This is a genomic window from Kluyvera sp., from assembly GCF_965301105.1.
On record NZ_CBDKZX010000032.1, the window covers coordinates 1 to 43,838 of the forward strand.

Consider the following 43,838-nt stretch of genomic DNA (forward strand, 5'->3'; position numbering starts at 1 on the left):
TGAGCGGCATGCTGTCTCCGGAACTGAAACAGCAGATCATTGGTCTGGCTGAAGTACGTGACGTGTTCAAATCACCGAAATTCGGTGCGGTCGCTGGCTGTATGGTTACCGAAGGTACCATCAAGCGCCACAACCCGATCCGCGTTCTGCGTGACAACGTGGTTATCTACGAAGGCGAGCTGGAATCCCTGCGTCGCTTCAAAGATGACGTTAACGAAGTCCGTAACGGCATGGAATGTGGTATCGGCGTGAAGAACTACAACGACGTTCGCGTTGGCGATATGATCGAAGTGTTCGAAATCATCGAGATCCAACGTACCATCGCTTAATCTTCGTTTAGATTGCCGATTGTAGGCCGGGGAAGCGAAGCGCCACCCGGCAACTATTTCAAAAGGGGCTGATAAGCCCCTTTTTTGTCTGGAGAATTTATTATGGCGAAAGAATTTGGTCGCCCGCAGCGCGTGGCCCAGGAGATGCAAAAAGAGATCGCAATCATCCTGCAGCGCGAAATTAAAGATCCGCGTCTGGGCATGATGACCACCGTTTCCGGTGTTGAAATGTCCCGCGATCTGGCCTATGCCAAAGTGTTTGTGACCTTCCTGAACGACAAAGATGAAGCGGCCGTCAAAGCCGGCATCAAAGCGCTGCAGGAAGCCTCTGGTTTCATCCGCTCGCTGCTGGGTAAAGCCATGCGCCTGCGTATCGTGCCGGAACTAACCTTCTTCTACGATAACTCGCTGGTCGAAGGGATGCGCATGTCCAACCTGGTGACTAACGTGGTGAAGCATGACGAAGAACGTCGTGTGAACCCGGACGACAGCAAGGAGGACTGATGAGTCGTCCTCGTCGTCGCGGCCGTGATATTCACGGCGTGCTGTTGCTGGATAAGCCGCAGGGCGCATCCAGCAATGATGTACTGCAGAAAGTGAAGCGCATCTACAATGCCAATCGCGCCGGACATACCGGCGCGTTGGATCCGCTGGCGACCGGTATGCTGCCGATTTGCCTCGGTGAAGCGACCAAGTTTTCCCAGTATCTGCTGGACTCCGACAAACGCTATCGCGTGATTGCGCGCTTAGGTCAGCGTACCGATACGTCGGATGCCGACGGGCAGATCGTCGAAGAGCGTCCGGTGACTTTCAGCGATGCGCAGCTGGCAGAGGCGCTTGAGAGCTTCCGTGGCGACACCCAGCAGGTGCCGTCCATGTATTCCGCGCTGAAGTACCAGGGCAAAAAGCTCTACGAATATGCTCGTCAGGGCATTGAAGTGCCGCGTGAAGCGCGCCCGATTACCGTCTACGAACTGCTGTTTATTCGTCATGAAGGGAACGAGCTGGAGCTGGAAATTCACTGCTCCAAAGGCACCTATATTCGTACCATCATTGACGATCTGGGCGAGAAGCTCGGCTGTGGTGCGCACGTGATTTTCCTGCGTCGCCTGGCGGTCAGCAAATACCCGGTCGAGCGTATGGTCACGCTGGAGCATCTGCGCGAACTGGTTGAACAGGCCGAACAGCAGGGCATTCCGGCGGCGGAATTACTCGATCCGTTATTGATGCCGATGGACAGTCCCGCTTCGGACTATCCGGTGGTGAATATCCCTGTAACGTCAGCTGTTTACTTTAAAAATGGTAATCCGGTACGGACGTCAGGCGCGCCGCTGGAAGGCCTGGTGCGCGTGACGGAAGGTGACGAAGGTAAATTCCTCGGTATGGGTGAAATCGATGACGAAGGCCGCGTGGCTCCACGCCGTCTGGTGGTCGAGTACACTGAGTAAGCCAGGTTCTGTGGCTTGCGATAACCGAGCGCTGCGAGTAGAATATCGCGGCTTAACGTCTGCTTAATTGTTTAACAATTGGCAAGCGTTATCTCAGGGCTGCTGAATTAGAGATCGGCACCCTTTCTTTCTTTTAAATTTGGAGTTCAAAATGTCTCTAAGCGTTGAAGCTAAAGCACAAATCGTTTCTGAGTTCGGTCGTGGCGCGAACGACAGCGGTTCTACCGAAGTTCAGGTTGCACTGCTGACTGCACAGATCAACCACCTGCAGGGTCACTTTGCAGAGCACAAAAAAGATCACCACAGCCGTCGTGGTCTGCTGCGCATGGTTTCTCAGCGTCGTAAACTGCTCGACTACCTGAAACGTAAAGATGTTGCACGCTACACCGCGCTGATCGAGCGTCTGGGTCTGCGTCGCTAATTCTAGCGAGTTTCAGAAAGAGGGGCCTTTATGGCCCCTTTTTTCCACCGGACGACCGTCATTTATAAGAAAGTTTGCCCGTAAGACGCTGTCTGGCGTTCTGGTAATCCTGCTTGTCTGCATCTTGTTGAGACAAAATTGAGCTGAAATTACCAACACAGCAGTATTTTGAAAGATAACGGGTATAATGTATTGTTGTTGTACATATTCTTCGTTGCAGAGGTTCGCGCGGCTAATGAGAGGCTTTACCCGGCGTCGGGTTAGGGTTGTCATTAGTCGCGAGGATGCAAAGAAGATCGGTTTCATCGGTCGGCACGCCAAAGGGTGTGCCGCCACTCATTAAGAAAGGATAGAATTTTGCTTAATCCGATCGTTCGTAAGTTCCAGTACGGCCAACACACCGTAACGCTGGAAACCGGCATGATGGCGCGCCAGGCAACTGCCGCCGTGATGGTTAGCATGGATGACACCGCGGTATTCGTTACCGTTGTGGGTCAGAAAAAAGCGAAACCAGGCCAGGACTTCTTCCCGCTGACCGTTAACTATCAGGAGCGTACCTACGCTGCTGGCCGTATCCCGGGTAGCTTCTTCCGTCGTGAAGGCCGTCCAAGCGAAGGCGAAACCCTGATCGCGCGTCTGATTGACCGCCCGGTTCGTCCGCTGTTCCCGGAAGGCTTCGTTAACGAAGTTCAGGTCATCGCGACCGTTGTTTCCGTTAACCCGCAGGTTAACCCAGACATCGTTGCCATGATTGGCGCATCTGCTGCGCTGTCCCTGTCCGGTATTCCGTTCAACGGCCCAATCGGTGCTGCGCGCGTAGGTTACATCAATGACCAGTACGTGCTGAACCCGACTCAGGACGAGCTGAAAGAAAGCAAGCTGGATCTGGTGGTTGCCGGTACCGAAGCTGCCGTACTGATGGTTGAATCTGAAGCAGAACTGCTGAGCGAAGACACCATGCTGGGCGCTGTCGTATTCGGTCACGAACAGCAGCAGATCGTTATCAAAGAGATCAACGAGCTGGTTAAACAAGCGGGTAAACCGCGTTGGGATTGGCAGCCGGAAGCCGTTAACGAAGCGCTGAACGCGCGCGTGGCTGCGCTGGCAGAATCTCGCCTGAGCGACGCTTACCGCATCACCGACAAACAAGAGCGTTATGCTCAGGTTGACGTGATCAAATCTGAAACCATCGCGACTCTGGTGGCTGAAGACGAAACCCTGGACGCTAACGAACTGGGTGAAATCCTGCACGCTATCGAGAAAAACGTTGTTCGTAGCCGCGTACTGGCAGGCGAGCCGCGTATCGATGGCCGCGAAAAAGACATGATCCGTGGTCTGGACGTACGCACCGGCGTTCTGCCGCGTACTCACGGTTCTGCGCTGTTCACCCGTGGTGAAACGCAGGCGCTGGTTACCGCGACCCTGGGTACCGCACGTGACGCGCAGGTTCTTGATGAACTGATGGGCGAGCGTACTGACAACTTCCTGTTCCACTACAACTTCCCTCCGTACTCCGTAGGCGAAACTGGCATGGTCGGTTCTCCGAAGCGTCGTGAAATTGGTCACGGTCGTCTGGCGAAGCGCGGCGTGCTGGCAGTGATGCCGGAAGGCGACAAGTTCCCGTACACCGTTCGTGTGGTTTCTGAAATCACCGAATCTAACGGTTCTTCCTCTATGGCTTCCGTATGTGGCGCTTCCCTGGCGCTGATGGACGCAGGCGTGCCGATCAAAGCAGCCGTTGCGGGCATCGCGATGGGTCTGGTGAAAGAAGGCGACAACTTTGTTGTTCTGTCTGACATCCTGGGCGACGAAGACCACCTGGGCGATATGGACTTCAAAGTGGCGGGTTCCCGCGACGGTATCTCTGCACTGCAGATGGATATCAAAATTGAAGGTATCACCAAAGAGATCATGCAGGTTGCGCTGAACCAGGCTAAAGGTGCCCGTCTGCACATCCTGGGCGTGATGGAACAGGCGATTAACGCGCCGCGCGGTGATATTTCTCAGTTCGCTCCGCGTATCCACACCATCAAGATCAATCCGGACAAGATCAAAGACGTTATCGGTAAAGGCGGTTCTGTTATCCGTGCCCTGACCGAAGAAACCGGCACCACCATTGAAATCGAAGATGACGGTACTGTGAAGATCGCAGCGACTGACGGCGAGAAAGCGAAACACGCTATCCGTCGTATCGAAGAGATCACCGCAGAAATCGAAGTGGGTCGTATCTACAATGGTAAAGTGACCCGTATCGTTGATTTCGGTGCCTTCGTGGCCATCGGCGGCGGTAAAGAAGGTCTGGTACACATCTCTCAGATCGCTGACAAGCGCGTTGAGAAAGTGACCGACTACCTGCAGATGAACCAGGAAGTACCGGTTAAGGTTCTGGAAGTTGACCGTCAGGGCCGTATCCGTCTGAGCATTAAAGAAGCAACCGAGCAGTCTCAGCCTGCCGCCGCACCGGAAGCTCCGGCAGCGGAACAAGGCGAGTAAGGTTTGCCTTTTGCCCTCCGCGTTTGCGGAGGGCACATTTCGCTGGCTGGATGCCTTGTTTGCATGCGGGGGACAGGACGTTCATCCAATTGTTGTCTTCGGGAGTGGGAAATGAAGCCTTTTTTGCGCTGGTGTTTCGTGGCGACAGCACTCACGCTGGCAGGATGTAGCAACTCTGCCTGGCGTAAAAGTGAAGTCCTCGCGGTGCCATTGCAACCGACGTTACAGCAGGAAGTAATCCTGGCACGCATGGAACAAATTCTTGCCAGTCGGGCTTTAACCGATGACGAACGCGCACAGCTTTTATATGAGCGCGGAGTGTTGTATGATAGTCTCGGTCTGAGGGCATTAGCGCGAAATGATTTTTCACAAGCGCTGGCAATCCGACCAGATATGCCTGAAGTATTCAATTACTTAGGCATATATTTAACGCAGGCAGGCAATTTTGATGCTGCCTATGAAGCGTTTGATTCTGTACTTGAGCTTGATCCAACTTACAACTACGCGCACTTGAATCGCGGTATCGCATTGTATTACGGCGGTCGCGACAAGTTAGCGCAAGATGATCTGCTGGCGTTTTATCAAGACGATCCCAATGATCCTTTCCGTAGTCTGTGGCTTTATCTCGCCGAGCAGAAGCTCGATGAGAAGCAGGCTAAAGAAGCGTTGAAGCAACGCTTTGAGAAATCGGATAAAGAACAATGGGGATGGAACATTGTCGAGTTCTACCTGGGCAACATTAGCGAAGCAACGCTAATGGAACGCCTGAAGGCGGACGCAACGGATAACACCTCGCTCGCTGAGCATCTCAGTGAAACCAACTTCTATTTAGGTAAGTACTACCTAAGTCTGGGGGATTTGGACAGCGCCACGGCACTGTTCAAACTGGCGGTTGCCAACAACGTTCATAACTTTGTTGAGCACCGATACGCATTGTTGGAATTATCGCTCCTGGGCCAGGACCAAGATGACCTGGCAGAATCGGACCAGCAATAGCTGACGACTACATCAGCCCGTAATCTTTTTGATTGCCATCACCTTCGCGGGTGAGGGCGTTGTTGTTCGTTAATACACCTACTTTGAGCCGGTTCACACTTTTCAATGAAAATTGCAGATCAATTTCATGATGAGTTATGTAGACTGGCCGCCATTAATATCGAGGCACTTGTACTACATGGCTGAATTCGAAACCACTTTTGCAGATCTGGGCCTGAAGGCTCCTATCCTTGAAGCCCTTAACGATCTGGGTTACGAAAAACCATCTCCGATCCAGGCTGAGTGTATCCCACACCTGCTTTCTGGTCGTGACGTGCTGGGCATGGCCCAGACTGGTAGCGGTAAAACGGCGGCGTTCTCTCTGCCGCTGCTGAACAATCTTGATCCTGAGCTGAAAGCGCCACAGATTCTGGTGCTGGCACCGACCCGCGAACTGGCGGTTCAGGTCGCTGAAGCAATGACGGATTTCTCTAAACATATGCGCGGCGTAAACGTGGTTGCCCTGTACGGCGGCCAGCGTTATGACGTGCAGCTGCGCGCCCTGCGTCAAGGTCCGCAGATCGTTGTCGGTACCCCGGGTCGTCTGCTGGACCACCTGAAGCGCGGCACCCTGGACCTCTCTAAGCTGAGCGGCCTGGTACTGGATGAAGCAGATGAAATGCTGCGCATGGGCTTTATCGAAGACGTTGAAACTATCATGGCGCAGATCCCGGAAGGTCATCAGACCGCGCTGTTCTCCGCCACCATGCCGGAAGCGATTCGTCGTATTACCCGTCGCTTTATGAAAGAGCCGCAGGAAGTACGCATTCAGTCCAGCGTCACCACTCGCCCGGACATCAGCCAGAGCTACTGGTCTGCCTACGGCATGCGTAAAAACGAAGCGCTGGTGCGTTTCCTGGAAGCGGAAGACTTTGATGCGGCGATTATCTTCGTACGTACCAAAAACGCGACCCTGGAAGTGGCAGAAGCGCTGGAGCGCAATGGCTACAACAGCGCTGCGCTGAACGGTGATATGAACCAGGCCCTGCGTGAGCAGACTCTGGAGCGTCTGAAAGACGGTCGTCTGGATATCCTGATTGCAACCGACGTGGCAGCACGTGGTCTGGACGTTGAGCGTATCAGCCTGGTTGTAAACTACGACATCCCGATGGATTCTGAGTCTTACGTTCACCGTATCGGTCGTACCGGTCGTGCGGGTCGTGCTGGCCGTGCGCTGCTGTTCGTTGAGAACCGCGAGCGTCGTCTGCTGCGTAACATCGAACGCACCATGAAGCTGACCATTCCGGAAGTGGAACTACCGAACGCAGAACTGCTGGGCAAACGCCGTCTGGAAAAATTCGCGGCGAAAGTACAGCAGCAGCTGGAAAGCAGCGATCTGGATCTGTACCGTGGCCTGCTGGCTAAAATTCAGCCGACCGCAGAAGGCGAAGAGCTGGATATGGAAACGCTGGCCGCTGCGCTGCTGAAAATGGCACAGGGCGAACGTTCTCTGATCGTTCCGCCAGATGCGCCGATGCGTCCGAAACGTGAATTCCGTGACCGCGATGACCGCTTCGAGCGTCGTGGCGATCGCAACGATCGTGGTCCGCGTGACCGTGGCGACCGTGAAGATCGTCCGAAGCGCGAACGTCGTGACGTTGGCGATATGGAGCTGTACCGCATTGAAGTGGGCCGTGATGATGGTGTTGAAGTTCGTCATATCGTCGGCGCAATTGCTAACGAAGGCGATATCAGCAGCCGTTACATCGGTAACATCAAACTGTTCGGTACCCACTCCACCATCGAACTGCCGAAAGGCATGCCGGGCGAAGTACTGCAGCACTTTACTCGTACTCGCATCCTGAACAAGCCGATGAACATGCAGCTGATCGGTGATGCTCAGCCGCGCCCAGAGCGTAGCGGTCGCAGCTTCGGCGGCGAACGTCGTGAAGGTGGTCGTAGCTTCGGCGGTGAGCGTCGTGAAGGCGGCCGTAGCTTCGGTGGCGAGCGTCGCGAAGGTGGTCGTGGTGATGGTCGTCGTTTCAGCGGCGAACGTCGTGAAGGCAGCCGTGGCCCGCGCCGTGATGATGCTGCGCCGCGTCGTGACGACTCCGCAGGTCGTCGCCGTTTCGGCGGTGACGCATAAGCCAGACGGCTTAAAAGCGTAAAGTAAAATATACAGCCCCGATCGTTATGATTGGGGCTTTTTTTATTTCTTTTGTACTCGTGTACTGGTACAGTGCAGCACATTAAAATGCAGTAGCAAAATTATTCACTGGAGAAAAGGCTGTATGGCGACACTAACCACCACCCAAACGTCACCCTCGCTGCTTGGCGGCGTGGTGATCATCGGCGGCACCATCATTGGCGCGGGTATGTTCTCCCTGCCGGTGGTTATGTCCGGTGCGTGGTTCTTCTGGTCGATGGCGGCGCTGGTGTTTACCTGGTTCTGCATGCTGCACTCCGGGCTGATGATTCTTGAAGCGAACCTGAACTACCGTATTGGTTCCAGTTTTGACACCATCACCAAAGACCTGCTGGGCAAAGGCTGGAACGTGGTAAACGGCATCTCTATTGCCTTTGTGCTCTACATCCTGACCTACGCCTATATTTCGGCGAGCGGCTCGATTCTGCACCACACCTTTGCCGAGATGTCGCTGAACGTGCCGGCACGAGCAGCAGGCTTTGGCTTTGCGCTGCTGGTGGCGTTTGTTGTCTGGTTAAGTACTAAAGCGGTGAGCCGCATGACGGCCATCGTACTGGGTGCGAAGGTGATTACCTTCTTCCTGACCTTCGGTAGCCTGATGGGCCACGTAACGCCCGCCACGCTGTTTAACGTTGCCGAAAGCCACGCCAGCTATACGCCTTACCTGCTGATGACGTTGCCATTCTGCCTGGCGTCGTTCGGTTATCACGGTAACGTACCGAGCCTGATGAAGTATTACGGTAAAGATCCGCGCACCATCGTGAAGTGTCTGGTGTACGGAACGTTGCTGGCATTGGTGCTCTACACCGTTTGGTTGCTGGGTACGATGGGTAATATCCCGCGTCCAGAATTTATCGGCATTGCCCAGAAGGGTGGTAACATTGATGTGCTGGTGCAGGCGTTAAGCGGCGTACTGAACAGCCGTGGCCTGGATCTTCTGCTGGTGGTGTTTTCTAACTTTGCGGTGGCCAGCTCCTTCCTCGGCGTAACGCTCGGCCTGTTTGATTACCTGGCAGACCTGTTCGGCTTCGACGATTCAGCGCTGGGGCGTTTCAAGACCGCGCTACTGACCTTCCTGCCGCCGATTATCGGTGGCCTGCTGTGGCCGAACGGTTTCCTGTACGCCATTGGCTATGCGGGGCTGGCGGCAACCATCTGGGCGGCAATTGTGCCGGCGCTGCTGGCGCGTAAATCGCGTAAGCGCTTCGGTAGCCCGAAATTCCGCGTCTGGGGCGGCAAGCCGATGATTGCGCTGATTCTGGTGTTTGGCGTGGGTAACGCGCTGGTGCATGTGCTGTCGAGCTTTAACCTGCTGCCGGTTTATCAGTAAGGCGTTTGTCCCCTCACCCTAACCCTCTCCCCATGGGGGAGAGGGGACTGCTCGGTGCGGTTTCCCCCTCGCCCTTTGGGCAGAGGCGGGGTGAGGGGGAATAAACCGCACTACCCCAACAATTCCTGCTTCACATCCATCGCCAGGTCAAACGAATGCAGCCGCGCCTGATGATCGAAAATCTGCCCGTTGACCATAATCTCATCCGCCTGCGTTTCGCGCAGAATGGACTCCAGCCCGTGGCGCACCTTCGCCTTATCGCCCACCAGTGACATCCGTAACGCCTGGTCGACGCCGTATTTCTCCGACGGTGACCAGAAATGTTCCATCTGCTGAATCGGCGCTGGCAACTGTCCTGTCTCCCCGCGACGCAGCCTGGTGAATGCCTGCTGCATGGAGGTGAAGAGGAATTCCGCGTCGCGGTTACTGTCGGCGGCAATAATGTTGATGCACACCATTGCGTACGGTTTCTCCAGCCGCGCCGACGGCTTGAAGTTCGTGCGGTAGAGATGCAGCGCCTGGAACAGCATATCCGGCGCGAAGTGTGAGGCGAAGGCGAACGGCAGGCCAAGCTGGGCGGCAAGCTGTGCGCCGTAGAGGCTGGAGCCAAGCAGCCACACCGGAATTTTCTCGCCGTAGCCCGGAACCGGGCGCACCTGCGGGTTAGGGTCGACCGCGTCGAACCAGTCCACCAGTTCCGCCACATCGCGCGGGAAGTTATCGATATCGCCACTCATATGACGGCGCAGCGCTCGCATAGTGGGCTGATCGCTGCCCGGCGCGCGGCCAAGGCCGAGATCGATACGTCCGGGATACAGCGTATTGAGCGTGCCGAACTGCTCGGCAATCACCAGCGGCGAGTGGTTGGGCAGCATGACGCCGCCGGAACCGAGGTGCAGGGTGGTAGTGTTGGCGGCCAGATAGCCAATCAGCACCGAAGTCGCCGCGCTGGCGATGCCCACCATGTTGTGGTGTTCGGCCAGCCAATAGCGGTGGTAGCCGCGCTTTTCAGCGAGCTGGGCGAGGTCGAGCGAATGGGAGAAGGCTTCTCGCGCGGAGGAACCCTGGGGGATCGGCGCCAGATCGAGCACCGAGAAAGCAACGGTTTTGTCAGTCATAAAGGCTCACTTTGCTACAGCATAGTCATCAGATTGAAGGTCTTGTTCCAACCGGGCGCACCCGGCCAGAAAAGCTGCATCTTTAATAATGCATTAAAATCTGACCACTGTTGTTAACAAAGTGAGCGGTTTTATCAGGCCTGCAATTCCAGCCCGGCCAGACGCTTCCAGTAGCCGTTACAATCGCTGTTGGCGGTTAACGGCAGCGGGGCGCCGCCGTTCTCGTTGGCGCGGAAGGCATCGAGAATGGCAAACGTCTCGTTACCCATCGGCGACAGACGCACCATATCCACCAGTCCGTGCATGGAGGTTAGCTCGTTGCCAAGGTTGTAAACGTAGCCGCTCATGGTCTGAATGCCGTTGAGCACGAACACCTGCTGATTCTCCTGCGACAGCATGCTGCGCCCGTTCGGGTACTTGATGCAGCAGGTTTCGCATTCGTCTTTGGGTTTGTCTTCCGAGCGCGCGGTAAAGCAGCGGGCGGAGTAGGCGAGTGGCAGATGGCCGTAGCTCAGCACCTCAACTTCAAACTTATCGCGGATACCCAGCTCTTCACACTGGTTGAGCAGATTGACCAGCCAGTCGCGGGACAGTTCCACCGGCATACACCAGCGCATCATGCCCTGCTTTTGCAGCAGGCGCAGCGTCACGGCGTTATAGCAGTTCAGCGCATGCCCCGCCACGAACGGCAGTTTACGCTCGGCGCACAGGTTCACGACCCCAAGATCGCTGGCTTCCACCAGAAAATCACCGTTCTCAACGTAGCGCTTGAGTTCACCCAGCTCGGACGACGCCTGCACCAGTGCGAGGGTGGAGAGAACCACCTGCTTGCCGCTAGCGGCCAGCGTTTTCGCCATATCCAGCCAGTCGCCGACTTTGGTGGCGCGGCGCTTGCTGCACACCGCTTCGCCCAGATAAATGGTGTCGGCGCTGCTGGTGGCGGCCTGCTGGTAGAAATCTTCCAGCGTCTCTTTTGACCAGTAGTAAAGCACTGGCCCTAATGAATATTTCATGGGAATTCCTACTGCCATTTACGGTGATACGCGCCGAGGGTGGTTTGGGTGCCTTCGGACATCGAACCGAGAGTGTCCATCCACGCGGGCTGCGGGACGAAGTTTTGCGGGTCAGCCATGCAGCGGTCGATAGCCTGACGCCAGACTTTCGCGACCTGGCTGACGTATGCCGGGCTGCGCTGACGGCCTTCGATTTTCACGGAGGCGATGTTCGCCGCCAGCAGTTCCGGCAGCAGCTCCAGCGTATTGAGGCTGGTGGGTTCTTCCAGCGCGTGATAGCGCTCGCCGTCGACCATATAGCGGCCTTTGCACAGCGTCGGGTAGCCCGCGTTTTCACCGTCCTGATAGCGGTCGATCAGCACTTCGTTAAGGCGAGATTCCAGCCCCTGTGGCGTTTGCTGCCAGCGCACGTAGCGCGCCGGTGAGCAGGCACCCACGGTATTCGGCGACTCGCCGGTCAGGTAAGAAGAGAGATAGCAGCGACCTTCAGCCATAATGCACAGGCTACCAAAGGCGAACACTTCCAGCGGCACCGGGGTGACGCGGGCTAGCTGCTTCACCTGATGAATAGAAAGCACGCGCGGCAACACCACGCGGGCGACGTCAAAGTTGCGATGATAAAAATTAATCGCCTCTTCGTTGGTTGCGGATGCCTGAACGGAGACATGGCGCTCAATATGCGGATAACGTTCTGCGGCATACTCAAGCATAGCGAGGTCGGCGAGAATCAGCGCGTCGGCGCCCAGTTGCGCGGCCATGTCTACGGCGCGCTGCCAGCGTACGTAGCCATCCGGGTGAGCGAAGGTGTTAATCGCGATATGCAGTTTACGGCCATGCTGATGCACGAAGCTCACGGCTTCCTGCAGTTTCTTTTCGGTAAAGTTCAGGCCAGCGAAGTGGCGGGCGTTGGTATCGTCCTTCAGCCCGATATACACCGCATCGGCACCGTTTTCGATAGCCGCCTTAAGCGCCGGGAGGTTTCCGGCAGGGCAGAGCAACTCCATAATTCTTCCTGAGTTAGCGGCCCAGCAGGGCGCATTATTGTTAATGAATGGGAATTTTAGTTAACCTAACGCTAATCATTTTTGATTTGAGGCAGACAAAAGCGTATTGATTGCGCCAATAATCCCTCGGCCTCACGACATAATTGTTGATTTACGCCGCTATGTCGTTTATCTGATATGGCAAAATAACGGAACTATTGCATTCAGGGAGTAAAGCTTGTGTTGGATAAACTGCGTTCACGTCTGGTTCATGTTGCTCCGAGTTTAATGAGCGTTCCGGTAAAATTGACGCCGTTCGCCCTTAAACGCCAGGTGTTGCAGCAGGTATTAAGCTGGCAGTTCCGTCAGGCGCTGAATGACGGCGAACTGGATTTTCTGGAAGGCCGTTGGTTGAGTATTGAAGTGCGCGACATTGGCCTGAAGTGGTTCACTTCCGTTGAGAATGAACGGCTTATTGTGAGCGACGCGGCCCAGGCCGACGTGAGCTTCAGCGCGGATGCCAGCGACCTGCTGATGATCGCTGCGCGCAAACAGGACCCGGATACCCTCTTCTTCCAGCGTCGACTGGTGATTGAAGGGGATACGGAGCTGGGTCTCTATGTCAAAAATCTGATGGATGCCATCGAGCTTGAGCAGATGCCAAAAGCGCTGCGCGTGATGCTGATGCAGCTGGCTGATTTCGTTGAGGCTGGCCTAAAATCACCATCAGAAACCAAACATACATCGGTAGGTGAGCCATGCTGATTCGAGTAGAAATTGGAATTGATGCCCCGGGCATTGACGCGCTGCTGCGTCGGACCTTCAACCGTGATAGCGAAGCCAATCTGGTGCGCGAGCTGCGTGAAGACGGCCTGATTACGCTCGGGTTGGTGGCCACTGACGATGAAGGCCACGTTGTGGGCTATGTGGCATTTAGCCCGGTCAGCATCGAAGGCGAAGAGCTACAGTGGGTGGGGCTGGCGCCGCTGGCGGTTGACGAAGCCTACCGCGGTCAGGGATTGGCGCGTCAGATGGTCTACGAAGGTCTGGATTCGCTGAACGAGTTTGGCTATGCGGCGGTTGTGACGCTGGGCGAACCGGCGCTGTATGGCCGTTTCGGCTTTGAACCTGCGGCACAATACGATTTGCGCTGTCGCTGGCCGGGCACCGAAGAGGCGTTTATGGTCCATCGTCTGGCTGACGATGCGTTAAACGGCGTACACGGTCTGGTGGAGTATTCCGACCACTTTAATCGTGTTTAAGGCTGTCCCGTAACGTTTCAAATGAACCGTCACCTGCGACGAGGCGCTCTTTCTGGCGCTTCGTTAGCTGCTTGATGCGATACTCCAGGCGTAGCGCCAGCGAGTGCTCGCCCACTTCACCGGAAAACGCTAGCTGCAGCGCGCCTTTGCCGCGCAGCGCTTTCGCCCCTTTGCCGCTCTGATGCTGGTGAAATCGCCGTTCAACATCGGTGGTGATACCGGTGTACAATTTGTCGTCCTCAGTGCGGACGAGATAAAGAAACCAACGCACGTGTGCCAACCTGTCTGTGTAGGTGCACGCACCATAGCATAACGGAGAGAACAGATGGAAACCCTGGCAACCATTAGCCGCTGGCTGGCGAAACAACACGTTGTTGGCTGGTGCGTGGCGAGTGAAGGCGAGCTGTGGTGCGCCAACGCGTTCTACGTCTATGACCCGCAGCGCGTGGCGTTCTACCTGTTGAGCGAAGAGACCACGCGCCACGGGCAGATGACCGGCAAGCAGGCCCCGGTGGCGGGAACGGTAAACGGCCAGCCCAAAACGGTGGCGCTGATCCGCGGCGTGCAGTTCAAAGGCGAAATCCGTCTGCTGGAAGGTGAAGAGGCCGATGAAAAGCGCGCGCTGTATGTCCGCCGTTTCCCGGTGGCCCGCATGCTTCCCGCTCCGGTGTGGGAGATTCGTCTCGACGAGCTGAAGTTTACCGACAACACCCTGGGTTTCGGCAAGAAGCTGCACTGGCTCCGCGACTAAAGCCGCGGTAGCTCAATGATAAAGCGCGTGGCAACGGAGTCAGATGTCACGCTGATTTTCCCGCCATGCGCCCGCACGATCGACTTCACGATCGCCAGCCCGATCCCGCTGTTTTCACCTTTACGCTGCCGTGACGGATCGACCCGATAGAAACGATCGAACAGGCGCGGCAGATGCTCCGCCGCGATCGGCGTACCCGGATTCTCAACGCGATACTCCACGCGTTCGTCAATCTCGCCAACCTGCACGGTGACCGACATCCCTCGCGGGGTATAGCGGATCGCGTTAGACAACAGGTTGTTGATCGCCCGACGAATCATCAGCGGATCGCCTGATATCAGCGACGACTGCCCGACGAAACAGAGCTTCACTTCGCGTTCTTCGGCCCACGCTTCAAAGAACTCAAACACTTTGAGCGTTTCGCTTTGCAGATCCAGCGGCACGCGCTCGGGGATCAGCAGGTTTTCATCCGCCTGCGCCAGAAACAGCATATCGCTGACCATTTTCGCCATCCGGTTGTACTCTTCCAGGCTGGAGTAGAGCACATCTTCCAGCTCCTTCACCGTACGCGGCTGGCTCAGCGCGATCTCGGTCTGGGTGACCAGGTTGGTGATCGGTGTGCGCATCTCATGGGCGATATCGGCGGAGAAATTGGCCTGGCGGCGGAACACGTCCTCGATCCGGCCGATCATCTGGTTAAACGAGATCACCAGCTGTTCCAGCTCGATCGGTACGCGGTTAGGATCCAGCCGCACGTCGAGATTTTCCGACGTAATATTTTTGATCGCCATGCTGACGTCACGCAGCGGCTGGTGGCCTTTACGCACGGCGATCAGCACGATCACAATAATCAGCAGGCTGATGACGGTCGCGATCATCATCAGATTGCGCTTGAGTTGATCGAGATAGTGAAGGTGAAAGTCGATCGACAGCGCGGTCAGCAGCGTGTAGGTCTGGTCGTGCGCGCGGACCGTGGACGCAATCACCCGATAAGTGGTGGCATGGCTGGCGTCACCGCTGTGCTCTGCCATCTGACGCATACCGCTGCCGGTCCAGCGGAACATCTGTTCGCTCTTAAGCTCGTCGGCGAAATGCGCGCTGGAGAGGATCGGCGACAGATCCGGCCCTCCGGGGGAGCGGTAAAGCTGTGGGTTATCGCGCGTGCTCACCAGCACGGCGGTATTACGGTAGCCCGCCAGCACGCTGCCGATATTGGCCATTTTTTCTGCGTCGGAGGTTTCCGGCGCGGTCAGCAGCGCGTTGAGCGTGGCGTTGACCTGCTTCAGGTCGCTGACGTCCTGCTCGGCGAAATGTTTTTCCACCGAGTGCAGCATAATGCCGGTAAAGGCGACAAAAGCGACGATCGTCGCCAGGCTGATAAAAAAGGTCAGGCGAGTCGCCAGCGAGAACGGGCGGCGCAGGCTAGCCTTCATCGCGAACCTCAAGCACGTAGCCGACGCCGCGCACGGTATGAATCAGCTTAGGCGTAAAGTCGTTATCGATTCTGGCGCGCAGGCGTTTGACGGCGACGTCGATCACGTTGGTGTCGCTGTCGAAATTCATGTCCCACACCTGGGAAGCGATCAGCGAGCGCGGCAGCACTTCTCCCGGGTGGCGCAGGAAAAATTCCAGCAGGGTAAATTCCTTACTGGTCAAAGTGATGCGCGTGTTGCCGCGGGTGACTTTACGCGAAACCAGATCGAGCGTGAGATCGGCCATCTGAAACTGGCTCTCGACGATCGTTGCCGCGCCACGACGCAGCAGGGTACGCACACGCGCCAGCAGCTCGGCGAAAGCGAACGGTTTCACCAGATAATCGTCGGCACCTAGCTCCAGCCCTTTCACCCGATGCTCAATGGTGCCCAGCGCGGTCAGCAGCAGGATCGGCATCCCTTTGCCGGCGGAGCGCAGCATGCGCACGATGTCCCAGCCGTTGACGTCCGGCAGCATGATATCCAGCACCAGCAGATCGTAATCGCCGGTCATCGCCAGGTGATAACCGTTGAGGCCGTTGTCGGCGCGATCCACCACAAAGCCCGCTTCCGTCAGCCCCTTACACAGGTACTCCCCGGTTTTGACCTCGTCTTCCACCACCAGAATTTTCACGCGCCCTCCGTCGCCGCTGTGTGATGGGGCCATTCTAATGAGGAGTGGGGGATGACGGAAGAACCACGAGCGAAATACGCCTTGTCGGGGTTACTCCGCCCACGCGTTTTGCCGCTTCAGCTCCGCGTTAACCTTGCCGTTGATCTCTTTGAGCATCGCTGGAATATCACCGTCGCAGCTGGCGTAAATTTTGTTAAAGCCATCGGCGGTAATTTGCCGAACCGGGATCCAGTTGGGGATCTGCGGCATGTAACGACCGTTCTTCGCGTAAGTGTCGGCGAACACTTCCCAACGCGGATCGTCATGATAATCTTTGATATTCAGCGTTTTGTTTACCGGCAGGCGGACGATCGGCATTGAGGTGCTGTCGGTTGCCATACCGATCTTCTGGCCTTCCGGCGAGATCAGAAACTCAAGGAATTTCTTCGCCGCCGCTTTGTGCTGGCTGGTTTTCATCAGAAACGCGGTGGTCCCTTCCGCCATGGAGATCGCGCCGCCAGGGCCTGCCGGTGGCGGCACCACGGTGTAGGTCTCTTTACCCGGATCTTTATCAAACAGCGCAATATGGTACGGGCCGGAGGAGTACATACCGGTTTGCCCGGAACGGAAGGCGGTGTTGGCATCGGCGGTGGTGTGGTTGATCGCGCCCGGCTGCGCCAGCCCCTCGCACACCATGCCGCGCATAAATTCCATGGCGGTGACCATCTCTTTGCTATCGAGCGCGGCTTTAAATTTCCCCGGTTGAGTGGCGACTAAGTAGTTCGCGCCCGCCTGCCAGAGATATGAGGAGGAAAACGAGCTGGCATAGCCACGGGTGGTGGCCAGCGGCATGGTGAAACCGTAGGTATCGTTTTTACCGTTGCCGTCCGGGTCGTCATGAGTAAAGGCCTGGGCCACTTTTTTCAGTTCATCCCAGTTGCCGGGCGCTTTCAGGTTAAGCTTGTTGAGCCAGTCCTGGCGAATAAACAGCGCGTAAGTGTGCGCTGAAGTGGGGACGCCGTAGTATTTACCGTCCGGCTGCTGAGCCGATTTCCAGGCCGCGTCGTAAATATCGCCGCCGCCTTTCAGTTCGCTCGGTTTAATTTCATCGACAATCCCCAGTTGTACCATCTGACCCACGATAATCGCGTCGTTGAAGACTACGTCCGGCAGCGCGTTGCCGGTTGCCGCGCGCGCCAGACGCTGGTCAAAGTCGGTCACGGCGTTGAAGTACTTGATGGAAATCCCGGTCTCTTTCTGGAACTGGTCGGCGAGCTTTTGATAAATCACTTTTGAATCATTGCTGGCACGTATCCAGACGTCGAGCTGTTCGCTGAAGGCATTTTGTGAAAGGGCACATAACAAGGCTAAACCAAGCGCTTTTGTTCTGAATTTCATAGAGAGACTCCGGTTTTGCGATAGGTATTATTTTCATCCCTGAACAGAGGTAAGGATTGGTGAAAAGGAAAACGAAACGATGATAGGAGTGCTATTTGTATGAAACAACGTTCTATTATGGCTAACCGGTCAATATCGCGTGGTTATGCGGGGCATCTCACAGGGGAAATAAACGAAAATATTCGCGGGAAAATGTAACCCGGTGAAAATGTTGATATTGCTGTTTTTCGGCAAATAGCGCTTAGCCTTAACCCGGCCATTAATTTGTGAGCGTTCTGGCATATTATGGATTAAATGTGATCGCGGTTAATTTCTCCCCGCCGATATTCGCTTTTTTAACGTTCGTAAAAACCGATGCAGCTTTTCCGCGCGGATTTTCGCCGGGCGGATCACGTTATTCCCTGCCTTAAATGACAACTTTGTCATTATCCTGTCAGGTTACCAACAGAGTCACTCCCGTAAGGTAGTCACCAGGCCAGCCCTTCTGATTCGGCCAAACAGGACGTGACATGTTGAAAGTAAAACCTTTGACGCTGCTGATGGCGTTTATGCTGGCCGGATGTACCTCGCTGGCGCCGGATTACCAGCAGCCTGAAAATATCGTTCCCCAACAATTTTCGCTGTCTGCGGGCACGCTGGTGGCGACCGGCGGCAGCTGGCAGGAGACCGGCTGGCAAACCTTTTTTGTCGACCCGCAGGCAAAGCGGTTAATCGACGTTGCGCTCCGTAACAACCGCGATCTGCGTATGGCGATGCTCAACGTTGAAGCCGCGCGCGCGCAGTACAACGTGACCGATGCCGGGCGCTATCCTCAGTTGGATAGCGCCTCCAGCGCGAGCTATAAAGGCGACCTGCAGGGCCGCGACGCCACGGATAAAAGCTATGACGTAGGGCTGAACCTGAGCTACGAGCTGGACTTTTTCGGCAAGCTGAAAAACATGAGCGAAGCCGACAGGCAGAACGTATTCGCCAGCCAGGCGGCCCAGCGCGCCGCGCAGATTGTGGTGGTGACCAACGTTTCGCAGGCCTATTTTAATCAGCGCCGCCTGGCCGCGCAGTTGGCCATTGCCAAAGAGACGCTGCGTAATTATCAGCAGTCCTACGGCTTCGTCGAGCAACAGCTGGTGACCGGCAGCACCAACGTGCTGGCTCTGGAGCAGGCGCGCGGCGTGATTGAAAGCACCCGCGCCGATATCGCTAAACGGGAAGGCGAACTGGCGCAGGCTAACCATTTATTACAGCAGCTGCTGGGTACCTACAGCACGCCGCTGAGCGACAGCGCGCAGAGTGACGCGCTGAACCCGCTACCGCTGCCGGCCAATCTACCGTCGACCATTCTGCTACAGCGCCCGGATATTATGGAGGCCGAGCACCAGCTGCGCGCCGCCGACGCCAATATCGGCGTCGCCCGCGCGGCGTTCTTCCCCTCCATCACTCTGACCAGCGGCGTCTCGACCAGCAGCTCGGCGCTCTCCAGCCTGTTTAACGCGGCGAGCGGCATGTGGAGCTTTATGCCAAAGGTCGACCTGCCGATTTTCAACGCCGGGCGTAATGAAGCCAATCTGGCGCTGGCAAACGTGAAGCAGCGCCAGGCGGTGGTGACCTACGAGCAGAAAATTCAGGCGGCCTTTAAAGAGGTGGCGGATGCGCTTTCGCTGCGCGACAGCCTTCAGGGGCAATTCGTGGCTCAGCAGCGTTATTTAGCTTCGCTGCAAATTACCTTACAACGCGCGCGCGCGTTATATGCCAGCGGTGCGGTGAGTTATATCGAAGTGCTCGATGCCGAGCGTTCAATATTCGCCACGCAGCAGGCCATTCTCGATTTGATTTATTCCCAACAGGTCAACGAAATCAATTTATTCACCGCCCTTGGCGGCGGCTGGAAAGCCTAACCCTTATTCAGGAGTCTTCAATAATGCGTCAATTCACTACTCTGCTCGGCGGTATTTTTATGGTCATGGCGATGAACGTTCAGGCGGCGGAAATGCAGCATGACGGGCATGGACAAATGATGGACATGAGCGCGAAACCGGCGGTGATTAAAGGCACCGGCATCGTGAAGTTGATTGATACCCAGGCGAAGAAAATCACCATTGAACATGAGGCGATCGCGGAAGTTAACTGGCCTGCGATGACCATGCGTTTTACCTACAGCGAACCGACGCCTGCGATTGAGCAGCTCAAAGAGGGCAGCCGCGTGGATTTCAGCTTCATCCAGCAGGGGAATATCTCCCTTCTTCAGGACATTAAAACGCGCTGATGGCCATGACAAAAGCTCAATTAAAATATACCGCGGCGATCGTCTGTAGCCTGGTGATTGGCGGGCTGGCAACGGCGGCGATAAGCCGCCTGACGGCCCCTGACGCACAGGTTAAAGCCGAGCCAGCCGAGCGTAAAGTGCTCTACTGGTACGATCCGATGAAGCCAGATGTGCGCTTTGATAAACCGGGCAAATCGCCGTTTATGGATATGGACCTGGTGGCCAAGTACGCCGATGAAGGAGGCGAGACCTCCACGAATGGCGTACGAATCGATCCCACTCAGGTGCACAATCTGGGCATGCGTACCGCGACGGTGACGAAAGGGCGGCTGACCTACAGCCAGACGCTGCCGGCGAACGTCAGCTATAACGAATACCAGTTCGTGATTGTGCAAGCGCGCGCCGAAGGCTTTATCGAGAAAGTGTATCCGCTCACGGTCGGTGACAAGGTACGCAAAGGCGCGCCGCTGGTGGAAGTGACGATTCCGTCGTGGGTGGAGGCGCAGAGCGAATATCTGCTGCTGGCCAGCTCCGGCGGCACGGCAACGCAGCTGGAGGGCGTGCTGGAACGGCTGCGTCTGGCGGGGATGCCGGAGACGGACATCCAGCGGATGCGCACGACCCGCCGGGTACAGACGCGCTTTACTCTCAACGCGCCGATTGACGGTGTGCTCACCGCCTTTAGTCTGAAAAGCGGAATGAACATCGCCAAAGATAACGTCGTGGCGCAGATACAGGGTATGGATCCGGTGTGGATCAGCGCCGCAGTACCGGAATCCACGGCCTGGCTGCTGAAGGATTCGACGCAGTTCAGGGTGGCGATCCCGGCCTATCCCGATAAAACCTTCCCGCTCCAGAAATGGTCCATTTTGCCCAGCGTCGATCCAACCACCCGTACCGTGCAGGTGCGTTTGCAGGTTAACAACCGGGACGAACTGCTGAAGCCTGGGATGAACGCTTACCTGAAGCTGAACACGCAAAGTGACGAAATGCTGTTGATTCCATCGCAGGCGGTGATTGATACCGGCGATGAACAGCGGGTGATTACCGTGGCCAGCAACGGTGAATTTGTACCGAAGAAAATTCAGGTGCTGCATGCGTCACAGCAGCAGACGGGCGTGGCCAGCGGCCTGGCGGAAGGAGAGTCGGTGGTGCTGAACGGCCTGTTCCTGATTGACTCCGAAGCCAATATCAGCGGCGCGTTGGATCGTATGCGCCATACCGCTGACCCTCATGCCGGGCATTAAGGAGACGGTGATGATTGAATGGATTATCCGGCGTTCGGTCGCCAACCGTTTTCTGGTAATGATGGGGGTACTGTTTCTCAGCGCCTGGGGCGGCTGGACGATCGTCAATACGCCGGTGGATGCGCTGCCGGATCTCTCTGACGTGCAGGTGATCGTCAAAACCAGCTATCCGGGGCAGGCGCCGCAGATTGTGGAAAATCAGGTCACCTACCCGCTTACCACCACCATGCTGTCCGTGCCGGGCGCCAAGACCGTGCGCGGCTTCTCGCAGTTCGGCGATTCCTACGTGTACGTCATTTTTGAAGACGGCACCGACCTGTACTGGGCGCGATCGCGCGTGCTGGAGTACCTCAATCAGGTGCAGGGCAAACTGCCGCAGGGCGTCAGTTCGGAGATTGGCCCGGATGCCACCGGCGTCGGCTGGATCTTTGAGTTCGCGCTGGTGGACAAAAGCGGCAAGCACGATCTCGCCGAGCTGCGTTCGTTGCAGGACTGGTTCCTGAAGTACGAGCTGAAAACCATCCCTAACGTTGCCGAAGTGGCGTCGGTGGGCGGCGTGGTGAAGCAGTATCAGGTGCAGGTCGACCCGATGAAGCTCGCCCAATACGGTATCAGTCTTGGAGAGGTTAAGCAGGCGCTCAGCACCTCGAATCAGGAAGCGGGCGGTTCATCGGTTGAAATCGCCGAAGCGGAATATATGGTGCGCGCCACCGGCTATCTCAAAAGCCTGGATGACTTTAATCATATCGTCCTGAAAGCGGGGGAGAATGGCGTACCGGTCTACCTGAAGGATGTGGCGCGGGTGCAGATTGGCCCGGAAATGCGCCGTGGCATCGCCGAACTGAACGGCGAGGGGGAAGTGGCGGGCGGCGTGGTGCTGCTGCGTTCTGGTAAGAACGCTCGTGAAGTGATTACGGCGGTGAAAGAGAAGCTCACCACGCTGCAAAAAAGCCTGCCGGAAGGCGTTGAGGTCGTCACGACCTACGACCGCAGCCAGCTGATTGACCGCGCGATCGATAACCTGCGTTCAAAGCTGATTGAAGAATTTATCGTGGTGGCGGTGGTTTGCGCGCTGTTTCTCTGGCACGTGCGCTCGGCGCTGGTGGCGATCGTCTCGCTGCCGCTGGGGCTGTGCATTGCTTTTATCGTCATGCACTTCCAGGGGCTGAACGCCAACATCATGTCCCTTGGCGGCATCGCTATCGCAGTCGGGGCGATGGTGGACGCGGCAATCGTCATGATTGAAAACGCCCACAAGCGGCTGGAGCACTGGCAGGAAGCGAATCCCGATGAACCAATGGACAACGCCACGCGCTGGAAAGAAATTACCGATGCGGCGGTAGAGGTGGGGCCAGCGCTGTTTATCAGCCTGCTGATTATCACCCTGTCGTTTATTCCCATTTTTACGCTGGAAGGCCAGGAAGGGCGACTGTTTGGCCCGCTGGCGTTTACCAAAACCTACGCCATGGCCGGGGCGGCGGCGCTGGCGATTGTGGTGATTCCGATCCTGATGGGGTTCTGGATTAAGGGGAAAATTCCGGCAGAATCGCGCAACCCGTTAAACCGTTTTCTGATTGCCCTTTATCACCCGCTGCTGCTGAAGGTGCTGAAGTGGCCGAAGCTGACGCTGCTGGTCGCCGTGCTGTCGATGTTTACCGTTATCTGGCCGCTGAGCAAGGTGGGCGGCGAGTTTCTGCCGAAGATCAACGAAGGCGATCTGCTGTATATGCCCTCGACGCTGCCGGGTATCTCGCCGGGGCAGGCGGCGGTGTTGCTACAGCAAACCGACAAGTTGATTAAAACGGTGCCGGAGGTGGCGTCGGTGTTTGGCAAAGCCGGGAAAGCGGAAACCGCGACCGACTCCGCGCCGCTGGAGATGATTGAAACCACCATCCAGCTCAAGCCGCAGGACCAGTGGCGGCCAGGGATGACGCTCGACAAAATCATCGATGAGCTGGATGCCACCGTGCGTCTACCGGGGCTGGCGAACCTCTGGGTGCCGCCGATTCGTAACCGCATTGATATGCTCTCGACCGGTATCAAAAGCCCGATTGGCATTAAAGTTTCGGGTACTTCGTTGGCGGATATCGACGACGCGGCGCAGCGCATTGAAACCGTGGCGAAAACGGTGCCTGGCGTCGTCTCCGCGCTGGCGGAGCGGCTGGAAGGTGGACGCTATATCGATGTCGATATTGACCGGCAGAAAGCCGCACGTTACGGCATGACCGTTGGCGATGTGCAGCTTTTCGTTTCGTCGGCGATCGGCGGAGCGATGGTGGGGGAAACCGTTGAGGGAGTCGCGCGTTACCCGATCAACATTCGCTATCCGCAAGGTTTCCGCGACAGCCCGACGGCCTTACGCCAGTTGCCGATTCTGACGCCCACAAAGCAACAGATTACGCTGGGCGACGTGGCGAAAGTGCAGGTGGTATCCGGGCCGACGATGCTGAAAACGGAAAACGCCCGCCCGGCGAGCTGGATTTACATCGACGCGCGCGACCGCGATATGGTTTCGGTGGTGCATGACCTGCAAACGGCCATTAGCCAGAATGTGACCCTGAAGCCGGGCACCAGCGTGGCGTTCTCCGGGCAGTTTGAACTGCTGGAGCACGCCAATAAGAAGCTCAAGTTGATGGTGCCAATGACGGTCATGATTATCTTCATTCTGCTCTATCTGGCTTTCCGTCGGGTGGAAGAAGCGGTGTTGATTCTGATGAGTCTGCCGTTTGCGCTGGTGGGCGGGATCTGGTTCCTCTACTGGCAGGCGTTCCATATGTCGGTGGCGACCGGCACCGGGTTTATCGCTCTGGCCGGGGTCGCGGCGGAGTTTGGCGTGGTAATGCTGATGTATTTGCGCCACGCAGTGGAAGCCGATCCTAAGCTCCAGCGCGCGGAAACCTTCACCGAGCAAGGCCTGGACGACGCGCTTTACCACGGCGCGGTGCTGCGCGTACGGCCAAAAGCAATGACCGTCGCCGTGATTATTGCCGGGTTATTGCCCATACTGTGGGGGACGGGCGCAGGTTCAGAAGTGATGAGCCGTATTGCCGCGCCGATGATTGGCGGGATGATTACCGCGCCGCTGCTGTCGTTGTTTATCATTCCGGCTGCCTATAAATTGATATGGTTATATCGCCACAAACGTAGCCAATAAAGTGTGCGATTGACGCGCGTAGGCCCGATAAGCGCATCGCTATCCGGCAGTCACGGAGTACATTGCCGGATGGCGGCGTAAACGCCTTATCCGGCCTACGAGCGGTGAACCATTCGATACCAGGGAATAGGGAGACCCTTATGCATCACGTCCTCATTACCGGTGCCACTGGCCTTGTTGGTGGGCACTTACTTAACCTGCTGCGCCGCGAGGCGCAGGTGGAATCGATTATTGCGCCTACGCGCCATCCGCTGGAGCACGCCTTCGGCATAGAGAACCCGCATGACCCGGAACTCAGCGCCGCGCTCGCGCAGGTCACCTCACCCATCGATACCGTATTTTGCTGCCTTGGCACCACGATACGCGATGCGGGCTCAAAGGCCGCGTTCACCCATGTTGACTACGACCTGGTGCTGGAAACGGCACAGACTGGTTTACGCCTTGGCGCGCAGCAACTGCTGGTGGTGAGCGCGATGGGGGCAAACGCGAATTCGCCGTTTTTCTACAACCGCGTGAAAGGTCAGATGGAATCGGCGCTGATTGAACAAGATTGGCCGCGGCTCACTCTGGCTCGCCCCTCGATGCTGCTGGGTGAACGCAGCACGCCGCGCTTAAACGAGCGTCTGCTGGCGCCGCTGTTTAGTTTGCTGCCGGGAAACTGGAAGTCGATTGCTGCGCAGGATGTGGCGAAAGCCATGCTGAGAATGGCGAAGAATCCGGGGGCGTCCCCGGTGACGATTTTGTCGTCGCGTCAGCTCAGAGAAATCGCCCGGCAGTGATTCTGCCGGGCCGTCGTGCGGATTACTGAATGTAGGTAAACGCGGTGGTAACGCGCTTCACGCCGCTCACGCGGCTGGCGATATCGGCCGCGGCTTTGCCTTCACGGTCGGTCACCAGGCCCATCAGGAACACTTCACCGTTCTCGGTAGTGGCCTTCACGTTCGAGGATTTCACCTGATCGCTGGTTAACAGCTGCGATCGTACTTTGGTGGTTATCCAGGTGTCTGACGAAGAGGTACCCAGGCTAATCGGCTGGCCCTGACGCACTTCATTAAACACTTCGGTAGCCCCATCAACGCCAACGGCAATCTGCTTCGCACGGGTCGCGAGGCTGAGGTCCGGCGCCTGACCGGTCAGCAGCACTTTGCCCTGATATGCGGTCACGTTGATACGCGCTTCTTTCTTAATTTGTGCATCTTTTGACAGTGCGCTGTTCACGCGAACTTCCAGCGTGCTGTCGTCCACCTGAGTTCCCACCGTGCGCGGGTCAGTTGCGGCTTTGGTCCCCACTGCCGCGGTGCCAACAACGGCAGCGGCAATGCATCCCTGGAGCAGCAGTGCGGAAATAAGGACCGCGAGGGTCGAAATTACCTTCATGTGTTCTCCTTAGTCGTCCTGGTGTGGGAAAAGGGTGTTATCAATTAAATCGCACAGACAGTTCACCGTAAGCATGTGCATTTCCTGAATGCGCGCGCTGCGGTGCGACGGGATGCGAATTTCCACATCCTGCTGGCCCAGCAAACCGGCCAGCTCGCCGCCGTCGTAGCCCGTCAGGGCCACGATGGTCATGTCGCGGGTCACGGCGGCTTCAACCGCTTTCACGATATCGCGGCTGTTGCCGCGCGTGGAGATGGCCAGCAGCACATCGCCAGCATGACCTAACGCGCGCACCTGCTTGGCATAGATTTCATCATGCAGGCGATCGTTGGCGATTGCCGTTAAGACCACGTTATCAGTATTAAGTGCAATCGCAGGTAAACCGGGACGCTCAGTTTCATAACGGTTAATCATGCAGGCCGCAAAATGCTGTGCGTTGGCCGCGGATGAACCGTTACCACAACAGAGAATTTTGTTGCCATTCAGCAGCGACTGTACCAGGGTCATCGCGGCTCGGGAGATAGCGTCCGGGAGCGCTTCCGCCGCGGCAATTTGGGTCTGGATGCTTTCGGTGAAGCACACTTTGATTCTTTCGAGCACGATATCCCTTTACATTCTATAAGCTAAAAGCGTTTTGAAGCCATTCGATCTCATTGCCCGTGAAGGCTATCACATCGAAACGGCAATCCACAGTGTCAAAACTCCCATTGTGGCGGGCGAGCCACAAACGGGCAGTTTGCAACAGTTTGTTCTGTTTGCTTCGGGTCACGCTGGCGGCCGCGCCGCCAAACGCGCTGGATGCGCGGTAACGCACTTCAACAAATACCGTTACCGCGCCATCATGCATAATCAGATCGATCTCGCCGCCGCGCTCATGCACGTTGGCGGCGATAAAGCTTAGTCCCTGACGCTCCAGCCAGCGACGGGCGCGAAGTTCCGCGGCGTCACCGGTCTGTTTCGCGGTTAGCTTGCCGGGACGATTTGCCCCTGCTGGTATTTGAGCCATGATAACTTCCTGTTAATCACGCAGTCCTGGTTGGCGCTCAGATCGCCGGTGTTGCCGTTCAGCTCAAAGCCGGGCACGCCGCGCATCTGAGAGAAATGATTGGCCAGCGCCCAGGCATCAACGCCCATTGCGTACAGGCGAGCCAGCGAGTAGTCGTTGTTGACTGCACGCAGCGCCTGCTGCATCAGCGCCGGGTTGCTGCCAGCCAGCATTGGGATCTCGCTGTACTGTAAACCTTCCATCTCCAGACGGAAATCCGGGCCAGCGGTGCCCTGCGCGCTGCGCGAGCTGGCGTACAGCATCGCACCGCTCTGGCTACCGTTACGCATTGCGATCATCGGCTTGATAAACGCAATCTCTTCCGGTGTCGCCAGGATATAGGCGGCATCGACTTTGCTGCTGCCGGTGATTTGCGCATCGGTTGGCGCGGCTGGAATCGTCAGTCCGCCGATGGTGACGCTCTGCGGCTGCGGCTGGGTTGAGGCCACCGGCGTACCCGACAGCGAGATGCCGGAGCCGCCGTTGACGCCGCCGCGCAGTTCAGAGAGCGAACCAAATTTCTGTTGCAGTACGGTACCGCCGCCCAGTTTACGCCATTCATCGGCAAAGGCCTGAGTGACGCGTTCACCGAGCGCGTTACGTGGCATCAGCAGCAGCGGCGACTGTTTCCCCTGGTCGTGAATGTGGCGCGCGGCGTCGCGGGCTTCATCTTCCGGCGACAGGGCGAAGTAGCAGATGTTGGCGCGGCTCGTCACCGACTCCGGCTGATTCAGCGCCAGTACGTTGAGTGTCGTGTTGCTTTTCAGCATCTCGTCGACGTTGTTTTTCAGCAGCGGGCCGACCACCAGGCTGACGCCATCCTGCTGCGCCTGCGCCAGAATCTGGTTTAACGGCTGAGAAGAGGTATCGTAGATTTTCAGCTCTGCTGAGGGATTCGCCGCCACGCTGGCAACGGCCTGCGGCTGTGCAGCAGGCGCTGGCGCTGCCGTTGGTGCAGCAGTGGCCGGTACAGCGGCCGCTTCCGGCTGTGCTGCGGCCTGCACCGGCGCAGCGGTGGCCGGTGCCTGTACCGGCGCCTGGGTTTGCGGGCTGGTCAGATCGCTGATTTCAGCCTGTGACGGGCTAACGACGGGCGTGGAGGCCGCCTGGGCTACCTGCTCGGGAACGGCGCTGCCGTTAACCGGCGTGGCGCCGTTTTTCGCGGCTTCAAACCCTTGCTGAATGGTGCGGCCAAAGACCGATGCCTGGCCGCTTAACGGCAGCAGCAGGGCGATTTTATTGACCGACGCGGGTTTAAAGTTCTGCACGTTGGCCAGTTGCGACGGCAGGACCTTCGCCCCCGGGTTCTGCGGATAGCGTGTCTGCCAGTCTTTGATGCCTGCCTTCAGCATGTCCGGATCGTTGCGGTTATCAAACCACATGCGTTGCAGATCCAGCCAGCCTTGCAGATCGTTTTCATCGGCGTTGATCACCAGCGCGTTGGCTTGTTGCTGGGTCATGGCGGAGAGCGCTTGCCAGGTGGCATCGCTGTTCTGTTGCTTTTCCTGCTGGGTAGTTAACAGCGGCGCCTGGGCAATCAGGGCGCGCAGCAGCGTCAGAGAGGGCTTACCCTGCTCGACGGTGATGGTATCCTGCCAGAAGCGGGCCTGGCGAACGCTGTCGAAATCATCGGCCTTCAGCGGCTGCAGCAGCGCCTGAGCGCCGGCGTAATCTTTCTGCGCAAGCTTGATTTCAACGGCCAGCAGAGACTGTTCCTGACGCTGAACGGCGTTCAGTTCTTTCGGCAGCTGGTTATACAGTTCCAGCGCCTGCTGGCTTTTACCTTCTTTCAGCAGTGCACGAATGGCGAGTAATTGCCAGTTGGTCTTGCTATCATTCGAGCTTTGCTGCATCTGCTGCAGGTAAAAGCCGGAATCAGCCTGCGTCGCGCCCTGAAGCTGGGCGGCACTCTGATCGGCAGGTTGCTGGATTCCGCAGCCTGCGAAAATCAGCGCGGCCAGGATAACCGGCAGACAACGCGCGGCTTTCATACGAGAAAATGTTGAGGGTACCATTCTGTATCCAGTGATATTTTTTACGCAATGCTCAATATTAAATCGGCAATACGGACGAAACAATGAAACAACACGAATCGGCGGATAATTCTCAAGGCCAACTCTTTATTGTACCTACTCCTATCGGAAATTTGGCTGATATTACCCAACGAGCGCTCGAAGTATTGCAAGCTGTTGATTTAATTGCGGCTGAAGACACGCGGCACACCGGTTTATTGCTGCAACACTTCGCGATTAACGCCCGTTTGTTTGCTTTACACGATCACAATGAGCAACAAAAAGCCGAGACGCTGGTGGCGAAGCTGAAAGAGGGCCAGAACATTGCGCTGGTTTCTGACGCGGGTACGCCGCTGATCAACGATCCTGGCTATCACCTGGTGCGTACCTGCCGTGAAGCGGGGATTCGCGTCGTGCCGCTGCCTGGCCCATGTGCTGCGATTGCCGCGCTTAGCGCCGCCGGTCTGCCGTCCGATCGTTTTTGCTATGAAGGTTTCTTACCGGCGAAATCCAAAGGCCGTCGTGACGCGCTGAAGGCGATTGAAGCCGAGCCGCGCACGCTAATTTTCTACGAATCCACCCACCGTCTGCTCGACAGCCTTGAAGATATGGTGGCCGTATGGGGGGAAGCCCGCTACGTGGTGCTGGCGCGCGAGCTGACCAAAACCTGGGAAACCATCCACGGCGCACCGGTCGGCGAACTGCTGGCGTGGGTCAAAGAAGATGAAAACCGTCGCAAAGGCGAGATGGTGCTGATTGTTGAAGGCCATAAAGCTCAGGACGACGAACTGCCCGCCGATGCGCTGCGTACGCTGGCGCTGTTGCAGGCGGAGCTGCCGTTGAAGAAAGCGGCGGCGCTGGCGGCGGAGATCCACGGCGTGAAGAAGAATGCGCTGTATAAGTATGCGCTGGAGCAGCAGGGGGAGTAAGCCCCTGCTGCCGGTTTTGCCGGGTGGAGCTTGCGCTTTACCCGGCGACTCATTGGTACAGGCCTTTAGTTAACGGGCATCGCCTCAAACACCAGTGTTTCCAGCGGTTGCAAGGTAATCACCGTCGCGTTTTTATACTCAACGGGCACGGTTTTGTTACTGCCATATACCGCTTTCAGACTAAACTGCGCCGCGTCTCCTGCCGGTATTTCGAAATCCTTCGCCAAATCCAGATAGTAGGTTTGTGGCTTATCCGACGGGTTGCGCAAACCGAGAATGGCCTTGTCTTTGCTCCAGGAGGCCCAGCCGTACACCGCAAGCGCCGTCGGGTCGCCGCCAATCCAGTGGGTATCAACCAGCACGCTGGCGTTTTCCTTCGACCATTTTGCTGCCTTCGCCAGCGTGTCCCACTTCACCTTGTTCAGCATCGACGGGGTAATATACAGCTCCTGCAGCTGGGTGCCGGTCGCGAAGTAGCTCCAGACCTGATCGGCAAAATCGCTGTCCGTTTGCACCTTCTCTAGCCCGTAATAGGCATTCGCGGCGCTGACTATCCCGTGGTACATCAGCGAGTTCAGCGGGAACAGCGGGCCTTTACGGACAATGGAACGGTACGTCTCGGCATCGCGGTAGGTCATCCACTGCTGCACCGGCGTACCGGGACCATACAGGTTGATGTCATCTCCCTGACGCCAGATTGAATCGGCATAGAACAGCCAGGACGGACTGGCGTCGGTGCCGGTGGTCAGGTTGATAAACAGATTCGGGTTTGCGCTACGCATATTGTGCAGCAGGGCGATTGACGCATCGAAATCTGAGGCGAACGAGCTGCCTTTGATATGTGAACTGGCGTTACCCATCCCGTCGAGCTTAAACGAGGTAATGTGCTCGTTTTTGATAAGCTTGATGATCTGCTCATTGAAGTTTTTAAAGTAGTTCGCTCCCGACAGCGCCAGCTTGCCGTCCACGGTTTCGAACCCATACTCTTTTGCATGCGAAACGCGAACGTCGCGCGGTTTGTTGTAGCCGCCCCACGGAGAAAGCCATAGCCCAACGGAGCTGTGCAGGCTGTCGGCTTTCTCGCGGACTTTGCTAAAACCGTTGCTGAATGCCGGGCCAAATAGCCAGCGTCCGGTCAGATCGTCCCAGCCATCGTCCAGCAGGAAAGCGTCTAAGGTCACACCGCGGCCCGTAATGAACTCCTTGTTCCACTCGTCCATACGCCCCAGCACATCCTGTTCGGTGTACGGAGTGAAAAAGCCGATATCCATCCAGCTGTTGTAGTGCAGATAAGGCTTGTAGGGCCGTGGACGTACGTCATTAATAAACTGGTTCACGCTGCGGCGCAGCTGGCTGGTCTCCGGGAACGTGCCGAACCAGGTGGTAAAACTGACCGGGGCCTCTGGTTGAATCGGTGTTTTCAGTTCTACGTTGAGATTGGTTGTAGCTTCATAGGCGTAGGTATTGACGATCGGTTTATCCGGCAGGATAAAGAACGAGTCGGCAACGATCGGTGAGCTATTGATTGCGCCATCTACGTAAGGAGCCTGGGACTGCTTTTTAGTTGGGAAGAAGGTGATTTTAGCCACGTCGCGCGGCTGCCCAACGGCGGCAATGGTGTAGCCGATGTTGGCGTATTTTCCCTTCACCAGGTTCAGCTTCACCGTGACGTTAAAATCCGGGTGCGTAAAGTCGATGACAATCGCGTTGTCCTGCTTTTCAACGTGCTTGATTTTGAAATCGGCGGTGTGGATTTTGCTCTCATCCGGTAGCGTCAGAAAGAACAATTCCTGCGGCGTGAGCGGATGGTTAGCCCTGTTGTCCTTCACCACGACCGTTGAGTTGGTATCATCGAACGAGAGAGCAATATTGTCGTTATTGAGGGCGTAGTTTGCCGCCACTGCGCCATGAGAAACACAGAGAGCCAGCAGTGAGAGAGTGAGCGCTTTCTTCATCGGGGTAAGGTCCTTATTTGTTATTTTTCAGCATTCGGTTAATGGACTGCTCCAGCCAGTAGCGCTGGGTGCCAAAATTAATCCGCAGGTAGTTTTCGCCGTTTTGTACATAGTGGCTGCCGTCTTCTATGACCACGCCCGCCTGTTGTGCGAAATGTTGGGTTAGCTGCGTTGCGCTACGGTCATCCGCGCTCACGTCTATCCACGCCAGATACGACGATTCCGGATTCATCATCTTCCACGCCGGGAAGTGGGTCTGGATGGCATCCGCCAGATAGCGGGCGTTGCCTTGCAGATAACCGTTCAGCGCGTCGAGCCATGGCAGACCGTGTTGATAGGCCAGAATAATTCCCCATACCCCGAACATATTGGGCGAGGTAATGGAGTTCTTCTCAAGCTGCTGGCGGAAGCGCTGGCGCAGTGAGTCGTTGGGAATCATGGAGTAGGAGGTTTTCAGCCCGCCCAGATTGAACGCTTTGTTGGGTGACGTGAGCACGATCAGGTTGTCCTGTGCGGCACAGCCAGAAGTGAGGCAACTGACGAATTTGCCATCCAGAATGTGCTCGGCGTGAACCTCATCGACCACCAGAATTGTGCCGTAGCGTTGACAGAGATCGGATACCTGACGTATCTCTTCCGCGCGCCAGATCCTGCCGGACGGGTTATGCGGCGAGCAGAAGAACCACAGCGTTGGACGGTGGGTTTTGAGCTGTTCTTCTATCAGATTAAAATCAAGCTGATAGCGGTTGTCCTCCACGCGTAGCGGGTTAGCAAGTACTTGCACGCCCTGGCGCTGTGCCGCCATCGCAAAAGGATCGTAGACCGGCGTGTTCATCATCACGCTGTCACCCGGTTTGCAGAACGCCTGAACCGTGTAGTGCAGCGTGGAGACGGTGCCGTAGGTTAGCGTGATCCACGACTTTTCTACCTCAACCTGATGACGTTTGCGCTGGAAGCCGATAACCGCGTCGTAGAATTCGTCAAAGCACCAGGTATAGCCAAAGGTGCCGTGCTCCACGATGCGCCGGAAGCCGTCAATCACCGCAGGCGGCGAGGTGAAATCCATATCGGCTATCCACAGGGGGATAAAGGACTGCGGGACGTCACCGAAACGCGAGCACACAAAGGCATGGTCCCATTTACGGCACTTATCACTTTGGCGCTCGATGATTTTGTCGAAATCAAACATCACTCCCCCTGTTAAATTAAGGCTTCAATGCCGGTTTTGACGCTCTGTACCTGCGGGCCGATGATCACCTGTACGCTGTGAGCATCAAGCACCACCACCGACAACGCGCCGGCCGCTTTCAGCGCCTGCTGATCGATGAGGCCCATATCTTTCACCACCAGACGCAAGCGGGTAATACAGTTATCAAGCGACTCAATGTTCTCTTTACCGCCGAGTGCACGCAGGATAAGCCCATGATCGTATTTTGATTTTCCACGCGCGCGGGTGTTAGCCTCGACGGCTTGCTGCGCCCCCTGAGCATCCACCTCGCGGCCCGGCGTTTTGATGTCGTGTTTGAGGATGTACCAGCGGAAGACAAAGAAGTAGATGGCAAACCAGGCAATACCGACCGGGAACAGCAGATACCATTTGGTCGACATTCCCTGCATCACGCCGAAGATCAGCAGATCCAGAATGCCGCCATCGGTATTGCCAATGGTCACCCCCAACAGGGCCATCACCATCAGCGCCAGGCCAGACATGACGATATGGAAGGCGTAAAGCGCGGGGGCGATAAACAGGAACAGGAACTCAATCGGCTCTGAAATACCGGTGACGACGGAAACCAGCACGCCGGAAAGCAGCAACCCCTTAATGACCGGCCGATTTTCCGGACGCGCGGTGCGGTAGATGGCGTAAGCCACGGCGGGTAAACCGAAGATAAAGGTCGGCATAAACCCTTGTGACAGAAACGCGGTGACGTGCGGGCTAAACGGCAGGCCGGCTTTAAGCTCTGCGTAGAAGATATTCAGCGCCCCGGCGACCTCATGGCCATTCACCATTTCAATGCCGCCTGCGGGGGTAAAACGCACCATCGCCAGCAAGATGTGGTGCAGACCAAAAGGTTTCAGCAGCAGCACACCCACGCCGTAGAGGAAGGGGCCGAAAACGCTGGTGCTCTGGATGATATGACCAATACCCGCGATACCCAGCGCGACGTATTCCCACAGAAGAGGAATGAACAGACCCACCAGCGACAGGGTAAGAGCGGTCATAATCGGCACAAAACGAATGCCGCTAAAGAACGCGAAGGCGTCGTGCAGAACCGTGTCCTGAAAACGCTCGTGCAGAAAATAGGTGATAACCCCAACCACAATGCCGCCCAGTACACCCATCTCCAGGGTTTGAATGCCCAGCACGATCGATTGTCCCACCTGTTTCATGGTGGCGGGGTCGGCAAGCTGGTGGGTGGCCGTCAGGTAATAGTTAATGCTCATATTCATCAGCATGTAGCCAACGAACCCGGCAAAGGCGGCGACCGCCTTGTTGCGCTTGGCAAGCCCCATGGGGATCGCCATGGCAAACATCAGCGGCAGATAGGTAAATGCAAAGCCACCGACCATGGCGATGAAGCCAAAGGTCAACTGCGTAAATTCGCCGCCCAGAAAGGGAAAACTCGTAATGGTGGAAGGGCTGGTCACTGAACTACCGATACCCAGCAGCAATCCCATAAAGGCAAGAAGTGAAACCGGGAACATAAAGGTTTTTCCCAGACTTTGGAAAAACTCCCATGATTTTGACTTAAAAGATTTTTTTTGTGTCATGTAGGGACCCTCGGATTTTTAGGATAATGGAAGGCGCTACCCGGTTTAAGGACGCGCCTTCATATTTGCGAGGCTTATAGTTATTTTGAGATATTGCTGTAATACGCTGTCGGATCAGGCCTCCGCCGGTAGCCGTAACCGATTCGCTGAGCCGCAGACGGCGATTTTGCTTCTGACCACTTCTTTCATGGCGTCCATGCCAACCCGCATGTAAAAGCGCGGGTCATTGCCCTGCGGATTTTCAGCAAACCAGGCTTTGACGGCGTCAGAGAAGGCGATCTTCAACTCGGTTGCGACGTTGACTTTGCAGATGCCCAACTCGATGGTGCGGCGAACATATTCATCCGGCACATCGCTTGCGCCATGCAGCACCAGCGGCACCGTCACCACTTCCCGGATTTCCGCCAGCCGCTGGAAGTCGATTTTTGGCCGTTTGGTATAGAGACCATGTGCCGTGCCGATAGCCACGGCAAGGCTGTCAACACCGGTCAACTCAACAAAGCGTTTCGCCTCCTGCGGGTCGGTGAGAAAGGCGCTTTCCGCGTCGACGCTCATGTCGTCTTCTACCCCGCCCAGGCGGCCCAGTTCGGCCTCAACGCTGCAATCGTTGAGGTGGCAGAAATCGACCACCGATTTCACCAGCTTCACGTTTTGTTCAAACGGATAGTGGCTGCCATCGATCATCGCGCTGCGTACGCCGGCGTGAACCTTACGGCGAATGTCATCCAACGATTCGTGATGATCGAGATGCAGCGCCAGCGGCATGTCGTAAGTGAGCGAATACGCGCTGCACAGGGCGTAGATCTCTTCCAGGGCAATGTGTTTAAACGTGCCGGGAGTCCCCGCGAGGATCACCGGCGAGCGCATTTCGCTGCACACCTCGAGGATCGCCTGGATCGTTTCGGCGTTGTGGATGTTAAACGCCGGTACGGCGTAGCCGTTGGCCTGCGCATCCTGCAGAAGGTATTTCGTTGAGATAATGCTCATAAGAAGATCCTCTTAAGCCTGCCACGGATGAATAATCACGCCTTGCACAACACGATTGACCGTGCCGCTGGCAGAGGGGGTATCTGGGGTATTGCCAACACCAATCGACTGAGTCAGCGCAAAGACTTGGGCGTACATCAGGAAGCAGAACGCCTGCTCCATGTCGATAAACGAACGGGAAGGGGGCAGCAGAATATGCGGGCCTGCTTCGATGATGGCATCCGTTTCCGCGGCAATGGCGACCACGCGCATTGCCTGACGATCGCGGCGCAGTTCCGCCAGCAGATCCAGGTCGTACTGGCGCGTGTAAGAGTGGCTGGAGATGAACACCACGATAAGCGTTTCGTTATCGACCAGCGATTTTGGTCCGTGGCGGAAACCGGTTGGCGAGTCGTAGAAGGCCGCCAGTTTGCCGGCGGTTAGCTCCAGCACCTTCAGCGCAGACTCACGCGCGATACCTTGTAATCCGCCGCTGCCCAGATAGACGACGCGTTTCCAGGCGCCGTCGCCAAAGACACCCTGGCTAAAATCGCCGAGTGAGTCGAGGATCGCCTGGCTGCGATCGGCCACGTCCCGGAAGGTCTGGCTGTTAATGATCTCCGGCGCGAATACCGCCAGGCAGCTTGCCATCATGGTGGTAATGCTGCTGGTCATGGCAAAGCCGCGATCGTGCGTTTCGGCCGGCATCAGCAGGGCGAAAGCGTTATCGCTGTCGACCAGATTTTGGTACAGGCTGCCCGCTTCGTTACAGGTAATTGACAGGTGGTAGCACTCAGGAACGAACTGGTTGGCCAGCTCAACGGCAGCCACGCTCTCCGGGCTGTTGCCCGAGCGGGCAAATGAAACCAGCAGCAGCGGGTGTGCCGGGTTCAGATAGTCCATTGGATTGGTGACGAGATCGGTGGTGGGTACGGCGCTGATATTTTTCCCCGTGTGGCGGGAAAGCCATGGGGCGATGGTTTCGCCAATAAATGCCGACGTTCCGGCCCCGGTCAGTACGATTCGCAGATCGGCTTTGCGTAACAGCGGTGTCAGAAAAGCATCAATGGTCGATCGGATCGCATCAATATTTTTCAGTGAACGGATCCAACTCGCGGGCTGCTGGCGGATCTCTTCCTCTGTCCAGGTACCGGTTGTCGAGGCGGCGGAGATATAGGTTTCTGGCATAACGTAAGTCCTTAGTCTTGTAAATTCCACATCAGACGCTGGCAATAGGTCGCTATCTTTCGTTTCGTTTCACTTGTTAACTTTATCGGTTAATTAAAATCTATAGAAAAGAAATCGAAAGTTCAATGATCGAATGGGAAATAAAACGAAAATTATGATCTTAAGAGGTGTGTTTTATTTATGTCGTTGATATTTAAGTGATTAAAAGATTTATCGGTAAGAGGGATACTTTTTTATAGAAAGGAAAAGAAAGGCCTTGCGGTAACAAACCGAAGGCCTGAGGAAAACGAACGTGCTACAAAGAGAAAGGTTGACCCTGAATCCAGATATGCTGCAGGTGCAGTCCACCATCGAGCGCAATGATGCTGGCGCGTTTGCCGACCTTGAGCGATCCCAGCTGGCCATCGATGCCCAGCAAACGGGCGGGATGCAGCGACGCCATATGAATTGCGTCTTCGGGAAGTAGGCCGGTTAGTTCGACCATATTGCGTACCGCCGCATCGATCGAGAGCGTGCTGCCCGCCAGCCCTCCGGAAGCGGTCCTTACGATCCCGGCACGCATCTCCACCTGCTCGCCGCACAGCGTGTATCGGCCATCGGGCATACCGGCGGCCTGCATGGCGTCGGTAATCAGCACCACTCTCTCCCTGGCGCAGCAGCCGCAAAGCTTCATGGCGGCGGGGTGAACGTGGTGTCCATCGGCGATAAGCTCCAGCCAGGCTCGTGGGTCGGTTAACCCGGCGCCGACCATCCCGGGTTCGCGGTGATGTAAACCGGTCATACCGTTATAGCAGTGAACCAGCCCGTCGGCGCCCGCGTCGAAAGCGGCGCGGGTTTGTTCATAGCTGGCGGCGCTATGCCCTAACATCACCCGAATGCCCCGTTTTTTCAGATGGATAATCGCCTGTAGCGCGCCGGGCTTTTCCGGTGCCAGCGCCACGACGCGCAGGGTTTGCCGGGAAATGGCAATCAGCTCATCCAGCTCCGCCGGGTTCAGTTCCCGAAACAGCTCCGGAGGATGTGCCCCCTTATTCTGTGGCGTAAAATAGGGGCCTTCGAGGTAGCTCCCCAGTACCTGCGCCCCTGGCCCACCGGAGTAACAGCGTTGGGCGATACGCGCCAGCGCCTGGTGAATCATCTCCAGCGGCGCGGTGACGGTGGTGGGTAGCCAGCTGGCTACCCCTTCGCGTGCCTTATGGACCGCCAGTTTATCGAGGGCGTCGGGCGCGTCGTCCATGACATCAACGCCCGCACCGCCGTGGACGTGGATATCGATATACGCCGGACAGAGCAGCTCGGCGTTGCGGCTGGGGATGCCTGCCGGTATCGGTTCGATTGCGGTAATGACGCCTTCTTCAACGCGCAGCTGATGGTCGTCGAGCCAGCCTTGCTCCGTCAGCACGCGTCGGGCGCGGAGAATGTGCGTCATATCCCTTCCTCGACGGGGCTCTCCTCGCGGCAGCGGTCCAGCTCATCGACCAGGCTGGTCAAACCGCGGTGTCCGCACTCAAGGGCCTGCAGACGGAACGTCTCGCTGCTCAACCCATCGCGTTCCAGCGCCATCTCCAGCAACAGCTGCAAGTTGGTGCCGGTAATCACTTCTCTTCCCGCTTTTTGCATGGCGAGCGTCGAGGCCACGCGGAACGGCGTACCGCCGAGCAGGTCGGTCAGAAAAACGATATCGCCCTGGGCATCCAGCTCAGCCACCGCCTGCTCAAGCTGTGAAGTGAGCAGCGCGGTGGTTGAGGTTTCAGGAAAATCGATGGCGATAAACTGCGGCTGCTCGCCCAGAATTTGCTTCATCGCTTTTTCCATTCCGCTGGCAAAACCGCCATGCCCCGTCAAAATAATACCTAGCATCTCAAACCTCTTTTGCTTTACAGGAAGTGACAGAATTTGCCGACCACGCCGAGCACGACGGTAATGGCGATAAGACGCAGTGGGCTCCAGCCGCGACGCACCAGCCAGTACATGATCAGGGTATACACCAGCGGTAAGAAGGCAGGCATCAGCTTATCAATAACATCGGCCTGCAGTTTGACGACCGCGTCACCGGCTTTGATTTCCAGCGTCGTGTTAAGACGAACGTAGGTGGCGACCAGCGCGCCAATCACCGTCATCCCCACAATTGAGGCCGCATGACCCACTTTTTTGGTGTTTGCCTTGATAAGCGGAATGGCGGCAACCCCCATGCGATACGCATAGTGAGCCAGGCCGAAGCGCAGGCCGAGATGCACCACGTTAAACAGCACGATAAACACCACGGCGCCAAGGATTGATCCCTGCAGCGCCAGGCTGGCGCCAATCCCGCCGCAGATAGGCAGCAGCGTTAGCCAGAACATGGCATCGCCAATCCCGCCCAGCGGTGCGCCAACGGCAATTTTGGTACTCTGAATACTGTTAACGTCCTGCTTCGAGCGCTCCATTGCCAGAATGATGCCGATAACAAACGTCACCAGGAAAGGGTGGGTGTTGAAGAATCCCATATGGCCTTTCATGGCGCGAGCCAGGTCGCGTTTGTTGGTGTGAATCTTTTTCAGCGCGGGCAGCAGGCCGTACAGCCAGCCGGAAGCCTGCATACGTTCGTAGTTAAATGATGCCTGCAACAGCATAGAGCGCCAGGCCACGCGGTTAATGTCTTTTTTGCTCAGTTCAGCGCCAATGCTCTGATCTTCATAGACGTTTTCGTTCACGCCGGTCAGCAGCGTCTCTTCATTATCGGAAACAGTCGGCAGGGTGTGTTGGTTAGATGCCATCTTCGAATTCCTCTTTCTGTGCCGCAGGTTGGGTCGGTTCCGGGGATTTACGTAAGAGATCAATCAGCGCCATGGCCAGTGCGGCGGCGGCGATAGCCAGCACCGGAAGCTTGAGCCAGGCCGCGGCAACAAAACCAATAATGAAGTACGGGATGTAGACGTTCTTCATCATAATTTTCAGCAGTACGGCAAAGCCGATGGCTGGCATGATGCCGCCCGCAACGCCCAGGCCGTCAATCAGACGCGCTGGCAGGACATCAATGGCGGTTTTCGCGTGCTCCGCGCCGAAATAAATGGGCAGAAACGCGCACAGGAAGTAGAAAATGCCTAACGCCAGCAGCGCCAGATAGTTAACCCGTTCAATGCCGTCGGTGTCGGCATTTGCCGCCATACGGTCACAGCGGGACATCACGCCGGACATCACGGAGAACAGGAAGGTAATGCCCATTTGTACCGCCACGGCGAACGGTACAGCGACGCCGACCGCCACATCAGGTTTGACGCCGGTGGTGATAGCAAACGTGGTCCCCACGATCGTACCGATTATGACGTTAGGCGGCTGGGCGCCTGCCAGCGGCGCCAGACCCATCCATACCAATTCCAGCGTACCACCGGTTAAAATACCGGTATGCAGATCGCCAAGGATCAGGCCGACCAGCGGCCCAAGGACAACCGGGCGGTGCATGTGCGTTAAACCGTTGAACATATCCAGGCCGGCGATAAAGGCGAGGATACCTAAGGCAAAAGCCTGCAACAGACTGATTTCCATTGTGAATCCCTCAAAGCAGTTTAAAGAGATCCAAAGCCGGTTCTGTCGGAACCCCCTGAACGAAACATTCCACGCCAGCGGCCTTCAGGCCGTTAAAAGCGTTGATGTCGTTGGCGTCGACAGAAACCGTTTTGGCAATTTGTTGTTTACCTTCGGCGTAGTGCATGTTTCCTACGTTGATACGCGTGACGGGAACGCCGCCTTCAACCAATTTGAGGAAATCGGCCGGTGTTCTGCACACCAGCAAAATTTTCTGTCGGTCGGCGGCGCGGTGGATGTTGTCGATGACTTTTTGCAGCGTCCAGAAGCGCACGGCAATCCCTTCAGCCAACACCATTTCCATTAAATTCTGCTGTACGGTGTCTTCCGCCACTTCATCGTTGGCGACCAGCACCAGATTTGCCCCCGCAAATCCGACCCACTGCACGCCAACCTGACCGTGAATCAAGCGTTCATCAATACGGCTTAAAACAATATTTGGCATCGCGTTTTCCTCTTTGTTGTTATCCGTTATGGGATGTCATGCCCTGACAGGCAGCGTGATACTGCTGCAGTATGTCCTGAATGTGGCTGATGATAAGTTCTCGCGGCGTGGCGATGAGATCCCCCTCGCGAACCTTGACGTACTGCAACGGTAAATACTGGCTGATGAGCGGCAGCGGGATCGGTTCGTCCGCCAGGTTGCGCACCAGACGTTCGAAAGCGTCATCAATCTGCTCGTCCGGCCAGTAGTAACGAACGCGATCGGAATAGCTGTAGCCTCGTGCCAGACGACGCGCGTTGCCGTCGCCGTGGTAGTGACTCTGCCAGTATTCCGGGCGATCGAGCATGACGGTTTCCAGCACGTGGCGCAGGCCGGAACAGGCTTTGGCGGGCAGCAATTCTTCCTCAATGGCGGCCAGCGAAAATAGCGCTTCGCGTAGGGCGAAGGTGAGCGCTGGGCCGACTTTCAGAATGGCGAAGTGATCGACCACCAGCTGGCGCAGCGACTGCGGCGTCTGGTAGTCGGTAGAGTGTGCTTCGAACACCAGCGTGTCATAGGCCTCTACCATCTTGCTCAACGCAATGGCTTTTTGCGGTTGGTAATCAATGATGTGGGTGTGGTCGAATTCGACGCCAGGTTGCACCACCAGCGCGATAATTCGCGGCCAGATGTCGCTCAGCCCCTGTTGTTCAAAGGCGTGGTGGTGAGCCTCCAGCGTGGCGCGTGCGGCCTCGGGTGTTGTCACTGCCAGTTCGGTTAATGTTTCATGTGCGCCGCCCGGCACCGGGACTTCAGTGCCAATAACATAAACCAGATCCGCTTCGCCAAACTGGGCAATGCAGGTCTCTTCGGCGACCTTCGCCAGACGTGCGGCGCGCGCGGCGACAATCTCATCAGTTAAAGGAACCGGATCGTCCTGGCAGGACATGCTGCAATCCAGATGGATCTTTTTAAAGCCTGCGGCAACGTAGCTTTTGATCAGATCGTCGGCATGCCCCATGGCGACGGCTGCGGGTTGATCCTGCCAGCGATTTGGCCCCAGATGATCGCCGCCGAGAATCAGCTGCGACTGCGGAAAATGGAGTGAATCGGCGAGTTGACAGACGAAACGGCGAAAATCGGCCGGGGTCATGCCCGTATAGCCGCCGAACTGATCAACCTGGTTAGATGTGGCTTCGATCAGCAGCGGCGTCTGGTTGGCGTGCGCGTAGCGTATTGCGGATTCCAGTACCAGTGGATGCGCGGAACAAACGGCATAAATCCCGTTTGCCTTCCCCCGTTTATGCTGCTCCACTATTTCAGTAAGATGTTTCACTTTCCTCTCCAGATAGGATGACTTCGGAATCAATCTTTCGTTTTGTTTCATTTGATACTGCATCATGGTGTTATAAAAATAAAACGAAAGATAATAGTTTTCCGATCTGTTTCACAAAAGAAACGTAATGAAAGGCCGTGAAGCTGGATTTCGGCCTGAAGAGGGACTTTATAAGACTTGCTTTTCGGAAAAAGAAAGGCGTTAATAGACAAAACGAAATGAAACGAAAGAATTTGACCAAAGGATTTCTTATGAGTAACAGCGAGTCTTCTGCAGATAAGCGGGTTTCAGGGACCAGCGAAAGGCGCGAGCAGATCATCCAGCGGTTGCGACAGCAGGGTAGCGTGCAGGTGAACGATCTTTCCGGATTGTTCGGCGTTTCCACAGTGACCATTCGTAACGATCTGGCGTTTCTGGAAAAACAGGGTATTGCCGTGCGCGCCTATGGCGGCGCATTGATTTGCGACGGCAACACGCCGGGCGTTGAACCCTCTGTTGAAGATAAAAGCTCGCTGAACACGGCGGTCAAGCGGCGTATTGCGCGGGCCGCCGTCGAGTTTATCAAGCCGGGTCACCGCGTGATCCTCGATTCCGGTACCACAACCTATGAAATCGCGCGTCTGATGCGCCAGCATAGTGACGTGATTGCGATGACCAACGGGATGAACGTCGCCAACGCGCTGCTGGAAGCGGAAGGTGTGGAACTGCTGATGACCGGCGGACACCTGCGCCGTCAGTCCCAGTCATTCTATGGCGATCAGGCGGAGCATTCGCTGCAAAACTACCATTTCGACATGCTGTTTCTGGGGGTCGATGCTATCGATCTGGAACGCGGTATCAGTACTCATAATGAGGACGAAGCGCGGTTGAACCGGCGGATGAGCGAAGTGGCGGAGAAGATCATCGTGGTTACGGACTCCACCAAATTCAACCGTTCAAGCCTGCATAAAATTATTGATATGCAACGTGTCGATATGATTATCGTTGATGAAGGGATCCCGCAGGAGAGTCTGGAAGGGCTGCGGAAAATCGGCGTCGACGTGATTCTGGTGCCGCTGTCGGAATAAAAAAACGGGGGTATGCAAAGGCATACCCCCGTATGAGCTGGCGAGGGTGATTAGGTCACCGGGGCCGGGTTAAATACCGCCAGCTGGTTGTGTAATCCCCATTGATCCGAGAAGGTTTTCTTACGCCCGCTCGCCACATCAAGAATGAAGTGGAACAGCTTGGTGCCCACGTCTTCAATGGTCTCTTCGCCCGTGGCGATGGTGCCGGCATTGATATCCATTAAGTCATACCAACGGTTAGCCAGCTCGGTGCGGGTGGCCATCTTGATGACCGGTACCGCCATCAGACCATACGGCGTACCGCGGCCAGTGGTAAATACCTGCACGGTAATGCCGGAGGCCACCTGTTGAGTGCCGCAGACGAAGTCGCTGGCCGGGGTGGCGGCGTAAATCAGTCCGCGTTTGGTCGGGCGCTGGCCGGGCGACAAGACTTCCACGATGGCGCTTTTACCTGATTTAGCGATCGAACCCAGCGCTTTTTCCACCACGTTGGCGAGGCCGCCTTTTTTGTTGCCCGGAGAGGGGTTGGCGCTACGGTCGGTTTTGCCCATATCGAGATAGTTATCGTACCAGGCCATCTCTTCGAGCAGACGCTTGCCCACTTCTTCATTGATGGCGCGCGGGGTTAACAGATGAATGGCGTCGCGTACTTCCGTGACTTCCGAGAACATCACGGTTGCGCCGCAGCGCACCAGCAGGTCGGAGGCGTAGCCGACAGCGGGGTTAGCGG

Annotated in this window: 41 protein-coding genes and 1 pseudogene; 19 read left to right on the forward strand and 23 right to left on the reverse strand. The window is 56.5% G+C overall.

Annotated features, from left to right (window positions below):
* The 9 genes from ACW14G_RS12600 to mtr form a co-directional block, all read left to right on the forward strand.
* Positions 1-329, forward strand: a 329-nt coding sequence (locus ACW14G_RS12600) for an EF-Tu/IF-2/RF-3 family GTPase (protein ID WP_455648611.1), incomplete at its 5' end; no start/stop codon positions are given.
* A gap of 102 nt (positions 330-431) precedes the next feature.
* Positions 432-833: a 30S ribosome-binding factor RbfA gene (gene rbfA, locus ACW14G_RS12605; protein ID WP_049848849.1), complete on the forward strand. Its 402-nt coding sequence runs from the start codon at positions 432-434 to the stop codon at positions 831-833.
* On the forward strand, positions 833-1,777 hold the full coding sequence (gene truB, locus ACW14G_RS12610; protein WP_223803795.1) for a tRNA pseudouridine(55) synthase TruB: 945 nt from the start codon (positions 833-835) through the stop codon (positions 1,775-1,777). The genes rbfA and truB overlap by 1 nt, the downstream gene beginning before the upstream one ends.
* A 151-nt stretch (positions 1,778-1,928) precedes the next feature.
* On the forward strand, positions 1,929-2,198 hold the full coding sequence (rpsO, locus tag ACW14G_RS12615; protein WP_035891092.1) for a 30S ribosomal protein S15: 270 nt from the start codon (positions 1,929-1,931) through the stop codon (positions 2,196-2,198).
* A gap of 357 nt (positions 2,199-2,555) precedes the next feature.
* Entirely contained in the window at positions 2,556-4,691 is a 2,136-nt protein-coding gene (pnp, locus tag ACW14G_RS12620; protein WP_163447795.1) for a polyribonucleotide nucleotidyltransferase, read from the forward strand.
* Positions 4,692-4,802: 111 nt separating this feature from the next.
* Complete coding sequence (gene nlpI / locus ACW14G_RS12625; RefSeq protein WP_455648612.1) at positions 4,803-5,687, forward strand: lipoprotein NlpI; 885 nt, start codon at positions 4,803-4,805, stop codon at positions 5,685-5,687.
* Positions 5,688-5,792: 105 nt separating this feature from the next.
* A complete protein-coding gene (gene yrbN / locus ACW14G_RS12630) occupies positions 5,793-5,873 on the forward strand; it encodes a protein YrbN (protein WP_100249910.1) in 81 nt (26 codons plus the stop codon).
* The gene (locus tag ACW14G_RS12635) at positions 5,866-7,812 is read left to right on the forward strand and encodes a DEAD/DEAH family ATP-dependent RNA helicase (RefSeq protein ID WP_455648613.1); all 1,947 of its coding nucleotides are present in this window, start codon (positions 5,866-5,868) and stop codon (positions 7,810-7,812) included. Before yrbN ends, ACW14G_RS12635 begins: the two co-directional genes overlap by 8 nt.
* 145 nt (positions 7,813-7,957) lie before the next feature.
* The gene (gene mtr, locus ACW14G_RS12640) at positions 7,958-9,202 is read left to right on the forward strand and encodes a tryptophan permease (RefSeq protein WP_163447798.1); all 1,245 of its coding nucleotides are present in this window, start codon (positions 7,958-7,960) and stop codon (positions 9,200-9,202) included.
* 110 nt (positions 9,203-9,312) lie between these two features.
* Here the strand turns inward: mtr and ACW14G_RS12645 are convergent, their stop codons facing one another.
* The 3 genes from ACW14G_RS12645 to ubiU form a co-directional block, all read right to left on the reverse strand.
* Positions 9,313-10,320 carry a luciferase-like monooxygenase gene (locus ACW14G_RS12645; RefSeq protein ID WP_163447799.1) on the reverse strand — a complete coding sequence of 336 codons (1,008 nt, stop codon included), beginning with the start codon at positions 10,318-10,320 and terminating at the stop codon, positions 9,313-9,315.
* Positions 10,321-10,454: 134 nt separating this feature from the next.
* Positions 10,455-11,333 carry a U32 family peptidase gene (locus tag ACW14G_RS12650; protein ID WP_249022696.1) on the reverse strand — a complete coding sequence of 293 codons (879 nt, stop codon included), beginning with the start codon at positions 11,331-11,333 and terminating at the stop codon, positions 10,455-10,457.
* An 8-nt stretch (positions 11,334-11,341) separates the two neighbouring features.
* A complete protein-coding gene (ubiU, locus tag ACW14G_RS12655; protein ID WP_167574961.1) occupies positions 11,342-12,337 on the reverse strand; it encodes a ubiquinone anaerobic biosynthesis protein UbiU in 996 nt (331 codons plus the stop codon).
* Between the two features lie 219 nt (positions 12,338-12,556).
* Here ubiU and ubiT point away from each other — a divergent pair, with 219 nt between their 5' ends.
* Complete coding sequence (ubiT, locus tag ACW14G_RS12660) at positions 12,557-13,081, forward strand: ubiquinone anaerobic biosynthesis accessory factor UbiT (protein ID WP_064542003.1); 525 nt, start codon at positions 12,557-12,559, stop codon at positions 13,079-13,081.
* Positions 13,075-13,578: a GNAT family N-acetyltransferase gene (locus ACW14G_RS12665; protein ID WP_249022697.1), complete on the forward strand. Its 504-nt coding sequence runs from the start codon at positions 13,075-13,077 to the stop codon at positions 13,576-13,578. The genes ubiT and ACW14G_RS12665 overlap by 7 nt, the downstream gene beginning before the upstream one ends.
* Here the strand turns inward: ACW14G_RS12665 and ACW14G_RS12670 are convergent.
* Positions 13,565-13,849, reverse strand: a complete 285-nt coding sequence (locus ACW14G_RS12670) for a GIY-YIG nuclease family protein (protein ID WP_064542008.1) — start codon at positions 13,847-13,849, stop codon at positions 13,565-13,567. The two genes, ACW14G_RS12665 and ACW14G_RS12670, sit on opposite strands and share 14 nt — an antisense overlap.
* 54 nt (positions 13,850-13,903) lie before the next feature.
* Here ACW14G_RS12670 and ACW14G_RS12675 point away from each other — a divergent pair, with 54 nt between their 5' ends.
* On the forward strand, positions 13,904-14,329 hold the full coding sequence (locus ACW14G_RS12675) for a YhbP family protein (protein ID WP_163447808.1): 426 nt from the start codon (positions 13,904-13,906) through the stop codon (positions 14,327-14,329).
* Here the strand turns inward: ACW14G_RS12675 and ACW14G_RS12680 are convergent.
* The 3 genes from ACW14G_RS12680 to ACW14G_RS12690 form a co-directional block, all read right to left on the reverse strand.
* A complete protein-coding gene (locus tag ACW14G_RS12680) occupies positions 14,326-15,762 on the reverse strand; it encodes a Cu(+)/Ag(+) sensor histidine kinase (RefSeq protein ID WP_419057150.1) in 1,437 nt (478 codons plus the stop codon). The genes ACW14G_RS12675 and ACW14G_RS12680 overlap by 4 nt on opposite strands.
* Positions 15,752-16,435, reverse strand: coding sequence for a copper/silver response regulator transcription factor (locus ACW14G_RS12685; RefSeq protein WP_163447810.1), 684 nt, complete (start codon positions 16,433-16,435; stop codon positions 15,752-15,754). The genes ACW14G_RS12680 and ACW14G_RS12685 overlap by 11 nt, the downstream gene beginning before the upstream one ends.
* A 90-nt stretch (positions 16,436-16,525) precedes the next feature.
* Positions 16,526-17,812, reverse strand: a complete 1,287-nt coding sequence (locus ACW14G_RS12690) for an ABC transporter substrate-binding protein (protein ID WP_223803798.1) — start codon at positions 17,810-17,812, stop codon at positions 16,526-16,528.
* A gap of 509 nt (positions 17,813-18,321) precedes the next feature.
* Between ACW14G_RS12690 and ACW14G_RS12695 the strand changes: the two genes are divergently transcribed.
* The 5 genes from ACW14G_RS12695 to ACW14G_RS12715 all read left to right on the forward strand — a co-directional run bounded on the left by ACW14G_RS12695 (position 18,322) and on the right by ACW14G_RS12715 (position 25,252).
* Positions 18,322-19,704, forward strand: a complete 1,383-nt coding sequence (locus ACW14G_RS12695) for a Cu(I)/Ag(I) efflux RND transporter outer membrane protein (RefSeq protein WP_249022700.1) — start codon at positions 18,322-18,324, stop codon at positions 19,702-19,704.
* Between the two features lie 20 nt (positions 19,705-19,724).
* A complete protein-coding gene (locus tag ACW14G_RS12700) occupies positions 19,725-20,072 on the forward strand; it encodes a copper-binding protein (RefSeq protein ID WP_419057156.1) in 348 nt (115 codons plus the stop codon).
* 5 nt (positions 20,073-20,077) lie between these two features.
* On the forward strand, positions 20,078-21,319 hold the full coding sequence (locus ACW14G_RS12705) for an efflux RND transporter periplasmic adaptor subunit (protein ID WP_249022701.1): 1,242 nt from the start codon (positions 20,078-20,080) through the stop codon (positions 21,317-21,319).
* 10 nt (positions 21,320-21,329) lie between these two features.
* Positions 21,330-24,473: a CusA/CzcA family heavy metal efflux RND transporter gene (locus tag ACW14G_RS12710; RefSeq protein ID WP_419057151.1), complete on the forward strand. Its 3,144-nt coding sequence runs from the start codon at positions 21,330-21,332 to the stop codon at positions 24,471-24,473.
* A 140-nt stretch (positions 24,474-24,613) separates the two neighbouring features.
* On the forward strand, positions 24,614-25,252 hold the full coding sequence (locus ACW14G_RS12715) for an NAD(P)H-binding protein (RefSeq protein WP_249022703.1): 639 nt from the start codon (positions 24,614-24,616) through the stop codon (positions 25,250-25,252).
* A gap of 22 nt (positions 25,253-25,274) precedes the next feature.
* Here ACW14G_RS12715 and dolP read toward each other — a convergent pair whose 3' ends face one another.
* The 4 genes from dolP to ACW14G_RS12735 are packed head-to-tail and all read right to left on the reverse strand — an operon-like array spanning position 25,275 to position 28,910.
* Complete coding sequence (gene dolP, locus ACW14G_RS12720) at positions 25,275-25,850, reverse strand: division/outer membrane stress-associated lipid-binding lipoprotein (protein WP_163447817.1); 576 nt, start codon at positions 25,848-25,850, stop codon at positions 25,275-25,277.
* 9 nt (positions 25,851-25,859) lie between these two features.
* Complete coding sequence (gene diaA, locus ACW14G_RS12725; protein WP_064542037.1) at positions 25,860-26,450, reverse strand: DnaA initiator-associating protein DiaA; 591 nt, start codon at positions 26,448-26,450, stop codon at positions 25,860-25,862.
* A gap of 16 nt (positions 26,451-26,466) precedes the next feature.
* A complete protein-coding gene (locus ACW14G_RS12730) occupies positions 26,467-26,856 on the reverse strand; it encodes a YraN family protein (RefSeq protein ID WP_249022704.1) in 390 nt (129 codons plus the stop codon).
* Positions 26,814-28,910: a penicillin-binding protein activator gene (locus tag ACW14G_RS12735; protein WP_419057152.1), complete on the reverse strand. Its 2,097-nt coding sequence runs from the start codon at positions 28,908-28,910 to the stop codon at positions 26,814-26,816. Before ACW14G_RS12735 ends, ACW14G_RS12730 begins: the two co-directional genes overlap by 43 nt.
* A 62-nt stretch (positions 28,911-28,972) precedes the next feature.
* On the opposite strand from ACW14G_RS12735, the gene rsmI reads away from it, so the two are divergent.
* A complete protein-coding gene (rsmI, locus tag ACW14G_RS12740; protein WP_163447820.1) occupies positions 28,973-29,836 on the forward strand; it encodes a 16S rRNA (cytidine(1402)-2'-O)-methyltransferase in 864 nt (287 codons plus the stop codon).
* A gap of 65 nt (positions 29,837-29,901) precedes the next feature.
* Here the strand turns inward: rsmI and ACW14G_RS12745 are convergent, their stop codons facing one another.
* The 11 genes from ACW14G_RS12745 to kbaZ all read right to left on the reverse strand — a co-directional run bounded on the left by ACW14G_RS12745 (position 29,902) and on the right by kbaZ (position 42,023).
* Entirely contained in the window at positions 29,902-31,791 is a 1,890-nt protein-coding gene (locus ACW14G_RS12745; protein ID WP_455648614.1) for an enterotoxin, read from the reverse strand.
* A 13-nt stretch (positions 31,792-31,804) separates the two neighbouring features.
* Positions 31,805-32,980 (reverse strand): MalY/PatB family protein, encoded by a 1,176-nt coding sequence (locus tag ACW14G_RS12750; RefSeq protein WP_167574970.1) that lies wholly within the window; start codon positions 32,978-32,980, stop codon positions 31,805-31,807.
* 11 nt (positions 32,981-32,991) lie between these two features.
* Positions 32,992-34,563: a maltose/glucose-specific PTS transporter subunit IIBC gene (gene malX / locus ACW14G_RS12755; RefSeq protein WP_249022707.1), complete on the reverse strand. Its 1,572-nt coding sequence runs from the start codon at positions 34,561-34,563 to the stop codon at positions 32,992-32,994.
* Between the two features lie 114 nt (positions 34,564-34,677).
* Positions 34,678-35,550 carry a tagatose-bisphosphate aldolase subunit KbaY gene (kbaY, locus tag ACW14G_RS12760; RefSeq protein ID WP_106927162.1) on the reverse strand — a complete coding sequence of 291 codons (873 nt, stop codon included), beginning with the start codon at positions 35,548-35,550 and terminating at the stop codon, positions 34,678-34,680.
* A gap of 12 nt (positions 35,551-35,562) precedes the next feature.
* Positions 35,563-36,717: an AgaS family sugar isomerase gene (locus tag ACW14G_RS12765; RefSeq protein WP_249022708.1), complete on the reverse strand. Its 1,155-nt coding sequence runs from the start codon at positions 36,715-36,717 to the stop codon at positions 35,563-35,565.
* 295 nt (positions 36,718-37,012) lie between these two features.
* The gene (nagA, locus tag ACW14G_RS12770; RefSeq protein WP_419057371.1) at positions 37,013-38,146 is read right to left on the reverse strand and encodes an N-acetylglucosamine-6-phosphate deacetylase; all 1,134 of its coding nucleotides are present in this window, start codon (positions 38,144-38,146) and stop codon (positions 37,013-37,015) included.
* Entirely contained in the window at positions 38,143-38,577 is a 435-nt protein-coding gene (gene agaF / locus ACW14G_RS12775) for a PTS galactosamine/N-acetylgalactosamine transporter subunit IIA (RefSeq protein WP_223803806.1), read from the reverse strand. The genes nagA and agaF overlap by 4 nt, the downstream gene beginning before the upstream one ends.
* A gap of 17 nt (positions 38,578-38,594) precedes the next feature.
* Entirely contained in the window at positions 38,595-39,473 is an 879-nt protein-coding gene (agaE, locus tag ACW14G_RS12780) for a PTS N-acetylgalactosamine transporter subunit IID (protein WP_163447827.1), read from the reverse strand.
* Positions 39,463-40,242 (reverse strand): PTS N-acetylgalactosamine transporter subunit IIC, encoded by a 780-nt coding sequence (gene agaW, locus ACW14G_RS12785; protein WP_163447828.1) that lies wholly within the window; start codon positions 40,240-40,242, stop codon positions 39,463-39,465. The genes agaE and agaW overlap by 11 nt, the downstream gene beginning before the upstream one ends.
* A gap of 10 nt (positions 40,243-40,252) precedes the next feature.
* Positions 40,253-40,726, reverse strand: a complete 474-nt coding sequence (agaV, locus tag ACW14G_RS12790; RefSeq protein ID WP_065356120.1) for a PTS N-acetylgalactosamine transporter subunit IIB — start codon at positions 40,724-40,726, stop codon at positions 40,253-40,255.
* A 19-nt stretch (positions 40,727-40,745) separates the two neighbouring features.
* The gene (kbaZ, locus tag ACW14G_RS12795; protein WP_249023281.1) at positions 40,746-42,023 is read right to left on the reverse strand and encodes a tagatose-bisphosphate aldolase subunit KbaZ; all 1,278 of its coding nucleotides are present in this window, start codon (positions 42,021-42,023) and stop codon (positions 40,746-40,748) included.
* Positions 42,024-42,292: 269 nt separating this feature from the next.
* Here kbaZ and ACW14G_RS12800 point away from each other — a divergent pair, with 269 nt between their 5' ends.
* Positions 42,293-43,108, forward strand: a complete 816-nt coding sequence (locus ACW14G_RS12800) for a DeoR family transcriptional regulator (RefSeq protein ID WP_163447830.1) — start codon at positions 42,293-42,295, stop codon at positions 43,106-43,108.
* A 50-nt stretch (positions 43,109-43,158) separates the two neighbouring features.
* On the opposite strand, the pseudogene garD reads toward ACW14G_RS12800, so the two are convergent.
* A pseudogene (gene garD / locus ACW14G_RS12805) lies at positions 43,159-43,838 on the reverse strand (galactarate dehydratase); the annotation flags it as partial.

What these genes read in the sequence shown, in the direction of transcription:
- ACW14G_RS12800 (WP_163447830.1), top strand. Translation starts at nt 42,293, where the DNA reads ATGAGTAACAGCGAGTCTTCTGCAGATAAGCGGGTTTCAGGGACCAGC.
- ACW14G_RS12675 (WP_163447808.1), top strand. Translation starts at nt 13,904, where the DNA reads ATGGAAACCCTGGCAACCATTAGCCGCTGGCTGGCGAAACAACACGTT.
- mtr (WP_163447798.1), top strand. Translation starts at nt 7,958, where the DNA reads ATGGCGACACTAACCACCACCCAAACGTCACCCTCGCTGCTTGGCGGC.
- ACW14G_RS12710 (WP_419057151.1), top strand. Translation starts at nt 21,330, where the DNA reads ATGATTGAATGGATTATCCGGCGTTCGGTCGCCAACCGTTTTCTGGTA.
- yrbN (WP_100249910.1), top strand. Translation starts at nt 5,793, where the DNA reads ATGAAAATTGCAGATCAATTTCATGATGAGTTATGTAGACTGGCCGCC.
- nlpI (WP_455648612.1), top strand. Translation starts at nt 4,803, where the DNA reads ATGAAGCCTTTTTTGCGCTGGTGTTTCGTGGCGACAGCACTCACGCTG.
- ACW14G_RS12680 (WP_419057150.1), bottom strand. Translation starts at nt 15,762, where the DNA reads ATGAAGGCTAGCCTGCGCCGCCCGTTCTCGCTGGCGACTCGCCTGACC.
- ACW14G_RS12690 (WP_223803798.1), bottom strand. Translation starts at nt 17,812, where the DNA reads ATGAAATTCAGAACAAAAGCGCTTGGTTTAGCCTTGTTATGTGCCCTT.
- agaE (WP_163447827.1), bottom strand. Translation starts at nt 39,473, where the DNA reads ATGGCATCTAACCAACACACCCTGCCGACTGTTTCCGATAATGAAGAG.
- ACW14G_RS12765 (WP_249022708.1), bottom strand. Translation starts at nt 36,717, where the DNA reads ATGCCAGAAACCTATATCTCCGCCGCCTCGACAACCGGTACCTGGACA.
- rsmI (WP_163447820.1), top strand. Translation starts at nt 28,973, where the DNA reads ATGAAACAACACGAATCGGCGGATAATTCTCAAGGCCAACTCTTTATT.
- ACW14G_RS12665 (WP_249022697.1), top strand. Translation starts at nt 13,075, where the DNA reads ATGCTGATTCGAGTAGAAATTGGAATTGATGCCCCGGGCATTGACGCG.
- ACW14G_RS12650 (WP_249022696.1), bottom strand. Translation starts at nt 11,333, where the DNA reads ATGAAATATTCATTAGGGCCAGTGCTTTACTACTGGTCAAAAGAGACG.
- agaF (WP_223803806.1), bottom strand. Translation starts at nt 38,577, where the DNA reads ATGCTAGGTATTATTTTGACGGGGCATGGCGGTTTTGCCAGCGGAATG.
- truB (WP_223803795.1), top strand. Translation starts at nt 833, where the DNA reads ATGAGTCGTCCTCGTCGTCGCGGCCGTGATATTCACGGCGTGCTGTTG.
- rpsO (WP_035891092.1), top strand. Translation starts at nt 1,929, where the DNA reads ATGTCTCTAAGCGTTGAAGCTAAAGCACAAATCGTTTCTGAGTTCGGT.
- rbfA (WP_049848849.1), top strand. Translation starts at nt 432, where the DNA reads ATGGCGAAAGAATTTGGTCGCCCGCAGCGCGTGGCCCAGGAGATGCAA.
- nagA (WP_419057371.1), bottom strand. Translation starts at nt 38,146, where the DNA reads ATGACGCACATTCTCCGCGCCCGACGCGTGCTGACGGAGCAAGGCTGG.
- agaW (WP_163447828.1), bottom strand. Translation starts at nt 40,242, where the DNA reads ATGGAAATCAGTCTGTTGCAGGCTTTTGCCTTAGGTATCCTCGCCTTT.
- ACW14G_RS12705 (WP_249022701.1), top strand. Translation starts at nt 20,078, where the DNA reads ATGACAAAAGCTCAATTAAAATATACCGCGGCGATCGTCTGTAGCCTG.
- ACW14G_RS12750 (WP_167574970.1), bottom strand. Translation starts at nt 32,980, where the DNA reads ATGTTTGATTTCGACAAAATCATCGAGCGCCAAAGTGATAAGTGCCGT.
- dolP (WP_163447817.1), bottom strand. Translation starts at nt 25,850, where the DNA reads ATGAAGGTAATTTCGACCCTCGCGGTCCTTATTTCCGCACTGCTGCTC.
- kbaY (WP_106927162.1), bottom strand. Translation starts at nt 35,550, where the DNA reads ATGAGCATTATCTCAACGAAATACCTTCTGCAGGATGCGCAGGCCAAC.
- agaV (WP_065356120.1), bottom strand. Translation starts at nt 40,726, where the DNA reads ATGCCAAATATTGTTTTAAGCCGTATTGATGAACGCTTGATTCACGGT.
- ACW14G_RS12735 (WP_419057152.1), bottom strand. Translation starts at nt 28,910, where the DNA reads ATGGTACCCTCAACATTTTCTCGTATGAAAGCCGCGCGTTGTCTGCCG.
- ACW14G_RS12730 (WP_249022704.1), bottom strand. Translation starts at nt 26,856, where the DNA reads ATGGCTCAAATACCAGCAGGGGCAAATCGTCCCGGCAAGCTAACCGCG.
- ACW14G_RS12635 (WP_455648613.1), top strand. Translation starts at nt 5,866, where the DNA reads ATGGCTGAATTCGAAACCACTTTTGCAGATCTGGGCCTGAAGGCTCCT.
- ubiU (WP_167574961.1), bottom strand. Translation starts at nt 12,337, where the DNA reads ATGGAGTTGCTCTGCCCTGCCGGAAACCTCCCGGCGCTTAAGGCGGCT.
- ACW14G_RS12695 (WP_249022700.1), top strand. Translation starts at nt 18,322, where the DNA reads ATGTTGAAAGTAAAACCTTTGACGCTGCTGATGGCGTTTATGCTGGCC.
- ACW14G_RS12645 (WP_163447799.1), bottom strand. Translation starts at nt 10,320, where the DNA reads ATGACTGACAAAACCGTTGCTTTCTCGGTGCTCGATCTGGCGCCGATC.
- ACW14G_RS12715 (WP_249022703.1), top strand. Translation starts at nt 24,614, where the DNA reads ATGCATCACGTCCTCATTACCGGTGCCACTGGCCTTGTTGGTGGGCAC.
- ACW14G_RS12745 (WP_455648614.1), bottom strand. Translation starts at nt 31,791, where the DNA reads ATGAAGAAAGCGCTCACTCTCTCACTGCTGGCTCTCTGTGTTTCTCAT.
- malX (WP_249022707.1), bottom strand. Translation starts at nt 34,563, where the DNA reads ATGACACAAAAAAAATCTTTTAAGTCAAAATCATGGGAGTTTTTCCAA.